Annotated in this window: 48 protein-coding genes, 4 tRNA genes and 1 riboswitch (1 of these 53 running past the window's edge); of the genes, 21 read left to right on the top strand and 31 right to left on the bottom strand. The window is 55.4% G+C overall.

From position 1 onward, the window contains the following. The 7 genes from AB7E06_RS07485 to AB7E06_RS07455 all read left to right on the top strand — a co-directional run. Positions 1 to 244, top strand: a 244-nt coding sequence (locus AB7E06_RS07485; RefSeq protein ID WP_427956007.1) for an MnhB domain-containing protein, incomplete at its 5' end; no start/stop codon positions are given. Continuing rightward, positions 244 to 585, top strand: a complete 342-nt coding sequence (locus AB7E06_RS07480) for a Na+/H+ antiporter subunit C (RefSeq protein ID WP_094196980.1) — start codon at positions 244 to 246, stop codon at positions 583 to 585. The genes AB7E06_RS07485 and AB7E06_RS07480, both read left to right, overlap by 1 nt. Positions 586 to 629: 44 nt before the next feature. Beyond that, positions 630 to 2,216 (top strand): monovalent cation/H+ antiporter subunit D, encoded by a 1,587-nt coding sequence (locus AB7E06_RS07475; protein WP_230018783.1) that lies wholly within the window; start codon positions 630 to 632, stop codon positions 2,214 to 2,216. Then, positions 2,216 to 2,701 carry a Na+/H+ antiporter subunit E gene (locus AB7E06_RS07470; RefSeq protein ID WP_094196982.1) on the top strand — a complete coding sequence of 162 codons (486 nt, stop codon included), beginning with the start codon at positions 2,216 to 2,218 and terminating at the stop codon, positions 2,699 to 2,701. Before AB7E06_RS07475 ends, AB7E06_RS07470 begins: the two co-directional genes overlap by 1 nt. Continuing rightward, a complete protein-coding gene (locus AB7E06_RS07465; RefSeq protein ID WP_009461751.1) occupies positions 2,698 to 2,979 on the top strand; it encodes a K+/H+ antiporter subunit F in 282 nt (93 codons plus the stop codon). Before AB7E06_RS07470 ends, AB7E06_RS07465 begins: the two co-directional genes overlap by 4 nt. Then, the gene (gene mnhG / locus AB7E06_RS07460; protein ID WP_094196983.1) at positions 2,976 to 3,392 is read left to right on the top strand and encodes a monovalent cation/H(+) antiporter subunit G; all 417 of its coding nucleotides are present in this window, start codon (positions 2,976 to 2,978) and stop codon (positions 3,390 to 3,392) included. Before AB7E06_RS07465 ends, mnhG begins: the two co-directional genes overlap by 4 nt. A gap of 197 nt (positions 3,393 to 3,589) precedes the next feature. Next, positions 3,590 to 3,967 carry a hypothetical protein gene (locus AB7E06_RS07455; protein WP_094196984.1) on the top strand — a complete coding sequence of 126 codons (378 nt, stop codon included), beginning with the start codon at positions 3,590 to 3,592 and terminating at the stop codon, positions 3,965 to 3,967. A 106-nt stretch (positions 3,968 to 4,073) separates the two neighbouring features. Here the strand turns inward: AB7E06_RS07455 and AB7E06_RS07450 are convergent, their stop codons facing one another. The 13 genes from AB7E06_RS07450 to AB7E06_RS07390 all read right to left on the bottom strand — a co-directional run bounded on the left by AB7E06_RS07450 (position 4,074) and on the right by AB7E06_RS07390 (position 15,614). After that, positions 4,074 to 5,909: a potassium transporter Kup gene (locus AB7E06_RS07450; RefSeq protein ID WP_094198373.1), complete on the bottom strand. Its 1,836-nt coding sequence runs from the start codon at positions 5,907 to 5,909 to the stop codon at positions 4,074 to 4,076. A 54-nt stretch (positions 5,910 to 5,963) separates the two neighbouring features. Further along, positions 5,964 to 7,103, bottom strand: coding sequence for a sensor histidine kinase (locus tag AB7E06_RS07445; protein ID WP_094196985.1), 1,140 nt, complete (start codon positions 7,101 to 7,103; stop codon positions 5,964 to 5,966). Positions 7,104 to 7,142: 39 nt separating this feature from the next. Further along, positions 7,143 to 7,823 carry a response regulator gene (locus AB7E06_RS07440; protein WP_094196986.1) on the bottom strand — a complete coding sequence of 227 codons (681 nt, stop codon included), beginning with the start codon at positions 7,821 to 7,823 and terminating at the stop codon, positions 7,143 to 7,145. Between the two features lie 87 nt (positions 7,824 to 7,910). After that, complete coding sequence (locus AB7E06_RS07435) at positions 7,911 to 8,417, bottom strand: ExbD/TolR family protein (protein WP_094196987.1); 507 nt, start codon at positions 8,415 to 8,417, stop codon at positions 7,911 to 7,913. A 2-nt stretch (positions 8,418 to 8,419) separates the two neighbouring features. Continuing rightward, complete coding sequence (locus AB7E06_RS07430) at positions 8,420 to 9,277, bottom strand: MotA/TolQ/ExbB proton channel family protein (protein ID WP_108727604.1); 858 nt, start codon at positions 9,275 to 9,277, stop codon at positions 8,420 to 8,422. Positions 9,278 to 9,286: 9 nt separating this feature from the next. Further along, on the bottom strand, positions 9,287 to 10,060 hold the full coding sequence (locus AB7E06_RS07425) for an energy transducer TonB (RefSeq protein WP_427956030.1): 774 nt from the start codon (positions 10,058 to 10,060) through the stop codon (positions 9,287 to 9,289). A gap of 250 nt (positions 10,061 to 10,310) precedes the next feature. Next, positions 10,311 to 11,408 (bottom strand): sulfate/molybdate ABC transporter ATP-binding protein, encoded by a 1,098-nt coding sequence (locus AB7E06_RS07420; RefSeq protein WP_230017883.1) that lies wholly within the window; start codon positions 11,406 to 11,408, stop codon positions 10,311 to 10,313. Positions 11,409 to 11,426: 18 nt separating this feature from the next. Next, positions 11,427 to 12,314: a sulfate ABC transporter permease subunit CysW gene (cysW, locus tag AB7E06_RS07415; protein WP_427955997.1), complete on the bottom strand. Its 888-nt coding sequence runs from the start codon at positions 12,312 to 12,314 to the stop codon at positions 11,427 to 11,429. Next, entirely contained in the window at positions 12,311 to 13,225 is a 915-nt protein-coding gene (gene cysT / locus AB7E06_RS07410; RefSeq protein WP_427955994.1) for a sulfate ABC transporter permease subunit CysT, read from the bottom strand. The genes cysW and cysT overlap by 4 nt, the downstream gene beginning before the upstream one ends. 25 nt (positions 13,226 to 13,250) lie before the next feature. Continuing rightward, positions 13,251 to 14,270 (bottom strand): sulfate ABC transporter substrate-binding protein, encoded by a 1,020-nt coding sequence (locus AB7E06_RS07405; RefSeq protein ID WP_406611994.1) that lies wholly within the window; start codon positions 14,268 to 14,270, stop codon positions 13,251 to 13,253. Between the two features lie 127 nt (positions 14,271 to 14,397). Continuing rightward, complete coding sequence (locus AB7E06_RS07400; protein WP_427955990.1) at positions 14,398 to 14,877, bottom strand: class I SAM-dependent methyltransferase; 480 nt, start codon at positions 14,875 to 14,877, stop codon at positions 14,398 to 14,400. A gap of 30 nt (positions 14,878 to 14,907) precedes the next feature. After that, positions 14,908 to 15,180: a hypothetical protein gene (locus tag AB7E06_RS07395; RefSeq protein WP_427955987.1), complete on the bottom strand. Its 273-nt coding sequence runs from the start codon at positions 15,178 to 15,180 to the stop codon at positions 14,908 to 14,910. A 224-nt stretch (positions 15,181 to 15,404) separates the two neighbouring features. Then, a complete protein-coding gene (locus tag AB7E06_RS07390) occupies positions 15,405 to 15,614 on the bottom strand; it encodes a cold-shock protein (protein WP_094196995.1) in 210 nt (69 codons plus the stop codon). Positions 15,615 to 16,024: 410 nt separating this feature from the next. Between AB7E06_RS07390 and AB7E06_RS07385 the strand changes: the two genes are divergently transcribed. After that, positions 16,025 to 16,249, top strand: a complete 225-nt coding sequence (locus AB7E06_RS07385; RefSeq protein ID WP_321277870.1) for a hypothetical protein — start codon at positions 16,025 to 16,027, stop codon at positions 16,247 to 16,249. Between the two features lie 75 nt (positions 16,250 to 16,324). On the opposite strand, the gene AB7E06_RS07380 is transcribed toward AB7E06_RS07385, so the two are convergent. The 4 genes from AB7E06_RS07380 to AB7E06_RS07365 form a co-directional block, all read right to left on the bottom strand. Continuing rightward, positions 16,325 to 16,717: a hypothetical protein gene (locus AB7E06_RS07380; protein ID WP_427955982.1), complete on the bottom strand. Its 393-nt coding sequence runs from the start codon at positions 16,715 to 16,717 to the stop codon at positions 16,325 to 16,327. 541 nt (positions 16,718 to 17,258) lie between these two features. Next, entirely contained in the window at positions 17,259 to 17,456 is a 198-nt protein-coding gene (locus tag AB7E06_RS07375) for a hypothetical protein (RefSeq protein ID WP_427955979.1), read from the bottom strand. A gap of 169 nt (positions 17,457 to 17,625) precedes the next feature. Next, a tRNA-Val gene (locus tag AB7E06_RS07370) sits at positions 17,626 to 17,701 on the bottom strand. A 91-nt stretch (positions 17,702 to 17,792) separates the two neighbouring features. Beyond that, positions 17,793 to 18,065: an HU family DNA-binding protein gene (locus AB7E06_RS07365; protein WP_427955976.1), complete on the bottom strand. Its 273-nt coding sequence runs from the start codon at positions 18,063 to 18,065 to the stop codon at positions 17,793 to 17,795. Between the two features lie 569 nt (positions 18,066 to 18,634). Here AB7E06_RS07365 and cobA point away from each other — a divergent pair. From cobA to nirJ, 7 genes are all read left to right on the top strand, one after another. Then, complete coding sequence (gene cobA, locus AB7E06_RS07360) at positions 18,635 to 19,417, top strand: uroporphyrinogen-III C-methyltransferase (protein WP_108727613.1); 783 nt, start codon at positions 18,635 to 18,637, stop codon at positions 19,415 to 19,417. A 185-nt stretch (positions 19,418 to 19,602) separates the two neighbouring features. Further along, on the top strand, positions 19,603 to 19,791 hold the full coding sequence (locus AB7E06_RS07355; protein ID WP_230017876.1) for a c-type cytochrome: 189 nt from the start codon (positions 19,603 to 19,605) through the stop codon (positions 19,789 to 19,791). Next, entirely contained in the window at positions 19,788 to 20,948 is a 1,161-nt protein-coding gene (locus tag AB7E06_RS07350) for a cytochrome D1 domain-containing protein (protein ID WP_427955971.1), read from the top strand. Before AB7E06_RS07355 ends, AB7E06_RS07350 begins: the two co-directional genes overlap by 4 nt. Next, positions 20,938 to 21,924 carry an Lrp/AsnC family transcriptional regulator gene (locus tag AB7E06_RS07345; protein ID WP_346548330.1) on the top strand — a complete coding sequence of 329 codons (987 nt, stop codon included), beginning with the start codon at positions 20,938 to 20,940 and terminating at the stop codon, positions 21,922 to 21,924. The genes AB7E06_RS07350 and AB7E06_RS07345 overlap by 11 nt, the downstream gene beginning before the upstream one ends. After that, complete coding sequence (locus tag AB7E06_RS07340) at positions 21,917 to 22,402, top strand: Lrp/AsnC family transcriptional regulator (RefSeq protein ID WP_427955967.1); 486 nt, start codon at positions 21,917 to 21,919, stop codon at positions 22,400 to 22,402. Before AB7E06_RS07345 ends, AB7E06_RS07340 begins: the two co-directional genes overlap by 8 nt. Position 22,403: 1 nt before the next feature. Then, positions 22,404 to 22,901, top strand: coding sequence for an Lrp/AsnC family transcriptional regulator (locus tag AB7E06_RS07335; RefSeq protein ID WP_094197003.1), 498 nt, complete (start codon positions 22,404 to 22,406; stop codon positions 22,899 to 22,901). 2 nt (positions 22,902 to 22,903) lie between these two features. Next, the gene (gene nirJ, locus AB7E06_RS07330; RefSeq protein WP_427955963.1) at positions 22,904 to 24,037 is read left to right on the top strand and encodes a heme d1 biosynthesis radical SAM protein NirJ; all 1,134 of its coding nucleotides are present in this window, start codon (positions 22,904 to 22,906) and stop codon (positions 24,035 to 24,037) included. Positions 24,038 to 24,486: 449 nt separating this feature from the next. Here nirJ and AB7E06_RS07325 read toward each other — a convergent pair whose 3' ends face one another. The 3 genes from AB7E06_RS07325 to AB7E06_RS07315 are packed head-to-tail and all read right to left on the bottom strand — an operon-like array spanning position 24,487 to position 27,421. Continuing rightward, entirely contained in the window at positions 24,487 to 25,467 is a 981-nt protein-coding gene (locus tag AB7E06_RS07325; protein WP_094197006.1) for a precorrin-2 dehydrogenase/sirohydrochlorin ferrochelatase family protein, read from the bottom strand. Between the two features lie 48 nt (positions 25,468 to 25,515). Continuing rightward, on the bottom strand, positions 25,516 to 25,860 hold the full coding sequence (locus AB7E06_RS07320; RefSeq protein WP_427955959.1) for a c-type cytochrome: 345 nt from the start codon (positions 25,858 to 25,860) through the stop codon (positions 25,516 to 25,518). A 13-nt stretch (positions 25,861 to 25,873) separates the two neighbouring features. Then, complete coding sequence (locus AB7E06_RS07315) at positions 25,874 to 27,421, bottom strand: nitrite reductase (RefSeq protein ID WP_094197008.1); 1,548 nt, start codon at positions 27,419 to 27,421, stop codon at positions 25,874 to 25,876. A 331-nt stretch (positions 27,422 to 27,752) separates the two neighbouring features. On the opposite strand from AB7E06_RS07315, the gene AB7E06_RS07310 reads away from it, so the two are divergent. Continuing rightward, on the top strand, positions 27,753 to 29,225 hold the full coding sequence (locus AB7E06_RS07310) for a PLP-dependent aminotransferase family protein (protein WP_094197009.1): 1,473 nt from the start codon (positions 27,753 to 27,755) through the stop codon (positions 29,223 to 29,225). Between the two features lie 13 nt (positions 29,226 to 29,238). Here the strand turns inward: AB7E06_RS07310 and AB7E06_RS07305 are convergent, their stop codons facing one another. From AB7E06_RS07305 to rnr, 3 genes are all read right to left on the bottom strand, one after another. Continuing rightward, on the bottom strand, positions 29,239 to 30,474 hold the full coding sequence (locus AB7E06_RS07305) for a cystathionine gamma-synthase family protein (protein ID WP_094197010.1): 1,236 nt from the start codon (positions 30,472 to 30,474) through the stop codon (positions 29,239 to 29,241). A 158-nt stretch (positions 30,475 to 30,632) separates the two neighbouring features. Continuing rightward, a complete protein-coding gene (gene rlmB, locus AB7E06_RS07300) occupies positions 30,633 to 31,379 on the bottom strand; it encodes a 23S rRNA (guanosine(2251)-2'-O)-methyltransferase RlmB (protein WP_063690574.1) in 747 nt (248 codons plus the stop codon). A 69-nt stretch (positions 31,380 to 31,448) separates the two neighbouring features. Next, the gene (rnr, locus tag AB7E06_RS07295) at positions 31,449 to 33,926 is read right to left on the bottom strand and encodes a ribonuclease R (protein WP_108727621.1); all 2,478 of its coding nucleotides are present in this window, start codon (positions 33,924 to 33,926) and stop codon (positions 31,449 to 31,451) included. Positions 33,927 to 34,035: 109 nt separating this feature from the next. Here rnr and AB7E06_RS07290 point away from each other — a divergent pair. Beyond that, positions 34,036 to 34,120, top strand: a tRNA-Leu gene (locus AB7E06_RS07290). Between the two features lie 510 nt (positions 34,121 to 34,630). Here the strand turns inward: AB7E06_RS07290 and AB7E06_RS07285 are convergent. The 3 genes from AB7E06_RS07285 to AB7E06_RS07275 all read right to left on the bottom strand — a co-directional run bounded on the left by AB7E06_RS07285 (position 34,631) and on the right by AB7E06_RS07275 (position 35,600). Next, positions 34,631 to 34,885, bottom strand: a complete 255-nt coding sequence (locus tag AB7E06_RS07285; RefSeq protein WP_094197012.1) for a heavy-metal-associated domain-containing protein — start codon at positions 34,883 to 34,885, stop codon at positions 34,631 to 34,633. A 64-nt stretch (positions 34,886 to 34,949) separates the two neighbouring features. Further along, the gene (locus tag AB7E06_RS07280) at positions 34,950 to 35,222 is read right to left on the bottom strand and encodes a hypothetical protein (protein ID WP_094197013.1); all 273 of its coding nucleotides are present in this window, start codon (positions 35,220 to 35,222) and stop codon (positions 34,950 to 34,952) included. Between the two features lie 293 nt (positions 35,223 to 35,515). Continuing rightward, positions 35,516 to 35,600, bottom strand: a tRNA-Leu gene (locus AB7E06_RS07275). 153 nt (positions 35,601 to 35,753) lie between these two features. Further along, positions 35,754 to 35,847, top strand: a riboswitch (SAM-I-IV-variant riboswitch). A gap of 117 nt (positions 35,848 to 35,964) precedes the next feature. On the opposite strand from AB7E06_RS07275, the gene AB7E06_RS07270 reads away from it, so the two are divergent. Then, positions 35,965 to 36,312: a hypothetical protein gene (locus tag AB7E06_RS07270; RefSeq protein WP_249459470.1), complete on the top strand. Its 348-nt coding sequence runs from the start codon at positions 35,965 to 35,967 to the stop codon at positions 36,310 to 36,312. Here AB7E06_RS07270 and AB7E06_RS07265 read toward each other — a convergent pair. Then, on the bottom strand, positions 36,309 to 37,109 hold the full coding sequence (locus tag AB7E06_RS07265; RefSeq protein ID WP_249459473.1) for a siderophore-interacting protein: 801 nt from the start codon (positions 37,107 to 37,109) through the stop codon (positions 36,309 to 36,311). The two genes, AB7E06_RS07270 and AB7E06_RS07265, sit on opposite strands and share 4 nt — an antisense overlap. Then, on the bottom strand, positions 37,091 to 37,684 hold the full coding sequence (locus AB7E06_RS07260; protein WP_230017866.1) for a PadR family transcriptional regulator: 594 nt from the start codon (positions 37,682 to 37,684) through the stop codon (positions 37,091 to 37,093). The genes AB7E06_RS07265 and AB7E06_RS07260 overlap by 19 nt, the downstream gene beginning before the upstream one ends. A 161-nt stretch (positions 37,685 to 37,845) precedes the next feature. On the opposite strand from AB7E06_RS07260, the gene AB7E06_RS07255 reads away from it, so the two are divergent. After that, positions 37,846 to 37,930, top strand: a tRNA-Leu gene (locus AB7E06_RS07255). Positions 37,931 to 38,424: 494 nt separating this feature from the next. Here AB7E06_RS07255 and AB7E06_RS07250 read toward each other — a convergent pair. Next, positions 38,425 to 39,498 (bottom strand): NAD(P)/FAD-dependent oxidoreductase, encoded by a 1,074-nt coding sequence (locus AB7E06_RS07250; RefSeq protein WP_427955950.1) that lies wholly within the window; start codon positions 39,496 to 39,498, stop codon positions 38,425 to 38,427. A 331-nt stretch (positions 39,499 to 39,829) separates the two neighbouring features. Further along, positions 39,830 to 40,510, bottom strand: coding sequence for a prepilin peptidase (locus tag AB7E06_RS07245; RefSeq protein ID WP_413544451.1), 681 nt, complete (start codon positions 40,508 to 40,510; stop codon positions 39,830 to 39,832). A 224-nt stretch (positions 40,511 to 40,734) separates the two neighbouring features. On the opposite strand from AB7E06_RS07245, the gene AB7E06_RS07240 reads away from it, so the two are divergent. Further along, on the top strand, positions 40,735 to 42,768 hold the full coding sequence (locus AB7E06_RS07240) for a DUF4139 domain-containing protein (RefSeq protein WP_427955946.1): 2,034 nt from the start codon (positions 40,735 to 40,737) through the stop codon (positions 42,766 to 42,768). A gap of 9 nt (positions 42,769 to 42,777) precedes the next feature. On the opposite strand, the gene AB7E06_RS07235 is transcribed toward AB7E06_RS07240, so the two are convergent. Next, on the bottom strand, positions 42,778 to 43,653 hold the full coding sequence (locus tag AB7E06_RS07235; RefSeq protein ID WP_094197019.1) for a LysR substrate-binding domain-containing protein: 876 nt from the start codon (positions 43,651 to 43,653) through the stop codon (positions 42,778 to 42,780). Positions 43,654 to 43,793: 140 nt separating this feature from the next. On the opposite strand from AB7E06_RS07235, the gene AB7E06_RS07230 reads away from it, so the two are divergent. Next, positions 43,794 to 43,821, top strand: the 5' end (the start) of a protein-coding gene (locus tag AB7E06_RS07230; RefSeq protein ID WP_094197020.1) for a putative 2-aminoethylphosphonate ABC transporter ATP-binding protein. The gene runs 1,049 nt beyond the window's last position; only the first 28 of its 1,077 coding nucleotides appear in the window; it begins with the start codon at positions 43,794 to 43,796; its stop codon lies beyond the right edge, outside the window.

Below are 43,821 nucleotides of genomic sequence, written 5' to 3'. Positions count from 1 at the left end.
CTTCCGATCTTGGGCCTTTAACAAGCCCTTTCTATCGGCCCAAAGCTGGGATCTGCACCTGCCCCTGGTTGGCAATGTGCATACTTCCAGCGCACTGATTTTTGACATCGGCGTGTTCATGCTGGTGATTGGCTCCACCATCCTGATTTTGATCGCGTTGGCTCACCAGTCCCTACGTTTTTATCGCAAACTACCGTCGCTGCAATCCGCCTCGAACGCTTCATCCGGGATGGAGAACAAATAATGGAAATCGTGCTTTCAATTGCGATTGGTGTACTGGCCGGCTCAGGCGTTTGGCTCCTGCTGCGCCCACGTACTTTTCAGGTCATCATGGGACTGGCTTTAGTGTCCTACGCCGTGAACCTGTTCATCTTCAGTATGGGTAGGCTCAAAATCAGCGCCGCTCCCGTTATCAACGCCAGCAAACAGGGGGTGGACTATGCGGACCCCCTGCCCCAAGCTTTGGTGTTGACCGCAATTGTGATTGGCTTTGCCACCACCGCCCTGTTTCTGGTCGTCATTCTGGCCAATCGCGGCCTGAGCGGCACTGACCACGTTGATGGCCGCGAGGAAGACGATCTGTGAGTCTACTCAACCAACACTTGCCCGTATTGCCGGTCGCCATCCCTATGGTGGCTGCGGCCCTGATGGTGATGCTGCGCGACAAGCGCCGTCACTACAAGCTGCTGATCGCCTTTGGCTCCTTATTGGCCCAATTGTTTTGTGCCGTTTATCTATTGTTACTGGCCGATGGCACGCTGGCCCCGATCTGGCCACAATCCGTCGGAGTGTACCTGCTGGGGGATTGGCCGGCCCCCTTCGGAATCGTTCTGGTCGTGGACCGTTTGGCCGCCTTTTTGCTGGTTCTGACCAATGTGCTCGCTTTTTGCTGCTGGTTCTATTCACTGGCCCGTTGGGACCGCGTAGGGGTACATTTCCATTCCCTGTTCCAGTTGCTATTGATGGGTCTGAACGGCGCTTTCCTGACGGGTGACCTGTTCAACCTATTTGTATTTTTCGAGGTTTTGCTGGCAGCATCCTATGGTCTGATGCTGCACGGTTCGGGCGCCGCCCGCGTCAGTGCCGGACTGCACTACATCGCCGTCAACCTGATCTCCTCTTTCCTGCTGCTGATCGCCATCGCCCTGATTTACGGTGTCACTGGCACCTTGAACATGGCCGATTTAGCCCTGCGTGCCGGCTCCCTGCCCGACGCGGACCGCCTAGTGTTCGAGTCAGCCTTGGCCATCCTGGGTATCGCCTTTCTGATCAAAGCCGCCGCCTGGCCTTTGAACTTGTGGCTACCCAATGCCTACGGCAATGCCAGCGCTCCAGTCGCTGCCATGTTCGCCATCATGACCAAGGTTGGTATTTACGCACTGCTGCGCATCGGCTCCTTGCTACTTCCCACCGGAGCCCCGGCCGCCTTTGGCGTGGCCTGGATGTTCCCGGCGGGCATTGCCACTCTCACCTTTGGCGCTATCGGCGTGATGGCCGCACAACAACCCGAACGGCTGGCCAGTTATTGCATCATCGTGTCCTCAGGCACCCTGCTGGCCGCCCTGGGTATGCCAGGAGTCATTCTGACAGGCCCTGCCCTGTATTACATGCTGAGCAGCGTACTGGCTCTGGGTGCGTTTTTTCTGCTGCTGGAGCTGGTCAGCCGCACCAAGCCCTTTGGAGCCGACCTGTTGGCAGTCAGTCAGGAGGTCTTTGATCTGGACGACCCGGAATCCGAAGACCATAGCGATGATGTGGTCGGCGTGGCCATCCCCGGTGTAATGGTATTTCTTGGCATGTCCTTTATTGCCTGCGCCTTGCTGATTGTGGGCCTGCCGCCGCTATCGGGCTTTGTGGCCAAGCTGTCCTTGCTGACGGCCGCCCTGAAAGCCTCGGGTCAATCGCCAGAGCCGCTTAACGCCTGGATTCTGACAGCCGCCGTGCTGATCTCGGGCGTGGCCGGTTTGATCGCCATGGTGCGTGTGGGAATTCGTCTGTTCTGGAGCAATAGCTCCTTGACGATTCCCCGCCTGAAACTGATCGAAGCCGCCCCCATCGCCAGCATTATTATGGCTTGCGCGATCTTGAGTTGGTATGCCGGCCCCATCACGACTTACCTGGAACAGACGGCGCAACAACTGGATGAACCCCGTATTTACATCGGCTCGGTCTTGCGGCAAAACCCCGTGCGCTCTGTCCAGGCGGAGGGATTCTAATGCGACGCTATACCAAACATCTTTTCCTGCCTTTGCTGCTACTGAGTCTATGGCTGCTGCTGAACGACTCACTCTCGGCCGGTTACGTGGTGCTGGGCCTGTTCCTGGCCATCGCCCTGAGTTTGGCTGCCATTCCCTTTCGTCCAGTTAAAGCCAGTATCCGTCATCCCTTTCTGGCCCTGAAACTCATCTGCCAAGTCACGTGGGACATTGCACTGTCCAATATTGCCGTGGGCCATCTGGTGTTGAAAGGCGGCGATGCGCCCCGACCCGGTTTTTTAGCCATTCCCCTGCGAATGACCGACCCGCACGGTCTGGCAGCGCTGGCCTGCATCATTACCTATACACCAGGTACCGTCTGGTCCGGCTTTGACTATGAAACCCGCGTCCTGACCTTGCATATTCTGGATCTACAAGACGAGCAGGTCTGGTTAGATACTATTCAGAAGCGCTATCAAGAACCGCTACTGGAGATTTTCCAATGATAGACATTGTTTACTGGGCCTGTCAGTTTGCCCTGGGCTGCTTTGTCCTGGGCATGGGCTGCGCCGTCATCCGTCTACTTAAGGGTCCGTCGGCCGCCGACCGCGTACTGGCGCTGGACACCATGTACATCAACGGCATGCTGGCCTTGTTGGCCCTTGGCATCCGCTTTGACTCCACCCTGTATTTTGATATCGCCTTGCTCATTGCCCTGTTTGGTTTTGTAGGTTCGGCAGCGATGGCGAAATTCCTGCTACGCGCCGAGGTAATCGAACCATGACTACACCTTTGTTGCCCTGGTGGCTGGCCGTCCCGGTCGCCCTTTTACTAGTACTGAGCGGCATCGTGGCTCTGGTGGGGTCAGCTGGCCTGCTGCGTTTTAAGCATTTTTACTCTCGCATCCACGCCCCCACCATGGGCAATACATTAGGTACATTCTTTATGGTGCTGGCCGTAGCCATCAGCGCCAGCCACTTGATGAGCCGTCCTATCCTGCACCCGCTCATCCTGAGTGTGCTCTTGATCATTACCTCGCCGGTGACAGCCATTTTTTTGATGCGCGCCGCCATCAAGCGAGAGCATCGCCAGCGTCTAGCCAAATATGGCCCGGATGAACCGGGCTACCTGGACATGCCACATAAAGCGCCTCTACCCAAAGAATTGGCTGAACCGCCAAGCAGCGACAGGACTTGAATCAAGCCATGGGGGTTTAGAAAAGTTTTATTACCCTCACTTGCACCTGCTCCACCTATACTAGTAAGTGTTTACTGCGTATCGGGAATTGCCCCATACGCAGTCGTTTTTGGGGCTTTGCGGCCTGCTACTCATACCTGCTCGTAACAGCGCTCGCCAAGCCGGTGATTCCCTTAGCAAGTCAAGGAGTGAGATCGATGAGTCTACTTACACGCCCATCCCGAATTCTGAAAGCAAGCTTGCTCAGCTTAGGTTTGCTCTCACCCGCTGCCTGGGCTCAAACCCCGTCCCAAGACTACCAACGCGATATCCAGCGCTGTGAACAATTCACCGGTGAGCAGCGCACCACTTGCCGTCGCGAAGCTGGTGCCGCTTTGCAAGCCGCGCGTCACCACAAGCTGGACAAACGCGACCACAATATGGATGCCAATCGCCAGGCGCGTTGTCATCGTCTGCCTGCGGATCGCCAGCAAGACTGCCTGAAAGCCATGACCGGCCAGGACACAACGGTGCGCGGTAGCGTGGAAGGCGGCGGTATTTTGCGCGAGACCACGACGGTGATGCCTGCCCCGTAAGTGCACGATGCACACGGCTATCCTGGCAGGTAGTCAAACAAAAAGAATGGGCCTTGCAAGGCCCATTCTTCATTTCTGCGGGCTGTTTCTTTAGCCCATCTCCAATTTACAACTCCACCTGTATACCCATCTCCACCACACGATTAGGCGGAATCTTGAAAAAGCGGGTACTGCGGCTGGCATTGCGAGCCATGAACGCAAACAAGCGCCGACGCCAGCCCAAATACCAAGGCTGACGCGATTGAATCATCACTGTCTGGCGCGACAGGAAATAGGACGTTTGCATCGGCTCCAGATTCAGCTCTGGGTGCTCCAGGGTGATCTGCTCCAGTAATTGCGGCACATTAGGTTCCTGCTTGAAACCCCAGGAAGCGACCGCCTGCCAACTGCCACGACTGAGACGTTGCAGGGTATAACGCTCTCCAAATGGAACATAAGGGACACCGGCACTCGTCACAGTCAAGAACAAGACCTGCTCGTGCAGAACCTTATTGTGTTTCAGGTTATGCAATAGCGCCGGAGGAACAGAGTCGGGAATCGTACTCATGAATACGGCCGTACCCGGTACGCGGGTAGGCGCGTACTCCTCCAGACTCAGCAAAAACTCTTTCAGCGGCTGCTTGTTTTCCAGCAGGCGCTCGTGCAAAGCAGCGCGCCCCTGACGCCAGGTCAACATCAGGCCCAACAACACAGAGCCCACTAACAAGGGTAGCCAGCCACCCTCCAAAATCTTGAGCGCATTGGCCGAAAACAGGAGCACGTCCAGAATCAGGAAAATACCCAACAACCCCAACCAGGCCCAACGCTTGATTCCGCTGGCGCGGCGCGGCAGCAAAAGCAAGGCCAGCAAGCTGGTCATCAACATCGTCCCTGTTACCGCAAAACCGTACGCATGGGCCAGACGATCCGAGGAGCCAAAGCTCAGAACCAGAATCATCACTGCCACACACAGCAGTAAGTTCACACGCGGCAGATAAATCTGCCCCTCTTCTTTAGCCGACGTGTGTTGAATCACCATGCGTGGCCAGAATCCAAGCTGAACTGCCTGACGGGTAACAGAGAACGCGCCGGAAATCACGGATTGGGACGCAATCACCGTTGCGACCGTGGCCAGCATGACCATCGGTACCAAAGCCCAGTTGGGAGCCAGAAAAAAGAAGGGATTACGAATCGCCGTCGGGTCAGAAATCAGCAAAGCACCTTGACCGAAATAGCACAGGACCAGGCAAGGCATCACGATCATGAACCATGCTTTGCGTATCAATGGACGACCAAAGTGTCCCATATCGGCATACAAGGCCTCGGCACCGGTCAAGGCCAGTACCAGCGCCCCCAGCAGCAAAAAGGTTTGCCAGGGTGCCTCAGCAACAAAGGCCACGGCCCAACGCGGATCCAAAGCCAGCAACACTTGCGGGTGCTCAATAACACGCCACAGCCCCAGCCCACCCAACACCAGAAACCAGGTCAACATAATGGGGCCGAACAGCTTGCCCATGGTTCCCGTACCGCGCGACTGAATCAAGAACAAGGCCAGCAAGACCCCCAGCGCCAGAGGCACTATCCAGGGATCCAGCACATGGGACACCATACCTATGCCCTCCAGCGCAGACATGACAGAAATGGCTGGCGTAATAATACTGTCCCCGTAAAACAAAGCCGCGCCAATCAGCCCCAGCACCACAATGATCTGACGACGCGGCCCTTGAATGCCACGTGCAGCCAACTCCATCAGTGCCAGCGTACCGCCCTCCCCTTTATTATCCAGGCGCAACACTACCGTGACGTACTTGATGGAGACCACCACCGTCAACAGCCAGAACAACAAAGACAACACTCCATAGACCTGTTCGGCGCCGGGCTGTCCATAAGGACTCAGGGCCACTTTCATGGTGTAGAGCGGGCTGGTTCCAATATCGCCATACACTACGCCTAACGCGCCCATTAACAAGGCGGCTTGCGCCGCTTTCTTGGGGTTTTCTGTTGCTGTGTTCAAGGCTTAATTTCCAATCAAAGTATCGTGCCGGGTCAGACGCGCACCAATACGCGGACCGGGAAAAACAATGGTGATGCGAGTACCCGGAAAATCAGGACGACTCATCAAGCTCCACCAGGCGCCATGTGCACGGGCAATTTCCTGCACAATAGCCAAGCCCAAACCAGAGCCCCCCGCCTGCGTGCCAGGGGAACGGTAAAAAGCCTCAAATACGCGCTGCTGCTCGCTGGCCTCGATACCCGGCCCGTGATCCTCCACCGACAAAGAAGGCGGATTACTGGCCACCCGCAAAACAATGCGGTCTGTACCTAGCCCATAGCGCAAGGCGTTATCCATCAAATTCGACAACAGCTCACGCAATAATATGGGGGCAGCATCAATCCAGACCGGTTTTTCAGGCGCCAGCAAATGGATTTCCACACCATGCTGGCGAGCCTGCAAGAACCAGTCACCGCCTTCTTCACGCACCCATTCGCACAAATCCAGACGCACAAAACTGTCCTTGATATTGCTATCTGCATCGGTGCGCGCCAGCACCAGCAACTGCTGACCTAGGCGAATCATGCGGTCCGACACGCTTTTGATGCGCTCGGCTCGTTGGCGAATGTCCTCTGGCAACGGTCGTGCCAGCATCAGCTCAGACTCCAGCTGCAAACCGGTCAAAGGGGTACGCAACTGATGCGCCGCATGACCAATAAAGCGTTTTTGCGCCTGCAGGGTATCACGCTGGCGTTCCAGCAACTCGTTAAAGTGCTCCACCAACGGCACCACTTCGGCGGGCAAAGCACTGGCATCCAGGCGCTCGAAGTCATCATCGGACCGATTGCGGATCTGTTGTGATAAATCATCAATAGAAGCCAGTTGCGAGCGAATCCCCGACAACAACACCCAGGCAATCAGACTGACCAGCAATACCTGGCTAAGCGCCATGGTCCAGAAGATATCGCGCAGCAGCCAATCTTCCAGGCTCATGCGTCGCGTCAGTATCCAGGTAACACTCAAGTCGAGCACCACCAGAATGGAGATCGGGGGAAACAGACGGCCCATCAATTTACGGGCCAAAGAACCGGGGGCAAGAAAGCGCTCCAGCCAGCCTCGCAACAAGGAGGTTTTTACCGCTGGAGAAAGATGCTGATCGGGCATGGTTGACCTAGATTTTCAGACAGCAGGCACGGGCTGCCGTTATGCTCCGGCCACGCTCTCCACATCGAGCAAATAACCAAAGCCGCGCACAGTCTGTATAACCGCCCCGGTGCCCTCCAGGCGCTTGCGCAAGCGATACACGTAGACCTCGACCGCATTGTCGCTGAAATCGGCGTCCCAGGCAGACAGTGAGTTGATAATTTGCTGCTTGGTGACCACACGGCCCGCGCGCATCATCAACATTTCCAGTACGGATAACTCCCGCACCGACAAAGTGACGCGTTGACCCGCACAGCGCAACTCGCGGCCAATGGTATCAAAGCTCAAGGGACCGACATCGATAATAGGCTGTACCTGGCCACTACGCCGACGGCCAAACACACGTACTCGGGCGGCCAGCTCAGACAGGTCAAAGGGCTTGATCAGGTAGTCGTCCGCACCAGCGTCCAGACCACCGACGCGATCATCCACGCCATCACGCGCAGTCAGAATCAGAACGGGAATGGCATTGCCTTGCCGACGCAATTGGCGCAGCACCTCCAGGCCACTGATACCGGGCAAGTTCAAGTCCAGAAGCAGAAGGTCATAGACCTGGGCAGTCAGCTCCTTCAAGGCACTTTCGCCTTCCTGGAGCCAGTCAACAGCGTAGCCCTGGTCGTTGAGAAATTCCTGCAGTGCGGCGCCCAGTATGGCGTCGTCTTCGATAACTAGTACACGCATTCGGGAGATTTTATTACGAAACTGGCCCCTCGCGTTGCAGATGCAAAGCGAGGGGCCAGAAAAAACAACACGAACCAGAACCCAGAATTACGGAGCAGACGCAGGCTCGGCTTCCTGCTGGGTAGCGGCGCCATCCTTGGCTTGACCGTCTTGACCGTCTTGACCAGCAGCCTTGGTCGTGGGGCCTGGACGAGTGATGAAACCCAGACGGGTCAGACCGGACGCCTTGGAGCGGCTCATCACCTGGGCCAGTGTTTCATAGCGCGTATCGGTATCAGCACGGATACGCAGTTCAGGCTGAGGCTCATCCTTGGAGTAGGGAGCCAGCGTGGCAGTCAAGTCCTCCATCGCCACAGGCTGCTCATTCACGAAGATCTGCCCTTCAGCGTCAATGGCCAGATCAATCGTCTTGGGATCTTGCTGAACCGGCTCGGATGTGGCCTGGGGCAGCTGAATCTTGATCGAGTGCGACAGCAGCGGAGCGGTGATCAGAAAAATCACCAGCAGAACCAGCATGACGTCGATCAGGGGCACCATATTGATTTCGGACAGCGCAGAGCCCGAATTGCGATTGTCAAAGCTGCCAAAAGCCATGATTAGTGCTCCCGCTTGGCAGCCGCTGCCGCGCTTGATGTCGCACCGCCACCCGAGCTAGGGACGCGGCGCAAAACAGGTTGGTTGTCCTGCACGGGTTGGCCTGTGGTCAGGAATGTAAACAAATCGTGGGCAAAGGCGTCCAGTTGGGACAAGTAAACGCGGTTGGTACGCACAAAGGCGTTGTAGGCCAACACGGCGGGAATCGCCACGGCCAGACCCAGCCCCGTCATCACCAGCGCTTCACCCACAGGACCAGCAATCTTGTTCAGGGTCACGCCATCGGACAGACCAATATTGATCAGTGCGTGGTACACCCCCCAGACCGTACCGAACAAACCCACAAACGGGGCGGTGGAACCGACCGAAGCCAGCAGCGTCAGGCCGTTTTCCAGCTTGGCGGTTTCTTCGTCCATGACTTTACGCATGATGCGCGAGACAAAGGCATCGGTAGAACCCTTCTCTTCCAGACGCATAGCGCCATATTTCACATGATGTTTTTGAGCGTGGATGGCGTGACTGGCCAAATGGCTGAACGGATCGCGGGCACCGTGAGTGGCGATTTCGTTTTCAACCTGCTCCAGGGAGCTGGCGGACCAGAACTCGCGCATGAAACCTTGCGAGCGACGCTTCAGACGGAAGGACAGTACGCCCTTGACGATGATCAGGTACCAACTGGCAACCGACATCAAGGCCAAGATCACGAACAAAGTCTTGCCAACCACATCACTTTGCTGGATAAAGTGCAGCACCCCGGTCGCTTCCTCAGCAGCAGCAACACTGGCGGCAGCCTGATCGGCAACAGGCCCTGCAACTTGTGCCAGGCTTACCCATACGCTTTGAAATAGTTCCTGCATCATTGATATATCCTAGTAAACAAAGTCGAAAGGAATATCGGCCATGGCACGATAGGCCACACCATTTTCCGTATACGGTTTGAAACGCGCTGTGCGTACCGCCTTCAATGCTGACTCATCCAGACGCTCATAGCCTGAAGAGCTTTGCACCTTGGCCTCCAGCACGGTTCCTTGGGTTGAAATCACTACACGAACCACCACGCGGCCCTGTTCACGACGGCGTTCCGACGCCCTTGGATACACAGGCACAGGACGGCGCCCCAAATAATCCACACGACCGATCAGCTTGGGTCGGTCCCCATCGGTAGAGCGGGCAGCGGTTTGGGAGGTGTTGTCCGTTGCCGGGCCTGCTTGAGCGGCCGGCGCTGCTGGTTGAGCAGGCTGCGGTGTTTCTGCCGGTGGGACCTCAGGCTTGGGCTGTGGCTTGGGCTTGGGTTTCGGCTTGGGTTTCGGTTTGGGCTTGGGCGGCTCGGGAATGGGTGGTTTTTCCACGATAGGCTCTGGCTCAGGCTCCGGCTCAACAACGGGTTCGGGCTCAGGCTCGGGATCGGGTTCCACCTCGGGTTCAGGTTCAGGCTCAGGCTCAGCCACCACCTCCTCAGGGGGGGCGCTGACCTGCTCTTGCTGAACCGGGGACTCCGACACTTCCACCAGGGTCACACCGACAACATCCATCGGGGCGGGCTCGCCCACAATCTTGGGGGTTTCCGTCCACAAGATGGTAGCCACGACACCCACGTGCAATCCCAGCGCTAATACCAACCCAGTTGCCTTCAAGGCCAGCATCGAGCGATTATTCTTTTGAGAAGCAATTCCGGTCATAATCCGTTCTACACATTCTGCAACCCGCATGGACCATGACGGGACCGGACAGGATGCCCAGTGAAGTATCGAATCTTAACAGAAACAGGAATGATTCTCAATACTGAATCTCTATAATATTTTCTGCAGACAACCCGCCTCACAAAAACCTTCCAGATACTAACGCAGACAGGCTGCCCTAAGGGCAGCCTGTTTGTGAATAATTTGCAAAAAATCAGGACAAACGCACTTCAGCCTCAGGCTCGATAGGAAAAGCGCTGAACTTGCGCGGCAAGGCCAAGGCCCGTTCACCAGGTCGCAAGCCCAGCTGCGACCAGCGCTGATGATCAAACTCAGCTTCCCAGGCTCGCTCCCCCTCGTTCAAGGCCAACTCAACCCGCACCGTCGCGCCCAGAGGAATAATGCGCTGCACGGCTACGACGATACCCTGACCATCCAATTGACGCTGCAAATCCAGATCGTGCGGACGTACATATCCGACAGCCTCGCCCTGCCCTGTAGCCTGACCATTCAAAGCCTGATTGGACTCGAATTGCCCCAACTGAGGATCAGCGACAAAGCGTCCGTGCTCGAACTGACCCGGCAAGCGATTCGCTGCCCCCAGAAACTCATACACAAAGGGACTGGCCGGATGGTTATAGACATCCTGCGGAGCACCTTCCTGCTCAACCCGACCTTTGTTCAACACCACGATACGGTCCGCCACTTCAATGGCCTCTTCCTGATCGTGCGTCACAAACAAGGTGCTGATATGCAGATCGTCATGCAAACGGCGCAACCAGGAGCGCAACTCTTTGCGCACCTTGGCATCCAAAGCACCAAAGGGCTCGTCCAGCAGCAAGACACCCGGCTCTACGGCCAAGGCACGTGCCAGAGCAATACGCTGTCGTTGGCCACCTGACAAGGCCGCTGGATAGCGATCGGCCAGCCAGTCCAGTTGCACCAGTTCCAATAGTTCATGCACACGCTGACGAATCTGGGCTTCGGGCAAACGCTGCTTACGCGGTTTGATACGCAGACCGAAGGCAACATTTTCAAACACCGTCATATGACGGAACAAGGCATAGTGCTGGAACACAAAACCCACCTGGCGATCACGCGTGCCCACGGCGGCTACATCCTTGCCGTTGATCAGCACCTGACCCGCATCCGCATGTTCCAGGCCAGCCACGATACGCAGCAAGGTTGTCTTGCCGCAGCCAGAAGGCCCCAGCAAGGCCACCAGCTCGCCCGCTGGAAAATCCAATGTCACATCACCCAGTGCGGTAAACGCACCAAACTGTTTAGATAGATGACGAACTTCGATACTCATAATGAACTCCGAATGCGATCATCCGTGATGACCGTCTTGAACCATTTTGCGCTCGGCCCACAATTTAAGCGCCAACGTCAGTAAAGCCAAGACTGCCAACACCGAAGCCGCCGCAAACGCGCCCACCGTGTGATAGTCGTTGTACTCAATCTCTACATGCAAAGGCAGCGTGTTGGTCTGGCCCCGTATATGGCCCGACAGCACCGACACCGCCCCAAATTCGCCCATGGCACGGGCATTGCATAGAATCACGCCATACAGCAGTCCCCACTTGATCTTGGGCAGCGTTACCCGCCAGAACATCTGTCTGCCATTGGCCCCCAGCACCCGCGCAGCCTGTTCTTCCTCACTGCCCTGCATTTGCATCAGTGGAATCAACTCACGCGCCACGAAGGGACAAGTGACAAACAAAGTCGCCAGGACCAAACCGGGCAAAGCAAAGACGATACGAATGTTGTTGGCATCCAGCCAGTCCCAAAACGGGCCCTGTCGACCAAAAATCAGCAAGAACATCAAACCGGCAATTACGGGCGATACCGAAAATGGCAAGTCGATCAAGGTGGTCAACAGGCTTTTGCCACGAAACTCAAAACGAGCAATGGCCCAAGACGCCGCCAAGCCAAATGCAATATTCAACGGCACCGCAATCACGGCAACCAGAACCGTCAGGCTGGCCGCATGCCAGGTATCGCTCTGGCTCAAGGCGGACAGATACGGCATGATGCCCCGGCTAAAGGCCGTCATGAACACCAGGATCAAAGGCAGCAGCAAGAACAGCACAAAAAACAGCAAGGCAATGCCAATCAGTATGGCTTTGACGGCCGGGCCTTCATCCTGTGCCGCCCGCAACCGTGCCGTCTGTACCGGCACCGCCTGCACAGCGGTGTCTATTGTCAGGCTGCTCATCGTGCGCCCTCCAAAGATAAAGGCGCTGCTACCTTTGCCGCTTTAGCACTGGCCTGACCTGAGTGACGCAACTGCAAATACCACTGCAAACGGTTGATCGCCAACAGAATGATGAAGGACAACACCATCATCAGGACAGCCAAGGCCGAAGCTCCCGCATAGTCAAACTGCTCCAGCTTGATCACGATAAGCAAAGGCGTAATTTCCGAGACCATAGGGACGTTACCAGCAATGAAAATCACCGAACCGTACTCACCCACCGCACGAGCAAAAGCCAGGGCCACGCCCGTCAAGCAGGCAGGCAAAATGGCGGGCAAAATGACCTTGGTGACCGTCTGGAAGCGATCCGCCCCCAAACACGCACTAACCTCTTCCTGTTCCTGCTCCAGTTCTTCAAGAACCGGCTGCACGGTACGCACAACAAAAGGCAGGCCAATAAACACCAGGGCGATCAGTACCCCCCAAGGGGTAAACGCAATCTGCCCTACATAAGGTTCAGCCCAGGAACCGATCCAGCCGGTAGGCGCATAAATAGCGGCCAGTGAAATACCGGCTACCGACGTGGGCAGGGCAAAGGGAAGATCAATCAAAGCATCCACGATGCGGCGTCCAGGAAAACGGTATCGCACCAGAACCCAAGCCAGAATCAAGCCGAACACACCATTGATCAACGCCGCCAACGCGGCCATGCCAAAGGTCAATTTCAAAGAAGCCAAGACACGCGCGGCACTAATGGTTTCCAAAAACGCCGACCAGCCCATAGAGGTGGTCTTGAGCACAACAGCAGACAAGGGAATCAGGACAATCAGGCTCAAATAGCTGATGGATAAACCCATCGTCAGCCCAAAGCCTGGTAAAGCCCGCTGCTTGCGCACAGCGGGCAAAAATCCCCACAGACGAGCCTGTAACATCGGACGGTCCTCGGTGATAGTAGGGTTATCTGCTCAAGTAGATGCTGTCGAACACGCCGCCATCCGCAAAGTGCTTGGCTTGCACCTGTGTCCAGCCACCCAGCTCATCATCCACCTTATACAACTTCAACGCCGGAAACTGATCGCGGTACTTAGCGGCCACCGACTCCAGGCGAGGACGGTAAAAATGACGTGCGGCGATTTCCTGCCCTTGCGGGCTATACAGATATTCCAGATAGGCTTGGGCCACTTTTTCTGTGCCATGCTTGGCGACATTAGTGTCAAGCAATGCCACAGGCGGCTCGGCCAGAATGCTGCTGGAAGGCACCACAATATCGAAGCGATCAGGCCCCAGATCCTTCACCGACAAGAGAGCCTCGTTTTCCCAGGCAATCAATACATCGCCAATGCCCCGCTCCACAAAAGTTGTGGTCGATCCACGCGCACCGGAATCCAGCACGCTGACGTTGCGATACAGTTTGGCCACAAAATCTCGGGCCTGCGCCTCGTCCCCATTACCTTGCTTTAAGGCATACAACCAGGCAGCCAGATAATTCCAGCGTGCCCCTGCCGAGGTTTTAGGATTAGGCGTCACCACCTTCACATCAGAGCGAATCAAATCGTTCCAGTCGTGAATCCCTTTGGGATTGCCCTTGCGCACCAGCAGAACAATCGTAGAGGTGTAAGGCGTACTGTTGTCCGGCAGGCGAGCTTGCCAGCCTTTGTCCAGTAAACCGGACTGGGCGATTTGATCGATATCGGAAGCAATACCCAGTGTCACCACATCAGCGGGCACACCATCAATAACGGTACGCGCTTGCTTGCTGGAGCCACCGTGGGAACTACGGATGACCACACTGTCACCTGTTTGTTCTTTGTAATGTGCCTGGAATGCCTTGTTGAATTCAGCGTACAGCTCACGCGTTGGGTCGTACGAAACATTCAGAATGCTGACCTCGGCCGCGACCGCCGTTGCAGCCGCTAACACCAAAGCGAGCAAAGCCCCTGCCCGAACGCCCTTCCACCTCTGTTGAATCCGCTTCATGTCCCATCCCCTAGAAACCATTTCCAAGCAATGAGAACGAGTCTAGCAAGGGTGTTACACCCGGCTAAATACCGATTCTTTGGTTAGATATAGCGGGGAGATGGAGGGGGCGGAAACGGCTGCCGGATCAAGACTGGTCTACGCTAGCCCGATCAAAGAAACGCTTGCAATTGCCCTGGTCGCGATAGAAGTTGGCTTCAATCAACTCGCCCTGCCCGGCACCGAAATTCACATCTTCGGTCGAGTTCAGACGACATAGAAACAAGGCACCGGGCCGCAAGCTGTTCCAGATTCTGCGCACAATGGTCCGGGTTTCATCCCATGGAAAGTAATGCAAGGACAGACTGGCCAGAACCAGCTCAAGATTATTCGCCGCTTCCGGCCAAGGGCCGCGCGTATCCCTGCACTCAATCTGCGCCTCGGGCGCACGCTGCTGCGCGATCGCCACGCACTCAGGCGAGAGATCAAAAGCCATCACCTTCACGCCTGCCCGGATCAAAGTCAGCGTGTCGTCACCAAAACCACAGCCTGTCTCCAGCACCGGCGAGGCGATTTCACGTTGAGCGATTAAAGGCAACCAGCGATCAAGCCAAGGGCCCGAACACATAAGCGCGTTTCTTGTACGACAAGGAAAAAATCAGGCGGCAGGAACACTAAGGTCACGGATCAGCAAAGTTAGAACAATCGCCGCCAACAGACACTCGCCGACATTGAACCAAAGGTGCCACGGCTTGGACTTGCCACTATCGCCCAATGCATAGCGTATCCCTCTGTAATTGATCCAGCCCAGGCTCACGACCAACAACGGCCACAGGATCCACAGCGGCGGGAAAAACAGAAGAAACATGAAGGCCAGCCAAGCCAGAATCAGAGTGGCAAGTGGAGACAGACAAGAGAGGAGTTTGCTCATGAAGACCCAAGGAGCGCATATCGACCAGCCTAGTGTCACCTGAAATAGTCGCTGCGCTCAAGAGCAGGCAAAAAGCAGCGACAAGTTTGGCAAGACTGCGAAATCATCTCGGCCCTACCTTGCCTTGGACCGGATAAGTAGAATTGAAAAAGCCGAACCCAATGTTTCAAAGGGCCCGGCTTTATTGATCAACGCAACGCTTGCCTAATCAGGCAAGCAGAGGATCAAATGATCTGGATCTGGGTAGCGCAAGGGCCTTTCTGGCCTACGCCTGCAACGAAAGAAACTCGTTGGTTCTCTTCAAGAGATTTAAACCCAGCACCCTGAATTTCACTGTGGTGTGCGAAGAGGTCTTTACCGCCACTTTCGGGCATGATAAAGCCGAAGCCTTTTTCGTTATTGAACCACTTCACGATACCAATTTCTGTTTTCAATGTATGTCCTAATTAATCAGGGGAAAAATGTCCCTGGACACACTATGGACGCTATTTGCAGATATAGATAGCGCCGTTACAAATTAAACCGACGCCACACCTGCGCGAACCATCAACGAAGCATATGAAGGGTGCTCGGCCTCATGACTTTGCGCCCCGCTATACGTCGATATCCCAGAGCACTGTGCCCATATCTGAATACCTATAGGTCACTTACTCGCAGGTAATGCAGGAATTGACGTTGGCCCCAGCTACGTCTCTCGCATGCTCTCCCCTGGAAGAAAAACAGGTCAAAAGCGCATTGGTGAGGAGCGTGTCGAACGACTGAATGCCGCCTTCCCTGGCTGGTTTGCCGCTGAATCTGGGGAGCTGACAACTGCAATCAGTTGCGCACCGCCCCCAGCATACCTATGGCCGGAATTCCTCCCCCCACCACCTCTAAGGGCCGTGGCCGGGAAGCCGGCGTCCCCGTGCAACTCATTCAACACGCAAATGTGCTTGAGCAGTGGGTGCGTGAAAAAGTGGGTAGTGTGAACCCGTACCGCATCAGGGGACTGACTGATAGCCGCAACAATATGTCTCCCACCATCAATGACGGGATTTTTTTTGTCGATGTGGAGTGCCAGAGTGTTTAAGCTGGCGGAGTCTACGTGCTTGATGTCGCGGGTCGGTTAAATAGCCGCCTGATGCTTAACCCGGCACGCAACCATTTAGACTAGAGAGCCCCATACTTGCACCAGCCCATAAACCAAACAGATCGCTGAGCTGATCATGATAAACCGGCGGCTTCGACCGGTACCCGCCAGGGCCAACGGCCCAAGCAAACCGCGCAACAAGTAGATCGAGGTAATGCCGATCAAAGCCGGTCGCACCAAGGGAAGGCGCTCGATCACGCCAGCAGCGGACAGCGCGTAGGCCGCCCATACCGCAAGCACTAAGGCGATCCCTGCTGTAAACACCGCAGGAAACCAGCGGCCAGCCTGAGCCGCACGCACAAAGCGATCGCCTGCGCCAAACAGTTGATACCAGGAAGGCCCAACAATGATCACCCCAACATGCAGCAGGGCAGCTATAAGACTGAGCCCAGCGCCGATCACAAGCATTAAGTTATATTCGTTTGCCATTTCATCCTGACTTATTGCGGGCCTCCGCCAACTGGAGGGGGGTTGCGTAATTTAGCATGCCAACCACTTCACCGTCGCATGACAATGCACTCCAAAGCTGGCGGATACGGCAGATCAGTCCTTGTTCGCGGAAGTCGGCCCTCTTGAATGATCGCCAATTTCCTTTCGTACTCACCGCGCTAAGCCTACGGTCCCGCCCCATATCAACACGTCCGCCACCCGACAGCGCAGCATCCAACTTGATGTGCGTACCCATCCGGTAACGAGACGCTGTGAATGATCAGGAAACTGGACGTAGCCTTTTCTCACTCCCCAGTCGGTGCAACGAGCCCCTACGCGGGCACTCATGGTAGCTGGCGCAGCAGCCCCACCCTTTTTATTTCTGATGATCCAATTATCTACCCAGCCGACAGTAATCCTGGCCAACGGCCAATCCTCATGCATGCGCACAATCGTGCGCTGTGCTGCGACATTCTTCGGGAATGGATGGGCTTCCGGTTGGCACTCTCTGTCCAAGGCGTTAATCGTCAGGATGCGGCCGTCTGGCTGATGCGCTGAAGAAATGATGCCCCAATCCCGTAAAGGACATCAAACCGCTGGGCATACTCATCGCCCCTTGCTCAGAGACGAAGGTCATATGGACAGGTTTTTCCAGTAACCCGGCTTTTTTGAATACGTATTCCCAGGTGCCGTTTGTGCGGATCTGTTTACAAGCCATTACATTTTCCCAGCACACCATCCAAGCTTAAACAGGCTTCAATGCAGGGCGTAGTTGAGTGGGTAGCAAGCCAATCCTGGTTGGTTGAGGCTATCCAAAAAGCGGGCTAAACAGGCACAAAAAAAGCACTTAGTTTTACCTAAGTGCTTGATTCGACTAGCAAAAGAAATGGTGGGTGCTGAGGGGTTCGAACCCCCGACCTACGCCTTGTAAGGGCGCCGCTCTACCAGCTGAGCTAAGCACCCATTTCTGTGATGCCGTTCTTCTTGTGAAGAAAAAGAATTATAGGATCAAAGATTTTTTTTTGCAAGTCTTTTGCGCCAATTAATTTAAAAATTAATTCAGGGCGTCTTTCAGAGCCTTACCGGGACGGAACTTAGGCACGTTTGCGCCTTCGATCTCGATGGTTTCGCCGGTACGTGGGTTACGACCCGAACGGGCAGCGCGTTCCGACACAGCGAAGGTGCCAAAACCAACCAGAGTAACCGTATCTTTTTCTTTCAGCGTGGTGGTCACGGCATCGATAAACGCATCCAGCGCACGACCAGCGTCAGCTTTGGACAGATCGGCTTTGGTGGAAATGAATTCGATAAGCTCGGTTTTATTCATTGAGAAAATACCCCTGAAAATTATTTTACGGGCCCCCAGCGGGAACCAGTGTGTGGCGGTCAGACTTAATAGTGACAAACGAAAGGGCAGCTAAGCACTGCCGTCTGCCATTGCTACCGGGCGCATAAGCACCCCGGTTGGCTACCGCGTATTAAGCCTTCGTTTAATACCCGTGTCAAGCAAAAAACCTCTGTAACCCGCATCATTGCTCACTGTTGATACAAGTTGCAGGACTTTCCCTAATTTGTGCCGCGAAACTTAACAGGCCGTCGCAAATATGTTATTTGAACTTTTAAAACTTCAAAATTAGCCGACTGATACTGTGATTTTGAATGTTTTTCAACTGCTTATGCGCCCCTCTCTGCAGCCGCAAAAACCACTCTCAGCCTAATTTCCCTTACGAGAGCCGGACTTAACAACAGATAACACCTTATCTGAGTGACAGGAGCAAGGCTCTGCACCCTTCTCTTGAGCACCAACCGTGCCCATATCAGAGCGGTCTGCTCTCCTACAATTTTCTGCATTGTTTGACTGTATTTCGGTACTTGCTACCGTCAAGGAGCGCAACGATGCACGGCAAGGTTTATTTGGTTGGGGCGGGGCCTGGCGACCCTGAACTTCTCACACTACGCGCTTTATACCTGCTGCAACATGCAGATGCTGTGGTCTATGACCGCTTGGTCAGCCGCGCCATCATGAGCTGCATCAACCCTGAAGCCACCCTGCACGATGTTGGCAAGGTGGCCGCGTGCAAACCCAGCATGCAGGACGACATCAACGACATCCTCTTATCACTGAGCAGAACGCATCAGCGCGTTATCCGCCTAAAAGGCGGTGATCCCTTTATTTTTGGGCGCGGCGGCGAGGAGCAGCTTTATCTGCAACAACACGGCGTCCGGGCCGAGGTTGTGCCTGGAATTACTGCCGCAACGGGCTGTGCGGCTTCTTTAGGCATTCCCTTGACTCATCGCGGGCTGGCCAGCAGTGTGCGCTTTATCACCGGACATTTGCGGGACAACCAAGGCCTGGAACTGAACTGGGCCTCCCTATCCGACCCCACCTGTACGCTGGTGTTTTACATGGCCATGGCCAATTGCCGTCATATCGCCCAGGCCTTGATCCAACATGGACGCAGCCCACATACGCCCATCGCCCTGGCACAGGACGCCACACTTAAAAGCCAGCGATGGGGCTTGGGTACATTGCAGACACTTCCACAGCTAGCACAGACATTTAGCCCTCCCGCCTTGCTGATCATTGGGCAAGTTGTACAGCTACACCCGGACTACCCGCAGCCCACATCAAACACGCAAGACGCACTCACACCCGAATCATCCTGGGCACTGATGTGAGTGGTTTGCACTTCTCTTTAAAACGCTGCGGCAGACGGACTCTGGCCCGGATTGGGTTGCCTGTATTGCTCACCCTTGTTGACCCGCAACAAGCCACTGCAAATGACGTTACGTTGACTTCAGAGCAGCGCCTCTCTTTACAAACACTACTTCATCAAGAGTGCGGTTCCTGTCATGGCTTGTTCTTGAAAGGAGGTCTAGGCCCAGCTTTGACGGCAGATGCCTTGCAAGGCCAAAGCCCAGAACAAATCGCCTTGACCATCATGCAAGGTCGCCCCGGCACCGCCATGCCTGCCTGGAACCGCTTTTTGCAGCCAGCGGAAAGTTTATGGCTGGCGAACTTTCTTCTCCAGAACTCGGATACAGCACCATGAAAGCACTCATGACTCTTAGCCTGCTTGTCGTGTTAAGCGGCTGTGCCAACTCACTACGCGGCACTAACGACCTGGGGCTGATCGTCGAGCGCGCCACAGGCAGCGTAGCCCTTGTTGAGACCAGTCACCGCAGTCGCTTGGCGCGTATTGAGGGCTTGGGTGACCTCTCCCACGCCCATATCACTTATTCGCGCGACGGACGGTATGGCTATATATTCGGACGTGATGGCGGGCTGAGCAAAGTGGACCTGATCAAACAAGTTGTAGTCCGCCGCATTATTCAGTCCGGCAATGCCATAGGTGGGGCGATCTCCCAGGACGGCAAGCTGATTGTGGTACAGAACTACGAACCCGGCGGTATCAAGGTTTTTGACGCAAAGACCCTGGAATTGGTCAGTGAAGTTCCGTCCTACTACGCCCCCGACAAACGCGCCAAGGTGGTTGGACTGGCTGACCTACCGAATCAGCAATTCGCCTATTCCTTGTTCGAGGCCGGTGAAATCTGGCTCACCGACTTATCCGACCCGCTGCGCCCCACAACACGGCGTTTTGCGGCAGGCAGCCAACCTTACGATGCCATGGTCACCCCAGACGGACGCTACTACATTGCCGGCCTGTTTGGCGAAGACGCTTTGGCCATGCTGGATTTATGGAAGCCTGAAAATGGAGTCCGAAAAATCTTGCCAGGCTATGGCAAAGGCGAAACCGCCCTGCCCGTCTACAAGATGCCGCATCTGCGTGGCTGGTCCCAAGCGGGTCAGGACTTGTTTTTGCCTGCCATTGGACGCCATGAAGTACTAGTGGCCAGCACCTTGGATTGGCAAGAAAAAACTCGCATCCCTGTTCAGGGCCAACCCGTTTTCGTCATGGCTCAGCCCGATGGCCGGCAAGTCTGGGTGAACTTTGCTTTCCCAGACAACGACAAGGTACAGGTCATTGATGTTGCCACTTTAGAAGTGATTCGGACCTTGGAAGCAGGCAAAGCGGTTCTCCACATGGAGTTCACCCCACGCGGCGAGGCTGTCTGGATTTCAGCACGAGACGATAATCGAGTCAGCGTATACGACACCCGCAGTTTCAAGCGATTGGACAGCCTGGAGATTCAGCAACCCAGCGGGGTGTTTTTTACGCATCGGAGTGGTCGCATTGGTTTCTGATCTTTCCCCTTCTGCCTTTCAACTATTGAATGCCTGGCAACACGGCTTCCCCCTGGAGTCCCGTCCGTTCCGTAAGCTGGGGCTGCTATTGGGACTAAGCGAGCAAGCCGTGATGGACTATCTCCAAGGCTGGCGCAGCGATGGCATCATCAGCCGTATCGGGCCGGTACTGAACCCCGCCTGCATGAGCAGCACCTTGGTGGGCATGCCTATCCCAGCCAAGGATCTGGACAGGATTGCGAACTGGATCAGCACCCTGCCCGCTGTGAACCACAACTACGCACGCGAACACGCGGTCAATCTATGGTTTGTGCTGACCTGTGCGAATGAGCAAGAACGGCAGGCAACCCTGGACCACATCGCCCAATACACCGGTTTGTTGCCCTTGTCCTTGCCCATGCTCCGGGCCTATCACATTGACCTGGGGTTTAGCCTGACTACTCATGTCAAAATTGCCAGCCCCTTGGCACCAAGCCATAGTCTGCCTGCATTAGGCAGCGCCGAACGCAAACTCCTGGAGCGCTCCTTGCAAGGCTTGGAGATACAAGCCGAACCTTTCAAACCTTGGGCAGAGCATGCCCAAATGAGTGAGAAACAAGTTCTGCAACACCTGCGCAGCTTTCTGGAACAAGGTGTTTTCAGACGGTTTGGTCTGGTTTTACGCCATCGCACGCTGGGCTATAGCGCCAATGCCATGTGTGTCTGGACGGTAGACAACCATCGTATCGACGCCTTGGGTGAGGAACTGGCCAGGCAAAACGGCATCACGCTTTGTTACCAACGACAGCCCCACCCGCCACATTGGAATCACAACCTGTTTTGCATGATTCACGGCAAAGATCGCCAGCACGTACTGGCTCACCATGCGGAACTGAATAGCCGTTTAGGCTTGGGACAGTTCCCACAGGACGTGCTGTTTTCCACTCGCTGTTTCAAACAACGCGGAGCCCTGCTTGGCCCGGCCTATCATGACTGACACTCACACGACGCCACTGCATGCGCCGGTCGAGTTAGACGACACCGACCGCCACATTCTCAATCGCTTGCAAGAGGGTTTCCCCATCTGCTCCCGCCCCTTTGCACGACTGGCTCCTGATCTTTCTTTAAGCGAATCCGACCTGATTGCGCGTGTCCAGTGCCTGCGTCAATCCGGAGTCCTGACCCGCTTTGGCCCCCTCTTCCAAATTGAAGCCTTAGGCGGCGCTTACTGTCTGGTCGCCATGTCTGTACCGGAAAAACGGTGGGACAGCGTTGTCAAAACCGTGAACCGCCATCCCGAAGTCGCCCACAACTACCGACGCGCTCACGCCTTAAATATGTGGTTTGTACTGGCCACGGCAAGCGCACAAGACCTTGAGGCTTGCCTGACCACAATCGAAACCGAAACCGGCTTACCTGTCTTCGCTTTTCCAAAAGAACAGGAATACGCACTTAGCCTGAAACTGGAGCTTTGACATGGAGCATTTGAACCCTGCCTATACCGCACTGATACATGCTTCGCAGCAGGGGCTGGCTATAGAGCCGCAGCCTTACCTAAGGCTGGCGCAGGCGCTAGGCGTCTCCGAAGCCTATGTCATGAAGCAGTTTCAAACCATGTTGGACCAAGGTTTGATAAGACGGATTGCAGCCATCCCGAATCACTACGCCCTGGGCTATGTAGCCAATGGCATGTGCGTCTGGAATATTGCAGACGAGCGCCTGGACACCGTGGGTACATGGTTAGGTTCACAAGCTGGAGTCAGCCATTGTTATCGTCGCCCGCGTCGTCTGCCTGCGTGGCCATACAACCTGTTTGCCATGCTGCATGGCAAGGACCATGACACGGTCCGTGCCCAAGCAAAGAACATCAGCATGCACATCACGCAGCACTTTCCGGGTGTCTTGCACGATCACGACATTTTGTTTTCCACGGCCATTCTTAAAAAGACCGGCCTGCGTCTGCGGAGGCCTTGAGCATGTTCCGGATATCCCGTTTTATCGCTGCCCTGCACTCTCCTGTTGCCGCCACGCGTGCCAGCAAAGCCCCTGTGGTGATCTGGAATCTGATACGTCGTTGCAATCTCCATTGCAGCCACTGTTACTCTGCCTCCACCAACAAGGATTTTCCCGGCGAACTGAGCTACGAGCAGGCCTGCTCTGTCATGGACGATCTACATCAGTTCGGTGTGCGCGCCCTGATTCTGTCCGGCGGTGAACCCTTGCTGCGCAGAGACATTTACGACTTGGGTCGACGCGCAAAAACACTGGGTATGTACGTAGGGCTATCGTCCAATGGCACCCTGATTACTGAACAGAATATCGACCAGATTGCCGACTGCGGCTTTGACTATGTCGGCATATCCCTGGATGGTTTGCAGGCCAGGCATGACCGGATTCGTGGTGAAAACGGAGCCTACGCTGCTTCCTTGCATGGTTTACGGCTGTGTCGCGAAAAACACTTGAAAGTGGGCCTGCGCTTTACTCTGACCCAGGAAAATGCGGCTGACCTCAATGGCCTGCTGGCAGTGATGGGCCAGGAGCAAATCGACCGCTTTTATCTCTCTCATCTAAATTACGCGGGCCGAGGTCTTAGCAATCGCGCTTTGGCCAGCCATCACGCCGTCACCCGGCGGGCCATGGAACAACTTTTCACGACCTGCATGACGTATCAGAAAGCCGGAAAACCCAAGGAATTTACCTCAGGGAACAATGATGCCGATGGCGTTTTCTTCCTGCACTGGGTACGACGCCACTACCCAGATCAGGCTAAAAAAATTCTGACCATGTTGCGTCAATGGGGTGGAAACTCCTCCGGCCAAGGAATTGCGAACATTGATAACCGTGGCAATGTACACCCGGACACCATGTGGTGGCACTACAGCTTAGGCAATGTGCTTAAACAGCCTTTCTCAGAGATTTGGTCCAACAATCAAGATCCTTTGTTAGCGGGACTGCGCCAACGGCCAAGGCCTGTACAGGGACGCTGTGCGAGATGCGCCTACCTGGATATTTGCAATGGTAATACGCGCACCAGGGCAGAAAAAAGTACGGGCAATGTATGGGCAGAAGATCCGGGTTGCTATCTCAATAACCGGGAAATTACTGCCTGAGCCTGCCCAATCAAGAAGCCAGTCAAAGCCCTTTTCGCTGTACCCCAATCCCGAATCCCCTTCCCTGCCCGGCCACGAAACCATGCAAAGCAACTGTCCAGAACAGTAAAGCAGCACTGAGAGGCGAATACAGTCTCCAGACATAGCCAAGTTCGGATAAAAGTCTGGACAGAGACGGACCCGAACCCCGGATTTCCTGCATACTCTGTACCGGTACAAATACAAACACCGATGATGCTGCCGGTGCCAGTGCTGGTGCAGATGCCAATGCTGGTGCTGAAGCGGATGTGGATGTGGATGTGGATGCTGGCAAAGTTCATCATTTCCAGGCCCATAAGCCTGCACAAACAAGAGACAAAAAAAGTGAGGCAAGAATTCTTGCCTCACTCAAGCAGCTCCATATAACGTAGCAAGCACACACCACCTAGCTCTTCATCACTCCAACACTTCTAAGCCAGTTCACAGCTCAGGCCTTGCTGCTTTAACAGCTCAAGCAAAGGTTGCACATCCCACGAAGACTTCCAGGCAATGACGATGCGCTCTCCTGGCGCCCATGAACGGCATAGCGGTGTCCAGAACGCCTGATTCAACAGGGTATCTTGCAAGACCACACCGGCCTGATCCAAGGCCATCAAACGGGCATCACGGCGTGCTTTTTCCAGAATCGCGGGCAGGATCAGAGGCAGGTACAAGACCCAGTCCGCCTGATTCAATTTTCGCAGAGCGCGCAGCGTCAACAAGTCCACGGCCTCCAAATCCGCGATAGGCAAAATGGTGACCTGAACATGCTGCTGGGGGGTCTGCTTCTGCAAGGCGTCATCAAAAGCTGCCAATGCTTCGGTGGACTTTCCTTGTGCCAGGAGGTCAGGAATATGGCCATCAAGCACGTAGTCAAAAAAATGACGGCGAGTATGCACCTCGGGAAAAGCTTGCTTGATATCAGCTCGACGACGAGCCAGCAGACCGGCCAAGTCCCCTACGGATTCAGGCAACTCGCTTTCTATCCACTCCCGAACCCGCCGCGCCAGCACAGGTGCAGACCCTGCCGAGGAAACCGCAATCATTAAAGGCGAACGGTCGATCATGGCAGGAACCTGCACGGTGGACAGTTGCCCGTCATCAACCACATTACAGGGCAGATGCAAGGCATCGGCCGCCTGAGCCACGATACGATTTATTTCTCGTCGTCCGGTGGCCGCGATAACCAGCCAGGCCTCGCGAATATGCTCGGCGACAAAAGCAGTGAACAAGCTGCTTAGCGCCCCTGCTTGCGCGCTGGCCCGTAACCAGGGAGTCTGTTCCGGTGCAACCACCGTCACCCGCGCTCCTGCGCGTAACAAGAGCCGAACTTTACGTTCGGCAACCGAGCCGCCACCTACAACAACAACGGCTTTGCCAGTCAGATTGAAGAACAAGGGAAACACATTCATTGCAGGACATCCTTAAGGCGCCAGTAAAAACTGGCGCCCAGTTCACACTTACTTCAAGCTGGCAAAGTAGGCAGCCAGTTCATTCACCATTTCCGGGCTGAGCGGTTCAGCCATCGGGCTCATGATGGGATCGTTACGCTCTCGGGATTTGAACTGCTGCAACTGCTTGACCAGATACTCCACCTTCTGCCCCGCCAAGTTGGGGTACATGCCTTCCGTACTGACACCTTCCAAACCATGACAAGAGGCACATAAAGGCAACATGGATGACGCCTGGGCCGACAGTTGTGACTGCCCATGCGAACCTTGTAAACCGGCGGGTTTATCCGCCGCCAACGCTGTACCTGAGCCTAAAAGACCAACCAGAGCCACACCCATAAAAAGCTGTTTCATGACATTCCTTTGCTTAGAATTTTTGGGTTTCAGGCTGACCGATGGTGAGCCAGCGAGTGCGAGCGCGAGAGAAAATACCCGATGGGCTTTCCATCTTGTGCTCGGCTACCAGCTCCAGGCTACGGCTGTCGTAGATTTTCAGACGGTCCCCCCAGTAACCCGAGCTGACGTACAAGTAATCTCCTGTGCGGTTGTAGTTAGGGAAGAAGGCATGGCCGCCCACATCCAGGGTTTTCGCCACCGACAAGGTGTTTTTGTCGATTAACTGAATCCAGGAAGCGCGCTTGTCCTTGTCAATAATGTCCACCGCCACATACGGTGCATTGGGATGTGCGGCAGGCGATTCGGTGGCCCCGGCTACCGGGATTTGTTTCACCACGGAAAAGTCCTTGGTATCCCAGGCCGTAACAACCGAACCCAGCTTGCAGCTGCCCATATTGGTACCGAAAGCCAGCATGCGACCATTCACTTCGGTAACCGCCCCCGAGCCTGCATGCGGTTGGCAGCCAGCTGGAATATCACGCACCACCTTGTCGTCCTTCAAGTCGATCGCCACATATTTGTTGTCATCGTAGGAAGCCACCATGGAGTAGCGACCATCAGGCGTCAGGAAAGTGTCATGCAACATGCGGCCCACCTTGGCCAGTTTGGTGACCGGCATGTCTGGCTTGTCCGGATCAATAATCCAGATCTGCCCGGCTTGGCGCAGCGTCAGTGCAAACTTGTTATTGATGCGGCTGCCAATGATGGGACCGCCGGCGGATTTGATGAAATTGCCATCCGGGTCCTCGCCCTCCAGAGCAAGATACTTCACCGGCTCCAGTGTGTCGGCTTTCAGGATGACCATGCTATTGGGCACAAAAGAACTCAGTGCCAACCACTTACCATCTTTGGACAATGCAATACCGGTCCCCGTCAGGCCCACTTTGGCCTGCCGCACAATCTGCAAGGTGTACAGGTCAATTTTGTAGACGTGACCATCATCGCTTTTCAGGTAACCCCAACGCTCATGGCTGGGACTGAACTCCATGATATGTGGCGCACCAACCGTGGCAATTTCACCCACCTTCTGATTGTTCTTGCCATTGATGAAAACGGCGCGTGCCTGATTAGAACCATCCCCCCGACCGTAGCGTCCCCGGGCCATGATGACCATCAAGTCGTAGACGGAGTCGATCTCGTAATTGGGCTTGCTGGGCAAGGTGGATTCGTCCACCAGTACTTTCACGCTGGCACGAATTTGATCCATGTCCCAACTGCGTTCCACCACGGGCTCGTTCTTGATCATCTTGGCCAGGGCACGAATATCCTCGTCGGGTAAACGTCCGACAAAAGGCGGCATCAAGGTATCCGGGATTCCAGTCATGATGGTGCCGCGCAAGGCAATCTCGCTTTGAACCAGGCGATCACTGTGCAAGCCCGGAGCAATATACCCTCCCCGGTCGGCTGCGTGACACACCGCACAGTTTTGCTGAAACAAGTTGTCTACCCGCACTTGCTCTTGCGTCGGTGCCGCCAGAGCCGCACTGACGCTGGTAGACAGGAAGGCCAGGGTCATCATTTTTCTATACATTCCATTACCTCCAACAATTGCCTTGCTAAAGGGCAAGACCATAACAACTATAACGATTGTTATTTTTTACTGAGAAGGTATGGATACAGATTACATAATGGGAATGGTTTTTTTATATCGTAATTACAATAAATTAAACACTCTTACTGAGATAAAAATATCCATGACAAGAGGCCAGTTGGCAGATCAAGAAGTCGGATAAATTTATCACGAACGAATCGTCACTTTGAGCTAACTCAAGTTAAAACTAGAGGCTGCTGCCTATAGTGGCCCGGCTTGGCTCGCCCTTGATGGTTTTGATTATTTTTCCAGTCCCGCCATGTTTTCTTTACCGATTACGCTCTCTCATACCCATAGCCCACCGTACAAGCGACAAATTGCACGTCAAATTGAAACCCTGATCTGTTCGGGACGTTTGCAGGAAGGCAATCGCCTGCCCTCAATCAACCGTATGGCTTCTTTGCTGCAGGTTTCTAAAAACACGATCATGGGTGCCTATGATTTGCTAATCGACTCCAACCTGATTCATAGCGAACCCAGCCGGGGCTTTTTTGTCGCCACGCCCACCCGCAACGGGCGCAGTCGACTGGTGCCGGATTTTGTCATGGAGACGGCCCACTGTTCACGCAACCTGCGTACCAGCACGGCCCTGGCCAGCGGTGTTCATGTGCCCGCCGCCAGTGTGCCGGTTCGTTTTGATTTCAAGATTGGGCGCCCCTCGCTTCATGCCTTTCCGCTGCGCCAGTTCATTTATCTATCCAATCAACTATTGCGTTATGCAGGCACTGGTATGACGGACTATCCACCGCCTGAAGGTTTATGGGGTTTGCGGCTGCAAATTGCAGATTATCTGGCCGCCAGCAAAGGCATTTTGGCTGACCCGGACCACATCCTCATTACGGCAGGGACGCAGGAGTCCTTGAGCCTGATTGCGGCCCACTTTCTGGACGAAAACAGCTGTGCGGTGCACGAATCGCCTGGCTATAACGGCTTCAGGCATCTACTGGCACGCCATCGTACTCAGGGCATTCCCGTGCCTGTAGATCAACACGGCTTATGCACCGATCAATTGCCCAACAGGGCGGTCCAACTAGCCTTTGTCACGCCCTCCCATCAATACCCCTTGGGGCACACGCTGACAGTGCCGCGCAGGCAGGAGCTGCTGGCTTGGGCCAGCTCCAGCGGTGCTTTGATTATTGAGGACGACTACGACGGAGACTTCTGTTATGGCCCGGCCCTACCTGCGCCGCTCAAGGCCATGAGCCCCGGACAGGTGATTTACCTGGGTTCGTTCTCGAAAACATTGGGGCCTGGTTTGCGCTTGGGCTATATGGTCTGTCCACCCCATTTGAGCCAGGACTTTATTGCTCGCAAGGCCTTGCTCAACAATGGATCGCCCTGGTTAACACAAGCTATTCTGGCACGTTTTTTTGATGAGTATGACTATCCTCGGCACCTGCAGTATTTGCGTCGCCGTTACCTGGAGCAACGCAATACCCTGCTGCAGGGACTAAAAAAAGCATGGGGAAATACCGGAGTGGTCAGCGGACACAATGCTGGCATGCATCTGGCTTTCCGACTGCCTTCACAAGGCCCGGATGCCCATCACGTTGCTGCGGCAGCGCTTCGCTATGGCATACGCCTATACCCTTTGGCACAGGCCGCCAGCCAGGAAGCGGACGGCAGCGACCCACGCCATCTGCTATTTGGCTACGCGAATCTGGAGTGCAGCGAGTTACAACAAGCGATGCAGCATCTAGCCCTGATACAAGCCAGGCTGAACCATGGCTAGCTGTGCAAAGAACTTAAGACTGGGCCAGTGCCTGATCAAAGTCGGACGTCAGATCAATGATCTCTTCGATACCCACAGAGATACGCAACTGATTGTCGGAAATACCCATCAGGGCACGCTGCTCGGGCCCCATCTCGTAGTAGATGGTATGGGCAACGGGCAGCACCAGACTGCGGTTGTCACCCAGGTGCGTAGCCAGAACAAAGACTTTCAGACGATTCAGGAAGTCGAAAATTTCGATGCCCTCTTCCAGCACGACACTCATCAGGCCGCCGAAGCGATTGCCGAACAACTGAGCCGTACGCTCGTGTTGGGGGTGATCCTCCAGACCCGGATACTGCACGTGCTTCACCTTGGGGTGAGCCTTCAAATGGCGCGCCAAAGCCAGCGCATTGGAACAGATGCGCTCCATACGCAACGGTAAGGTTTCCGAGCCTACAGCCAAACGGTGGGCCACATCGGACGACAAGGTGCCGCCCATATCGCGCAAGCCCTTCTTACGAATCTGTACCAGGCCCCAGTTCTGCGTATTGCCATTGCGGTATACCTGGGCAATATTAGGATAGGTCGTCCAGTCAAACAGACCTGTATCTGTCACCATGCCACCCAGAGCATTACCGTGGCCACCAATGTGCTTGGACAGCGAGTTGACCACCAAAGAGGCTTTGAACTCGCGGCCGGGCGACAGGTAAGGCGAGGACAAAGTGGCATCGACCACATACAACAAGCCCTCGTCCTGACACCATTGCCCCACCCCTTTCAAATCAGCCACCTGTGTGCCCGGATTGGCAATGGTTTCAAGAAACACCATGCGAGTATTGGGCTGACGCGCGGCTTGCACCTGGGCCACATCGGTTGCGTCTACCAGCGTGGTTTGAACACCCAGGTCGCGCAAGGTGCCCAACAGACTATTGGTGTTACCGAACAGATATTTGCTGGCAATCAGGTGATCACCCTGGCGCAGCAAGGTAAACAGGGTCGCGGTCAACGCGGCCATACCGGTTGCAAAGCTGACGCTGCCCACCCCTTTTTCCATACGCGTAATCTTGGCTTCCAGCGCCGCCGTGGTGGGTGTGCCCTGACGAGAATAGGTAAAGCCGGATTTGCCCTGAAAGACTGCGGCCAGCTCACGCGCATCCTGAAAACCGAACTCGGTCGATGGGTGCAATGGCTGATGAATAGCGCCATACTGCGTACCCAAACGACGGTCAGAGTGCAAGGTAGAGGTAATAAAGCCGTTTTCTTCCATGATCGTTTCAAAGCCCATAATGCGTGTACACACCGTCAGCACCGATTGGGTTTTGCCCGGCTGACGGCCAATTACTTATTATCTGGTGAAGCGGCGAATGAAGCCCGCCGTTTTTTATACAAATAAGTAATTAAGTAAGTAACAAGACTTAAAAGAAATTAGGCCTGGCTACGTTGACGCAAGGTTTCGTACAGACAAACCGCACTGGCGACACTGACGTTCAAGCTTTCTACCGCGCCCATCATGGGAATGGAAACCAGCTCGTCGCAGGTTTCACGGGTGAGACGGCGCATGCCCTCGCCCTCGGCGCCCATCACCCAGGCCATGGGGCGGCGGGCATCCACCTGGTGGAATGTGTGGGTGGCTTGATCACTGGTACCGACTAGCCAGACATCGCGCTCACGCAGCATGCGCATGGTACGGGCCAAGTTCGTCACCGTAATGTAAGGGGTCGATTCGGCCGCACCGCAAGCCACGCGCGAGACCGTCGCGTTCAGACCCACGGCACGATCACGAGGCGCAATCACGGCATGCGCGCCGGCTGCGTTGGCACTACGCAGGCAGGCACCCAGGTTATGAGGGTCTGTGACCCCGTCCAGAATCAGCAAAAAAGGAACCTGACCGGCCTCTTCCAGATCATCCAGCAATTCGTTGACATCAACGGCCAGCTCTTGCTCCAGAGCCAATGCCACCACACCCTGGTGACGTGTGCCTTTGGCCAGACCATCCAGACGCTCGACCGGCACGGCCATGACTTTCAAGCCTGCCTGCTCTACCTGTTCGATAAAGGCCAGCATCCGTTTGTCGCGCCGGGTCTGATCCACATAGACCTCGCGCACCGAAGCGGCGCTGAAACGAACTCGGGCAATAACGGCATGGAAACCGGCCAAAACCTGCTGAGGCATAACAATCCTTGGGGGAAATAAGAGCAAATAAAGAAAGCCGGGCAAAAAGCCCGGCTTGGCATTGTACGCCTATCGGCGTCGCCCTCTAGGGCTGCGCGTGGATTTGGCGGACTTGGCTGCCTTCTCCGTACTGCGTTTTTCATCCCGCTCGGCCTGCTTTTGAGAAGCTCGTCGCTGGGAGGCCGTGGTGCCCTTCAAGGCCAGCGGCTTGGTTGAAGCCGCTTTCTTGATGGGCCGCTCGGACGGATCAGACCCTTCGGCCGCCGCCTTCACCGCTTTGTAGCCCACGCCTTTAACCAGACGGAACTCAATACGGCGCGCCTCCAGATCAACACGGGCGACCTGCACTTGTACCGCATCGGTCAGACGATAGCGCAGACCAGTGCGCTCACCACGCAACTCGTTCGAGGTTTCGTTGTACTGGAAGTAATCTGCGCCCAGCTCCGAGACGTGAACCAGGCCCTCCACATACAAGGTATCCAACGTCACAAACAAACCAAAGCTGGTTACACCACTGATCTTGCCAGAGTATTCCTCGCCCACGTGCTCTTTGACAAACCAGCACTTGAGCCAGGCTTCCACATCTTTAGAGGCCTCATCAGCACGACGTTCGCGCGCCGACAACAAGGCACCCAGTTTTTCCCAGCGTGCAAAATCGCGCTTGCTGGCTGGCAAGGCGGCATCGCCCGGTTCTTCGGCAATCGCCGGAATGTAGCGCTGGCCTTTCAAAATACCCTTGATGACGCGGTGCACCAGCAAGTCCGGGTAACGGCGAATGGGCGAAGTGAAGTGAGCGTATTGTGAATAAGCCAGACCAAAGTGACCCGTTTTCTCCGGGCTGTAAATAGCCTGCTGCATGGAACGCAAGCACATGGTCTGAATAATGGCGAAGTCGGAACGACCACGAGCGGCGGCCACCACTTTGGCGTAATCGGCAGAAGTCGGTTCGTCGCCCCCTTCCAGGGTCAGACCCAAGCTACGTAAATATTCGCGCAAGGCTTCCAGCTTGGGTGGCGTTGGGCCCTCATGCACACGGTACAAACCATTGCGACGGCTACGAGCAATGAAGTCGGCAGCGCAGGTGTTGGCTGCCAACATGCACTCTTCGATCAGCTTGTGGGCATCGTTACGAACCAGAGGTTCAATACGCTCGATGCGACCCAAGGGGTTACACACGATTTTGGTTTCAACCGTATCAAAATCAATGGCACCTCGTGCAGTGCGCTGCTCGGCCAACAAACGGTACAAGGAGTACAGGTTCTGCACAGGTTCGAGCACATGCTGAATCTGTGCGGCGGCCGGACCTGTAGGCTGCTGCAGGGCGCTCCAGATATCGGAATACGTGGTGCGCGCATGTGAGTGAATGACCGCTTCATAAAACTGATAGGCCGACACGGTGCCGGACTTGGGACCATCGGCCAAGACGACCATATCGCACACCATGACCAGACGGTCTACCGACGGGTTCAGAGAACAGATCCCGTTGGACAGGCTTTCTGGCAGCATGGGGATCACACGGCGCGGGAAATACACGCTGGTACCCCGCTCCAGAGCGTCTTCATCCAAGGCATCGCCGGAGCGTACGTAATGGCTGACATCGGCAATCGCCACCAGCAATCGCCACGCCCAGCGCGAGCGTTTGCCCGTGCCAATATCAACGCGTTCGCAATACACCGCATCATCAAAGTCCCGTGCGTCTTCACCATCAATGGTGATGAAAGGGACATCGCGCAGATCAACGCGACCTTTGTATTCCGATGGCTTTACCTTGGCAGGAATACGGGCTGCCTGCTTGAGAGCCTTCTCGGAGAAATCGACCGGCACTTCAAACTTGCGCACCGCTATTTCGATTTCCATGCCGGGATCATCAATTTCCCCCAGCACTTCAATGACACGCCCCAAAGGCTGGCGATGGCGCTCGGGCTGCTGGGTGATCTCTACCGTGACGACCTGGCCGGGCTCGGCCTCGCCCTGATCTCCACTTGGGATCAGGATGTCGTGCTTGATACGCTGATCTTCGGGCACCACGATAAACGTGCCACGCTCGCGCAAGAACCGGCCCACCAGCTTACTGGTATGACGCGCAGTAACTTCGACAATCGAGGCATCTGGTTTGCCACGGTATTCACCGACGATACGCACCATAACGTGGTCGCCGTGCAACACTTTGGCCATCTCTCGTGGCGACAAAAACAGATCAGGCTGCCCATCGTCGCGCTGCAAGAAACCAAAACCGTCGCGATGGCCCAACACTTTGCCTGCGATAAAGCCAGTTTGGCTGTTTTTGCGAATTTTGCCTTCGGGGGAGATAAGCAGTTGCCCATCGCGCTCCATTGCGCGTACACGCCGCTCAAAACCCACCGTAATTTCTTTACCCAGGCCCAGCTTTTTCGCCAGAGCCTGCATGGTCAGGCCGTCTGCATCCTCGCGCAGCCCCGCCAAGATCACTTCCCGCGTCGGGGTATCCGGGTCAAAGTCAGGCGGCAACTCATAACGGCCCGTTGATTGAATACGGTCCTCAGTACTGTCTTGATGTTTTTTATTCAAAAGGACACTTCCATTATTAATAAAGTATGCCTATAATCTTTTTTCTTTGCTGCTCACGCAGCGAAGTCGTTAAAAAGCTTTTGGCACAACCATAAGCATACAACGATATGCCCAGGTGGCGGAATTGGTAGACGCGCATGGTTCAGGTCCATGTGCCTTCGGGTGTGGAGGTTCGAGTCCTCTCCTGGGCACCAAAATTCCTAAAAAGCCGATCATCGCAAGATGGTCGGCTTTTTTCATTCCCGCCCAGAAAGTCAGGTGCTTGAGCACCTGACGTGAGGACGAGAAAGGTCGGGCATGCAAGCCCGACCGGGGTCGCGCCTGTGTGACCGAGTCCTCTCCTGGGCACCAAAATTCCGAAAGGCCGATCATTTCTCAATGATCGGCCTTTTGTAGTTTGCTGCTTCACCAATTCAATATCCTTCAGTATCAGTGCGACAAAGCCTGACTGCGTCAGAAAACGAGCAGCAATGCGACTCCTTTCTTGCTTGAACACAGCCATTTCCACATAAAGAATCATCACCACATAATCGGCTGCTTTCTTTACAAGCTTGTGAATGCATAGGCAAACAAGCACTGGCGGGACCAAGCTGAAACTCTCAGGGCGCCACACCATCACACCCGTACCTGCCCCTGCTTCGTACAGCCATAAAAAAACCGACTGTGTTTCTACAATCGGTTTTCAGCTCCAGGATGTAGTGGGTTTAACCGCCACAACCACCGCAACAAGCACCATCTTCACCATGCACAGGTTTGGCGATTTGATAGCCTGCCTGCTCAACGGCAGCATGGAGGTCTTCCAGCGAGACCTGGGTTTCATCAAAACGGACCGATGCCTTTGCATTTTCGAATGAGGCATCTGCCGCTTGCACGCCATCGATAGCCGCCAAGGCAATGGCTACTTTATCGGCACATTCAGGATGTCGCAGACCCGCCAGTTTCAGCATTCCAACTTGCATTTTCTATCCCTTTAACATGAGGTGAGGCAGTTGATGAAATCGCCACCGCCCATAAAGATATATATTAAATACATCTTATAAATACGGCAAGAGACAAGAAGCCACCATAGATAAAAAAGCCCAGCTTGCGGCTGACTGACAGCAAAGCCACGATACTGAGTAACGCCGCCATAAGCAGGGGATAGCTGGGCGCCACAGGCGAACTTGCCCAGGAGAGCAATCCCGTGACGATCACCGGGGCAAAAACGCAGAATACAGTCACCCCAATGTTGTGACTCAAGGACATACAGGTGTTTTGCCCTACTACAGGCAGGAGCTCATGCAACTGCTGGGTCATGGAGCTGCGAGAAAGCCAAGAGCACAAGACGAGTCAGACCCAGGCTGCAATCAATAGAAAAGGCCAATCATCACTTTGAACACACACAACAAAAAACCGACCATCTTGTGATGATCGACTTTTTTTGAGGAATTGGTGATATCCAGGAGAGGACTCGGTCACACAGGCGCGACCCCGGTCGGGCTTGCATGCCCGACCTTTCTCGTCCCTACCCCAGGTGCTCAAGCACCTGACTTTCTGGGCTGGAATGAAAAAAGCCGACCATCTTGCGATGATCGGCTTTTTAGGAATTTTGGTGCCCAGGAGAGGACTCGAACCTCCACACCCGAAGGCACATGGACCTGAACCATGCGCGTCTACCAATTCCGCCACCTGGGCTCTGACTGCGGAACTTGTTTTTCAACCAACCCCTGCAAGACAGAAGGTAACTATAGCACGATTTTTAAATGATGCAAACTATTTCTGTATTTTTTCATATCCGACGGAAATAAACGCGGCCCTTGCACTTCATAAGAATCGCTTTTATGCTTATTGCTATATCAAGAGTTGGGGCAACCCATGCCAACCTGTGTACCCGCACAAGGTGGATTCAAGATATGGCCATCTGGCAATCAATGGGATCATCAAGACAAGAACCCGCTGCCAGCGGGTTTTTTTATGCTTGGCCCCTACCGGGCAAAGGGTCTTTTAATCCAACTTGCTCACCCGGAAGCGCCTTCCAAGAGCTAAACAGGAGTATTTCATGTCGTCTGCACCGTTTTACTATCACCTGACTTTAGAGCAGCACAGCTACCGCATTGTCCTGCGCCCCGGATGTTCCCGGCTGGCCGTGGTATGTGAACTGCATGCTGATACGGTCGGGGATTACGAGCCGCGCTGGCTGGGTTCCAGTTGTCGCGGTGGCTATTGGGCTCGCTTCCAGCATGATATCGACAGCACCTTGCTGCTGAACATGGATGCCATTGCCCGTTTGATTGACGAGCACCGTCTGGCTCATCCCAATGCCGTGCTGGATACGGATTTACAGCCCGTCCTGAACGTAGGCGGACGCTTGCGCGCCCAGCCCTACCCTCAGCAAAAAGCCGCTTAGTCCAGACGTGGGGCATCCTCGCCCTGGTCACCTTGACGCCAGTAGCTACTGGCCCGAATCGCACCTTTGTCCAGACCGCGTTCTTGCACCCAGTATTCGCGCAGGCTTTGAGCGATGGCATATTCTGCGGCGACCCATACATGGCCGATGCCGCTCAGCTCGGGCGCAGCACGCAGGGCATCCAAAATGCCATTCAGACCGGCCAGCGAAGGAATCCAGTTCACCGTGACATGGTCCGGCGCTTCCATCGCACCCACCGTCAGCAGATTACGTGCCAGCACGTAAACCTGCACCTTCACGTTGGACGGTAGTTCATTGACTCGTCGCGCCATGGCAGGCACAGCGGTTTCGTCGCCAATCAGGATTTGCCAATCCAGATCCTTGCTGACCAGAAAGGAGCCGCGTGGACCGGCCACGCCCAGCTTGTCACCCTCTTTGGCTTGCATGGCCCATTGGCATGCAGGACCTTCACCATGGACCACAAAATCAATATCCATCTCAAGTTCCTGTTCACGGAACAGGCGAGGCGTGTAATCACGGATGGGGGGCTTTTCCTGTCCGGCAGCAAAGACCATGCCACGATCGCCCATTTGGGGCAGACGCAACTCTTTGGTGGCCGGGTCGGGGAAAATCAGCTTGACGTGATCATCAAAGCCGGGGGTATAAAAACCTTCCAGATCCGAGCCTTTCAGGGTGATGCGCACCATATCAGGACCCAATTCGCGCCGCTTTTTCACGGTCAGCAAACGCAACTTCAGGGTATGAGCCACTTTCTGCGTTAATTGTTCGGACTGCATTTTTCAGACTCCTTGGGCAAGTTCCGTATTTCGGCGATGGCTTTTTCCAGAATGGCCACCACCTCCGCCTGTCGCGCCAGACTGGCGGTCGATTGTTCAAACATGGCCTGCTTCAGGCTGTGGCGTACCTGGACAAATTCCGGCAACCAGCCCGTTTGCTCCTGCGCGGCCTTCAAATCCTCGTCGCTATTGTGTTCGGCCAGCATCTGCCGTATCCACACCAGCTTGCGCCCGCGATAGGTCAGGGACTGCATCAGGTAATCGCACTTTTCCTTTTGCTCTTGCAAATACGCTTGACCTTCCTTGGTCAGGCTGTACATCTTGCGACGACCTTCTTCTTCGATCAGCACCCAGCCTTGCGTGGCGCAATACGCCAGGGCGGGATACACCGCGCCCGCGCTGGGCACATAGCTGTTCTGGCTCAGCTGCGCAAAGCGGCGAATCAACTGATAACCGTGAGTACTGCCCTCTTTGAGCAGAACCATCAGCATGAGCTGCATGGCCCGAGCGGAGTACTTTCGGCCCTGGCCCATATCCAGCAGCATGCGCTCGACATCCACTGTATTGAATTTCATGTCCATACTCTTATGCTATATCACATGACACACTATAATGATAATGAGAATGCCAATCAACTAAAAATTGAAATTGAATTTATCGAGTGAAAAACGCTTGCTTTACGTTGGGATCTCATCCTATAATTTAATGCTTGAGACGGGCAGCAGCCTTAATCAAAGCCCAGGTGGCGGAATTGGTAGACGCGCATGGTTCAGGTCCATGTGCCTTCGGGTGTGGAGGTTCGAGTCCTCTCCTGGGCACCAAAATTCCGAAAAGCCGATCATCGCAAGATGGTCGGCTTTTTTCATTCCAGCCCAGAAAGACAGGTGCTTGAGCACCTGACGTGGGGACGAGAAAGGTCAGGCATGCAAGCCCGACCGGGGACGCGCCTGTGTGACCGAGTCCTCTCCTGAGCACCACAAATTCCTCAAAAAAAAAACCGATCATCGCAAGATGGTCGGCTTTTTGTTTTGTACATTCAGCACACAAAAGGTTTGAAAATCGTGTTTGAGGGCGAGAATAGTTGCCATGCAAATTCTGCGGGGATCATCTCGATGCGCCCAAGCTCTCTGCTGGCACTACAACCGCCGACCAGTAGAACTTCTTTCAGGATGCAACTCAAAGCGCCCAGAACAAACTCCAGCTGCACTGAAGAATAACCAAGCACAAAAAAGCCGAAACAGTGCCCATGTTGCTTCGGCTTTTTTACTCTGGCGGTGTTATCGCAAGTTATTCAGCTACCCCACCCTCTTCACCATCATTCCAATGGGCGATGACGACGTTGCCAGAAAGGCTGTGCCGCGTAGCGTTGCTCCATCCCATACAAAGCGTGCTGCGAATTCAAATGGCGCACCAAGCCCAGCAGATAGTCTTTCTCGTAAGCTCGAGCCGGTTCCGGATTGCCTTGTGTCAGGGCCACAGCAGCTTGCGCCGCTTGTGATCCGCTCCACAAGGCCGTTGCCAAACCGTTGGCGGCCAAGGGGTCCATGGCCGCGCCTGCATCGCCTGCTCGCAAGATACGACCTTCCACGAAGTAAGACACTGTGCAGCTGGCAGCGGCGCTGACTTTAGGCGTGTAGTCGGCCATCTTGCTATCCAGACCCAGGCTTTCCATACGCACCCGTGCCGCATCAGCACAGCCCAGCAAACCGGCCCATACCGCACCATCACGGCTCAAGCCATCAGGCAAAAGATCCGAGTCCGAGAACAAGGCCACCATCAAGCGATGGCCTGGCATGGGGGACAAATACCACCAGCCCAGCTCTACCGCCTCCACCAGAGAAGCGGCTAATGGCTCGGCTCCTTCGGGCAAGTCAAAGACATGCCAGGCAGCGACCAGTCTGTCCAGACGATGGCGCTCGGCTGCCGCACCGGCGGACACGGCCGCACGGCCGGTGCAATCGATCAAGGCCGTTGCCTCCAGGCTGCTACCGTCTGCCAGCCTGGCAATGACTCCTTCCGCTTGATGCTCCAGACTCAAGACGCGAGTCTGGCGAATACTGACCTTCATTTCTTTTTGCACGCGCTCAAACAGCACCTGCTCCAGACGGGCCTTGTCCAGCAAATAGCCCTGCCCGTCCTCATCCTGCACGGTACGCAATCCTGCGCCACCCCATACTGAAAAACGCCCTTGAGAGCGCAAGGCAACCGTCTCGTCCAGGCAGCTTGCCCAGCCCAGACTGGTCAAGACCACGGCCCCGCGTTCGGACAAGGTCTCGCCAAACGAGGGCTGGGGCTCCTGAGGAGACACCAGCGTCACTTCCTGGCCTTGCATACTCAGGCGACGCGCCGCCGCTAAACCCGCCACACCGGCGCCAACAACAATAATCATGCCTTCATCCTCAGGTTCCCGTCTGCTTTATCAGCGGGACAATGTCCATAGAACCGCGTTGTACTTACCCATACAGCCCGGGCGGAACTCCCGCCTGCCCGACTGGCCCCGGACGTTTTACCACGACAGCCCGGTGAGGAAAACGATTTAAACCCAATAGGCACACTCAAGCCTATTGCAGCCACCTTAAACAGAAAAATCCACGAAACCCCGCGTCGATCCCCCCTCCCGAAAAAGGTCACGAATTAGCACGCATCAACACACATAGAATCCAACAAAGGGAAAACCGGCGGTCATTTTTTTATAGTTATAAAAATCACGAGACTTTTCTTTACAAAATGCGAGGCAACGAAAACAACATGACCCAGCCTCCCAACACCAGATAGGGACCAAAGTGAATCGCCTGCCCTGCTTGCAAACGCCCACCAAGGCGCAGGACCAGAGCCGCCAACAGGCCCAGTATCGATGCCGATAACAACACCCCCGGCAACGCAGTTGCTCCCAACCAGGCCCCCAAGGCAGCCAGTAACTTGAAGTCGCCATACCCCATGCCCGCGCGTCCGGTCAGCAACAAGAACACATGGTTCAACAGCCACAGCAATCCGTAACCCAGCGCCGCCCCCATCACTGCCAAGGGCAGGCTGCTAAAAGTGTGATCCAGGTTGACCAGCAAACCCAGCCACAGCAAGGGTAAAGTCAGGCGATCGGGCAGATAGCCGGTTTCCGCGTCAATCCAGGCCAGCAAGGCCGTCCCGGCGATCAACACGCAAGCCGCCACTGCCGCTGGCGTCAGTTGCCAGCGCCAACCGGCCCATAGCATCAAGACCAAGGCCAGGCTCTGGCATACCCACCCCCATTGGCGATGGGTACGCGGCGAACGCCTGGTCAGTTCAGGCTCCAGCTCGATGGGCAGGCTCCAGGACAAGCGTCGGGCAGGCCAGACGAAACAGATTGCCAAGACCAGAGCAAGCCCCATTCCCGCCCAGGCATTGCCCCACGACGTCCACATCATAATGATCCTTCACTGGGTGAATAAACACGCGCTGGCACAGGCCGCGCAGCCCAAATCCTAGCAGAGCCTTGCGTGCTTTTGATGACGTAAGCATTTTTTGCTCCGAGGGGAAAAAGCCGGACGGTGGCATTTTTTTGTTACCCGAATGACAGACAGAGCCCCACAAGGCTAGGCATAATGCGCTTCACACCTTTGTTTCGCTTACGGATGAATAAGGAAGCGCTATGAACCACTTTGTGCCCCACGCTGCGCGTACGCCTCGCCTGCGCTCTTTGACCGGCGCCCTGCTCCTGGTCTGGATGGGCTCGGCAGCCAGTAACGCCTGGGCTCAGCAGATCGAGTCCATTACCTTATCCAGCGCTGGTATGGCCGAGATCGAGCGACAAGTCCCCATTTCCGACGCAGGCACCGCCCAGTTGCGTGTACCGCTGACTCAGGTCGATGACATTCTGAAAACCCTCATGGCCGTCGATGGCAAGAACCGCATTGACTCCCTGACTTTGTCGGGTCTGGCCCCACTGAAAGAAAGCTTCGACAGCCTGCCCTTCTCGGCCAAAGACCTGCGCTCGCCCGCTACCCTGGCGCAGGCCCTGCGCGGCCAGCAAGTCAGCGCCAGTTCGCAAGGCCGTCTGGTACGTGGTGCCATCTTGGGGGTGCAAGCAACGGCAGCCACTAATGAGCGTCCCGCCCAGGCCATCTTGAGCGTACTGACAGAGCAAGGCCAGATCCAGACTCTGGAGCTGGGCCCGGATACCAGCCTGGAAGTGCTGGACAAGACTTTGCAGCAGCAGTTGCAGCAGGCCACCGACGTGTTGGCGGGCCAGAGCAATCAACAATCGCGTGATATTCAACTGGTCCTGAACAAGACCGATACCCAAACAGCGCGCCTGTCTTACCTGATTCCCGCACCGGTCTGGAAAAGCGCCTATCGCCTGATGATGCAGGACGGCAAGGCCCGTCTGCAGGCCTGGGCCATTTTCGAAAACACCAGCGGCGAGGACTGGAAGGATGTGAAAGTCACCCTCAGCTCCGGTTCGCCTGTGATGCTGCGCCAACGTCTGCTGGAGCGTTACTGGAACGAGCGCCCTGAACTGCCGGTGGCGGTAGGCAGCTCCATCGCGCCGCAAGCAGACACCCAGGCCACCTTGAGCGCGAATCGCGCCCGCAAAGCAGCCAGCGAGGCCATGCGTGCGCGCATGGCGCCAGCCGCTCCCGCTCCCATCATGATGGAAAGCGCGGCCTACGCCGCCGATAGCAGCATGGCCAAACAGTGGGCTTCGGGCGGCGCGGGTGCCAGCACCCAGGCACAGGAAGGCCAGACTCAAGTGCGCTTTAGCCTGCCGCAAAAGCTGAGCGTGCCCACCGGCCAGACGGTCTCGGTGCCGTTTATCGATACCTCTTTGCAAGCCGAATCCCTGTCGGTGTACCGCAGCGGCCAGGCGGGTGATCATCCTACGGCCGCTATCTGGGTCAATAATGAACAGGCCAACAGCCTGCCGCCCGGCATCATCACGGTCTTTAACCAGGCGGATGGTCATATCGGTGATGCAGAACTGGCCGGTCTGCCTGCTGGCGAGCAGCGCCTGATCTACTTTGCCCAGGACAACAAAGTGCAAATCCGCGAAGAACAGACGGATGAGTACCGCCTGAGCAAAACCCGTGTGACCGACGGCGTAGCCCGTTCGGAATGGACACGCGTGCAGAACTTTCGCTACGAGATCAAGGCCCCCGCGGATGAGGACCGCACGGTGCTGATCCAGTTGCCCCGTCAGGACGGCTGGACCTTCAAGTCAGATGCTCACGACAGTGATACCGCACAGGAACACCGCCTGAAGGTAAACGTGGCCAAAGGCAAAACCGTTACCGTCACCGCGCAACTGAGTCTGCAAGACCATATGGAATTGCGCCTGGAGGAGATCGACGAGAACATGCTGCTGCAATGGCGTGGCAACGGCCAGGACAGCACACAACAAGCCAAGATGGACAAGCTGATCGAGCTGCGTCGTCAACTGAGCCAGGCCCAGCAGGCTCAAAACCAGGCCGTCGAGCGCCTGAATGAAACCGTGGCCGAACAGGAGCGCATCCGCGCCAACCTGGCTGCGGTCAGTGCTCAAAGCACCTTGGGCCAGCGGTTTAGCGAGCAACTGGCCCAACAGGAAGACCAGATTGCCAGCCAGCGCAAAGCCGTTCAGGAACGGCGCGACGCCGTGCAACAAGCCCGTCAGGCTTTTGAGAAGGGTCTGGCTGAACTGGCTTGATCCTGCTCGCTATACAGGCACAGGCAACTCGGCCTGCACCTGCTCCAGAAACGCGCGTATGGCATGGCCCTGCGCGCGTTCTTTCAGGCAATACACGAACTCGCTCAAATGAGCCGACACATCGCTTAGTGGCAAGCTGATAATATCCGGATGCGCAGGCACTTCGCGCAAAGGCAGCAAGCTGGCCCCCATGCCACACACCACCCCCCACCCGATTGCCTCCCGACTACCGATTTCCAGAATCTGGCTTGGTTCCTGTCCGGCCTGACGAAACACTTGATGGCACAGCTCGCGCGTCATGGACCCTTGCTCACGCATCAAAATGGGATAGCGGCACAAATCCATAATGCGTACTCGCTGACGGTTTGCCAAAGGATGGTCCACCCGCAGCACAGCCACCAATGGATCCGAGGCCAGCAGCAGACGTACCAGGCGCGAATCATCAACCAGTGCCGACGACGCGATCACATCCAACTGATAGTCATGCAAGGCCCCCAGAACCCGTTGCGAGTTATCAATGCTCAAGCGCATCTTCACGCCGGGGTAGGCCTGATGGAAATTCCGTAATACCGCCATGATGTAATACGGCCCAGTCGCGCCTACCCGCAGCATGCCGCTTTTAAGATCGCGCAAATCGCGCAAGCTGAAATCGATCTGCGCGGCCTGCTGCATCAACTGCTCGACCTGGGGCAGGAGCCGTTCCCCCTGCTGGCTCAAGTACACACCCTTGCCTTGCCTATAGAACAGCTCCACGCCATAGCGGGTTTCCAGCTGCCGCAGATGGGATGTGACAGTAGGCTGGCTGATGCCCAATTGTTGGGCCGCCTTGGTAATAGAGCCACAATGCGCCGTGGCATGAAAGGACTTGAGTTCCAGAGCCAGCATGCTGCTGCTCTCCTTGGGAAGAGGGAAAGCCCAAATTATCCGATGCTCGTATTACAGAAATTAGTTGTACTGTCATAGGGCCGCCATATACGCCTCCCATACTGACGTTCATGACATTCATGACAAGTCGGAACCCCGGGATGAGCGCCAAGCCAGCTTTTTTAACCA

Source organism: Alcaligenes sp. (assembly GCF_050255915.1).
Taxonomy (GTDB): domain Bacteria; phylum Pseudomonadota; class Gammaproteobacteria; order Burkholderiales; family Burkholderiaceae_B; genus Alcaligenes; species Alcaligenes aquatilis.
Note: the sequence above shows the minus strand (reverse complement) of the source record. Positions and strands in the feature narration are given on the sequence as shown.

Coding starts and splice junctions, on each gene's coding strand:
- AB7E06_RS07480 (WP_094196980.1), top strand. CDS start 244: ATGGAAATCGTGCTTTCAATTGCGATTGGTGTACTGGCCGGCTCAGGC.
- AB7E06_RS07475 (WP_230018783.1), top strand. CDS start 630: ATGGTGGCTGCGGCCCTGATGGTGATGCTGCGCGACAAGCGCCGTCAC.
- AB7E06_RS07470 (WP_094196982.1), top strand. CDS start 2,216: ATGCGACGCTATACCAAACATCTTTTCCTGCCTTTGCTGCTACTGAGT.
- AB7E06_RS07465 (WP_009461751.1), top strand. CDS start 2,698: ATGATAGACATTGTTTACTGGGCCTGTCAGTTTGCCCTGGGCTGCTTT.
- mnhG (WP_094196983.1), top strand. CDS start 2,976: ATGACTACACCTTTGTTGCCCTGGTGGCTGGCCGTCCCGGTCGCCCTT.
- AB7E06_RS07455 (WP_094196984.1), top strand. CDS start 3,590: ATGAGTCTACTTACACGCCCATCCCGAATTCTGAAAGCAAGCTTGCTC.
- AB7E06_RS07450 (WP_094198373.1), bottom strand. CDS start 5,909: ATGGGCGCGTTAGGCGTAGTGTATGGCGATATTGGAACCAGCCCGCTC.
- AB7E06_RS07445 (WP_094196985.1), bottom strand. CDS start 7,103: ATGCCCGATCAGCATCTTTCTCCAGCGGTAAAAACCTCCTTGTTGCGA.
- AB7E06_RS07440 (WP_094196986.1), bottom strand. CDS start 7,823: ATGCGTGTACTAGTTATCGAAGACGACGCCATACTGGGCGCCGCACTG.
- AB7E06_RS07435 (WP_094196987.1), bottom strand. CDS start 8,417: ATGGCTTTTGGCAGCTTTGACAATCGCAATTCGGGCTCTGCGCTGTCC.
- AB7E06_RS07430 (WP_108727604.1), bottom strand. CDS start 9,277: ATGATGCAGGAACTATTTCAAAGCGTATGGGTAAGCCTGGCACAAGTT.
- AB7E06_RS07425 (WP_427956030.1), bottom strand. CDS start 10,060: ATGCTGGCCTTGAAGGCAACTGGGTTGGTATTAGCGCTGGGATTGCAC.
- AB7E06_RS07420 (WP_230017883.1), bottom strand. CDS start 11,408: ATGAGTATCGAAGTTCGTCATCTATCTAAACAGTTTGGTGCGTTTACC.
- cysW (WP_427955997.1), bottom strand. CDS start 12,314: ATGAGCAGCCTGACAATAGACACCGCTGTGCAGGCGGTGCCGGTACAG.
- cysT (WP_427955994.1), bottom strand. CDS start 13,225: ATGTTACAGGCTCGTCTGTGGGGATTTTTGCCCGCTGTGCGCAAGCAG.
- AB7E06_RS07405 (WP_406611994.1), bottom strand. CDS start 14,270: ATGAAGCGGATTCAACAGAGGTGGAAGGGCGTTCGGGCAGGGGCTTTG.
- AB7E06_RS07400 (WP_427955990.1), bottom strand. CDS start 14,877: ATGTGTTCGGGCCCTTGGCTTGATCGCTGGTTGCCTTTAATCGCTCAA.
- AB7E06_RS07395 (WP_427955987.1), bottom strand. CDS start 15,180: ATGAGCAAACTCCTCTCTTGTCTGTCTCCACTTGCCACTCTGATTCTG.
- AB7E06_RS07385 (WP_321277870.1), top strand. CDS start 16,025: ATGGCCGGAATTCCTCCCCCCACCACCTCTAAGGGCCGTGGCCGGGAA.
- AB7E06_RS07380 (WP_427955982.1), bottom strand. CDS start 16,717: ATGCTTGTGATCGGCGCTGGGCTCAGTCTTATAGCTGCCCTGCTGCAT.
- AB7E06_RS07375 (WP_427955979.1), bottom strand. CDS start 17,456: ATGGCTTGTAAACAGATCCGCACAAACGGCACCTGGGAATACGTATTC.
- AB7E06_RS07365 (WP_427955976.1), bottom strand. CDS start 18,065: ATGAATAAAACCGAGCTTATCGAATTCATTTCCACCAAAGCCGATCTG.
- cobA (WP_108727613.1), top strand. CDS start 18,635: ATGCACGGCAAGGTTTATTTGGTTGGGGCGGGGCCTGGCGACCCTGAA.
- AB7E06_RS07350 (WP_427955971.1), top strand. CDS start 19,788: ATGAAAGCACTCATGACTCTTAGCCTGCTTGTCGTGTTAAGCGGCTGT.
- AB7E06_RS07340 (WP_427955967.1), top strand. CDS start 21,917: ATGACTGACACTCACACGACGCCACTGCATGCGCCGGTCGAGTTAGAC.
- AB7E06_RS07335 (WP_094197003.1), top strand. CDS start 22,404: ATGGAGCATTTGAACCCTGCCTATACCGCACTGATACATGCTTCGCAG.
- nirJ (WP_427955963.1), top strand. CDS start 22,904: ATGTTCCGGATATCCCGTTTTATCGCTGCCCTGCACTCTCCTGTTGCC.
- AB7E06_RS07325 (WP_094197006.1), bottom strand. CDS start 25,467: ATGAATGTGTTTCCCTTGTTCTTCAATCTGACTGGCAAAGCCGTTGTT.
- AB7E06_RS07320 (WP_427955959.1), bottom strand. CDS start 25,860: ATGAAACAGCTTTTTATGGGTGTGGCTCTGGTTGGTCTTTTAGGCTCA.
- AB7E06_RS07315 (WP_094197008.1), bottom strand. CDS start 27,421: ATGATGACCCTGGCCTTCCTGTCTACCAGCGTCAGTGCGGCTCTGGCG.
- AB7E06_RS07310 (WP_094197009.1), top strand. CDS start 27,753: ATGTTTTCTTTACCGATTACGCTCTCTCATACCCATAGCCCACCGTAC.
- AB7E06_RS07305 (WP_094197010.1), bottom strand. CDS start 30,474: ATGGAAGAAAACGGCTTTATTACCTCTACCTTGCACTCTGACCGTCGT.
- rlmB (WP_063690574.1), bottom strand. CDS start 31,379: ATGCCTCAGCAGGTTTTGGCCGGTTTCCATGCCGTTATTGCCCGAGTT.
- AB7E06_RS07285 (WP_094197012.1), bottom strand. CDS start 34,885: ATGCAAGTTGGAATGCTGAAACTGGCGGGTCTGCGACATCCTGAATGT.
- AB7E06_RS07280 (WP_094197013.1), bottom strand. CDS start 35,222: ATGACCCAGCAGTTGCATGAGCTCCTGCCTGTAGTAGGGCAAAACACC.
- AB7E06_RS07270 (WP_249459470.1), top strand. CDS start 35,965: ATGTCGTCTGCACCGTTTTACTATCACCTGACTTTAGAGCAGCACAGC.
- AB7E06_RS07265 (WP_249459473.1), bottom strand. CDS start 37,109: ATGCAGTCCGAACAATTAACGCAGAAAGTGGCTCATACCCTGAAGTTG.
- AB7E06_RS07260 (WP_230017866.1), bottom strand. CDS start 37,684: ATGAAATTCAATACAGTGGATGTCGAGCGCATGCTGCTGGATATGGGC.
- AB7E06_RS07250 (WP_427955950.1), bottom strand. CDS start 39,498: ATGATTATTGTTGTTGGCGCCGGTGTGGCGGGTTTAGCGGCGGCGCGT.
- AB7E06_RS07245 (WP_413544451.1), bottom strand. CDS start 40,510: ATGATGTGGACGTCGTGGGGCAATGCCTGGGCGGGAATGGGGCTTGCT.
- AB7E06_RS07240 (WP_427955946.1), top strand. CDS start 40,735: ATGAACCACTTTGTGCCCCACGCTGCGCGTACGCCTCGCCTGCGCTCT.
- AB7E06_RS07235 (WP_094197019.1), bottom strand. CDS start 43,653: ATGCTGGCTCTGGAACTCAAGTCCTTTCATGCCACGGCGCATTGTGGC.